30 protein-coding genes are annotated in these 47,013 nt (G+C 67.2%); 16 read left to right on the plus strand and 14 right to left on the minus strand.

Features of this window, described 5'->3' with window-relative positions; translation table 11 throughout:
• Nucleotides 1–196 precede the first annotated feature (196 nt).
• From clpB to QZY44_RS35120, 6 genes are all read right to left on the minus strand, one after another.
• On the minus strand, nucleotides 197–2,803 hold the full coding sequence (gene clpB, locus QZY44_RS35095; protein WP_295458971.1) for an ATP-dependent chaperone ClpB: 2,607 nt from the start codon (nucleotides 2,801–2,803) through the stop codon (nucleotides 197–199).
• Nucleotides 2,804–3,032: 229 nt separating this feature from the next.
• Nucleotides 3,033–4,073, minus strand: coding sequence for a peptidylprolyl isomerase (locus QZY44_RS35100; protein WP_295458973.1), 1,041 nt, complete (start codon nucleotides 4,071–4,073; stop codon nucleotides 3,033–3,035).
• A gap of 334 nt (nucleotides 4,074–4,407) precedes the next feature.
• Nucleotides 4,408–4,908 (minus strand): hypothetical protein, encoded by a 501-nt coding sequence (locus QZY44_RS35105; RefSeq protein ID WP_295458978.1) that lies wholly within the window; start codon nucleotides 4,906–4,908, stop codon nucleotides 4,408–4,410.
• 33 nt (nucleotides 4,909–4,941) lie between these two features.
• Nucleotides 4,942–7,209 (minus strand): tetratricopeptide repeat protein, encoded by a 2,268-nt coding sequence (locus QZY44_RS35110; RefSeq protein WP_295458980.1) that lies wholly within the window; start codon nucleotides 7,207–7,209, stop codon nucleotides 4,942–4,944.
• 106 nt (nucleotides 7,210–7,315) lie between these two features.
• On the minus strand, nucleotides 7,316–10,183 hold the full coding sequence (locus QZY44_RS35115) for an SUMF1/EgtB/PvdO family nonheme iron enzyme (protein ID WP_295458983.1): 2,868 nt from the start codon (nucleotides 10,181–10,183) through the stop codon (nucleotides 7,316–7,318).
• A 259-nt stretch (nucleotides 10,184–10,442) separates the two neighbouring features.
• Nucleotides 10,443–13,172, minus strand: coding sequence for an SUMF1/EgtB/PvdO family nonheme iron enzyme (locus QZY44_RS35120; RefSeq protein WP_295458987.1), 2,730 nt, complete (start codon nucleotides 13,170–13,172; stop codon nucleotides 10,443–10,445).
• A gap of 340 nt (nucleotides 13,173–13,512) precedes the next feature.
• Between QZY44_RS35120 and QZY44_RS35125 the strand changes: the two genes are divergently transcribed.
• Nucleotides 13,513–13,929, plus strand: a complete 417-nt coding sequence (locus QZY44_RS35125; protein ID WP_295458990.1) for an MTH1187 family thiamine-binding protein — start codon at nucleotides 13,513–13,515, stop codon at nucleotides 13,927–13,929.
• A gap of 167 nt (nucleotides 13,930–14,096) precedes the next feature.
• Here the strand turns inward: QZY44_RS35125 and QZY44_RS35130 are convergent, their stop codons facing one another.
• From QZY44_RS35130 to QZY44_RS35140, 3 genes are all read right to left on the minus strand, one after another.
• Complete coding sequence (locus tag QZY44_RS35130) at nucleotides 14,097–18,245, minus strand: DEAD/DEAH box helicase (RefSeq protein ID WP_295458994.1); 4,149 nt, start codon at nucleotides 18,243–18,245, stop codon at nucleotides 14,097–14,099.
• Nucleotides 18,238–20,037, minus strand: coding sequence for a hypothetical protein (locus QZY44_RS35135; protein WP_295458997.1), 1,800 nt, complete (start codon nucleotides 20,035–20,037; stop codon nucleotides 18,238–18,240). The genes QZY44_RS35130 and QZY44_RS35135 overlap by 8 nt, the downstream gene beginning before the upstream one ends.
• A 106-nt stretch (nucleotides 20,038–20,143) precedes the next feature.
• Nucleotides 20,144–21,679, minus strand: a complete 1,536-nt coding sequence (locus QZY44_RS35140) for a hypothetical protein (RefSeq protein ID WP_295459000.1) — start codon at nucleotides 21,677–21,679, stop codon at nucleotides 20,144–20,146.
• A 526-nt stretch (nucleotides 21,680–22,205) separates the two neighbouring features.
• Here QZY44_RS35140 and QZY44_RS35145 point away from each other — a divergent pair.
• The 11 genes from QZY44_RS35145 (at nucleotide 22,206) to QZY44_RS35195 (ending at nucleotide 36,835) form a co-directional block, all read left to right on the plus strand.
• A complete protein-coding gene (locus QZY44_RS35145) occupies nucleotides 22,206–23,570 on the plus strand; it encodes a ribonucleotide-diphosphate reductase subunit beta (RefSeq protein ID WP_295459003.1) in 1,365 nt (454 codons plus the stop codon).
• A gap of 21 nt (nucleotides 23,571–23,591) precedes the next feature.
• On the plus strand, nucleotides 23,592–25,262 hold the full coding sequence (locus QZY44_RS35150) for an N-6 DNA methylase (RefSeq protein WP_295459005.1): 1,671 nt from the start codon (nucleotides 23,592–23,594) through the stop codon (nucleotides 25,260–25,262).
• Nucleotides 25,255–26,133 (plus strand): hypothetical protein, encoded by an 879-nt coding sequence (locus QZY44_RS35155; protein WP_295459010.1) that lies wholly within the window; start codon nucleotides 25,255–25,257, stop codon nucleotides 26,131–26,133. The genes QZY44_RS35150 and QZY44_RS35155 overlap by 8 nt, the downstream gene beginning before the upstream one ends.
• Nucleotides 26,134–26,253: 120 nt before the next feature.
• Nucleotides 26,254–27,294, plus strand: a complete 1,041-nt coding sequence (locus tag QZY44_RS35160) for a hypothetical protein (RefSeq protein ID WP_295459013.1) — start codon at nucleotides 26,254–26,256, stop codon at nucleotides 27,292–27,294.
• 217 nt (nucleotides 27,295–27,511) lie between these two features.
• The gene (locus QZY44_RS35165; protein WP_295459016.1) at nucleotides 27,512–27,688 is read left to right on the plus strand and encodes a hypothetical protein; all 177 of its coding nucleotides are present in this window, start codon (nucleotides 27,512–27,514) and stop codon (nucleotides 27,686–27,688) included.
• Between the two features lie 468 nt (nucleotides 27,689–28,156).
• Nucleotides 28,157–28,765 carry a hypothetical protein gene (locus tag QZY44_RS35170; protein WP_295459019.1) on the plus strand — a complete coding sequence of 203 codons (609 nt, stop codon included), beginning with the start codon at nucleotides 28,157–28,159 and terminating at the stop codon, nucleotides 28,763–28,765.
• Between the two features lie 798 nt (nucleotides 28,766–29,563).
• On the plus strand, nucleotides 29,564–30,136 hold the full coding sequence (locus QZY44_RS35175; protein ID WP_295459021.1) for an isochorismatase family protein: 573 nt from the start codon (nucleotides 29,564–29,566) through the stop codon (nucleotides 30,134–30,136).
• Between the two features lie 5 nt (nucleotides 30,137–30,141).
• A complete protein-coding gene (locus tag QZY44_RS35180) occupies nucleotides 30,142–31,494 on the plus strand; it encodes a nicotinate phosphoribosyltransferase (RefSeq protein WP_295459024.1) in 1,353 nt (450 codons plus the stop codon).
• A 413-nt stretch (nucleotides 31,495–31,907) separates the two neighbouring features.
• Nucleotides 31,908–33,017, plus strand: a complete 1,110-nt coding sequence (locus QZY44_RS35185) for an efflux RND transporter periplasmic adaptor subunit (RefSeq protein ID WP_295459027.1) — start codon at nucleotides 31,908–31,910, stop codon at nucleotides 33,015–33,017.
• Nucleotides 33,014–36,097 (plus strand): efflux RND transporter permease subunit, encoded by a 3,084-nt coding sequence (locus QZY44_RS35190; protein ID WP_295459030.1) that lies wholly within the window; start codon nucleotides 33,014–33,016, stop codon nucleotides 36,095–36,097. Before QZY44_RS35185 ends, QZY44_RS35190 begins: the two co-directional genes overlap by 4 nt.
• Nucleotides 36,098–36,571: 474 nt before the next feature.
• Nucleotides 36,572–36,835 carry a PEP-CTERM sorting domain-containing protein gene (locus QZY44_RS35195; RefSeq protein ID WP_295459032.1) on the plus strand — a complete coding sequence of 88 codons (264 nt, stop codon included), beginning with the start codon at nucleotides 36,572–36,574 and terminating at the stop codon, nucleotides 36,833–36,835.
• Between the two features lie 460 nt (nucleotides 36,836–37,295).
• Here the strand turns inward: QZY44_RS35195 and QZY44_RS35200 are convergent, their stop codons facing one another.
• Nucleotides 37,296–37,580: a hypothetical protein gene (locus QZY44_RS35200; RefSeq protein ID WP_295459034.1), complete on the minus strand. Its 285-nt coding sequence runs from the start codon at nucleotides 37,578–37,580 to the stop codon at nucleotides 37,296–37,298.
• Between the two features lie 667 nt (nucleotides 37,581–38,247).
• Here QZY44_RS35200 and QZY44_RS35205 point away from each other — a divergent pair.
• Both QZY44_RS35205 and QZY44_RS35210 read left to right on the plus strand, forming a co-directional pair.
• On the plus strand, nucleotides 38,248–39,123 hold the full coding sequence (locus QZY44_RS35205) for an exosortase/archaeosortase family protein (RefSeq protein ID WP_295459037.1): 876 nt from the start codon (nucleotides 38,248–38,250) through the stop codon (nucleotides 39,121–39,123).
• Complete coding sequence (locus QZY44_RS35210) at nucleotides 39,110–39,796, plus strand: exosortase C-terminal domain/associated protein EpsI (protein WP_295459039.1); 687 nt, start codon at nucleotides 39,110–39,112, stop codon at nucleotides 39,794–39,796. The genes QZY44_RS35205 and QZY44_RS35210 overlap by 14 nt, the downstream gene beginning before the upstream one ends.
• A gap of 177 nt (nucleotides 39,797–39,973) precedes the next feature.
• On the opposite strand, the gene QZY44_RS35215 is transcribed toward QZY44_RS35210, so the two are convergent.
• Nucleotides 39,974–40,615 carry an outer membrane beta-barrel protein gene (locus QZY44_RS35215; RefSeq protein ID WP_295459043.1) on the minus strand — a complete coding sequence of 214 codons (642 nt, stop codon included), beginning with the start codon at nucleotides 40,613–40,615 and terminating at the stop codon, nucleotides 39,974–39,976.
• 368 nt (nucleotides 40,616–40,983) lie between these two features.
• Between QZY44_RS35215 and QZY44_RS35220 the strand changes: the two genes are divergently transcribed.
• On the plus strand, nucleotides 40,984–41,139 hold the full coding sequence (locus QZY44_RS35220) for a hypothetical protein (protein WP_295459047.1): 156 nt from the start codon (nucleotides 40,984–40,986) through the stop codon (nucleotides 41,137–41,139).
• A 37-nt stretch (nucleotides 41,140–41,176) separates the two neighbouring features.
• Here the strand turns inward: QZY44_RS35220 and QZY44_RS35225 are convergent, their stop codons facing one another.
• Nucleotides 41,177–42,646, minus strand: a complete 1,470-nt coding sequence (locus tag QZY44_RS35225) for a DegQ family serine endoprotease (RefSeq protein ID WP_295459052.1) — start codon at nucleotides 42,644–42,646, stop codon at nucleotides 41,177–41,179.
• A gap of 388 nt (nucleotides 42,647–43,034) precedes the next feature.
• On the opposite strand from QZY44_RS35225, the gene nadB reads away from it, so the two are divergent.
• Nucleotides 43,035–44,675 carry an L-aspartate oxidase gene (gene nadB / locus QZY44_RS35230; RefSeq protein WP_295459054.1) on the plus strand — a complete coding sequence of 547 codons (1,641 nt, stop codon included), beginning with the start codon at nucleotides 43,035–43,037 and terminating at the stop codon, nucleotides 44,673–44,675.
• A gap of 18 nt (nucleotides 44,676–44,693) precedes the next feature.
• On the opposite strand, the gene QZY44_RS35235 is transcribed toward nadB, so the two are convergent.
• On the minus strand, nucleotides 44,694–46,631 hold the full coding sequence (locus QZY44_RS35235) for an ATP-dependent DNA helicase (RefSeq protein ID WP_295459057.1): 1,938 nt from the start codon (nucleotides 46,629–46,631) through the stop codon (nucleotides 44,694–44,696).
• A 23-nt stretch (nucleotides 46,632–46,654) separates the two neighbouring features.
• On the minus strand, nucleotides 46,655–47,013 hold a 359-nt coding region (locus tag QZY44_RS35240), incomplete at its 5' end, for a tetratricopeptide repeat protein (protein WP_295459061.1).

The following is a 47,013-nucleotide window of genomic DNA, read 5'->3' on the forward strand; positions in this document are numbered from 1 at the left end:
CAAAGCGGGCCGGTCGGCCGTCAGGCCGACCGACTGGGAGCGCCGCACCCCAGTGCGGCGAAACCTCGCAAGTCACCGCAGCGTTGCGGTCTACTGCGAGGCCGGGCCGCACTGGGGTGCGGCGCCCCCAGAGTCGCGGCGCGTTGCGCCGCATGGATCGGTGGCCGGAACGATGATCAGGATCCGGACGACGCCACTACAGCAACTCACCCTGCAGCACCCGCTCGAAGGTCAAGGCCCCGCCCGCGAACCCGACCTCGATCAGGTCGCCGGGGCCGAACTTGCCGGCCAGGATCTCCTGGGCCAGGGGGTTTTCCAACTGGGCGCGGATGGCGCGCCGCAGGGGGCGCGCACCATAGACCGGGTCGAAGCCCGCTGCCCCCAGGTGGTCCAGGGCCGCCTCGCTGAAATTGAGCTGCATGTCGCGCTCGGCGAGCCGCCGCTGGAGATACTGGACCTGAATCCCGGCGATGGCCCGGATCTGGGTGGCGTCCAGCGAATGGAAGACCACGATCTCATCCAGCCGGTTGATGAACTCGGGGCGGAAGGCGTGACGCACGATCTCCATCACCGCCTCCTTCATATCGGCGTAGTTGGCCTCGCCCGCCCGCTGCTGGATGATGTCGGAGCCCAGGTTGCTGGTCATCACGATCACGGTATTGCGGAAATCCACGGTCCGGCCATGACCGTCGGTCAACCGCCCGTCGTCCAACACCTGCAGCAGGATATTGAAGACATCCGGGTGGGCCTTCTCCACCTCATCCAGGAGGATGGCACTATAGGGACGGCGGCGCACGGCCTCGGTGAGGTAACCGCCCTCTTCATAGCCCACATAGCCGGGCGGCGCGCCGATGAGCCGCGCCACCGAGTGCTTCTCCATGAACTCCGACATGTCGATGCGCACCATCGCCTCTTCCGTATCGAACAGAAAGGAGGCCAGGGCCTTGCACAGCTCGGTCTTGCCCACGCCAGTCGGCCCCAGGAACAGGAAGGAGCCGATCGGCCGGTTGGGGTCCGAGAGCCCGGCGCGGGAGCGGCGGATGGCATCGCTCACCGCCCGCACCGCCTCCCCTTGGCCGACCACCCGCTGGCCCAGTTCCTCCTCCATGCGCAGCAGCTTGGTGCGCTCGCCCTCCAGCATCCGCGAGACCGGGATGCCGGTCCACTTGGAGACGATGTCCGCCACCTCCTCTTCAGTCACCTTGTTGCGCAGCAGTCGGGGCTCTCCCTGCTCTGCTTGCTCCACCGCGGCGGCCTGGGTGAGTTGCCTCTCCAACTCCGGGATACGCCCATAGGCGAGTTCTGACATGCGCTCCAGGTCATTGGCACGGCGCGCGGTCTCCATCTCGATGCGTGCGCGCTCCAGTTCCTCCTTGATGTGGGCGTTACCCTGGACCGCGGCCTTTTCGGACTTCCAGATCTCGTTGAGATCGGCAAACTCACGCTCCAGACGCTCGACCTGGCCCTCAAGGTCGGCCAAGCGCTTCTTGGAGGACTCGTCGTGCTCCTTCTTGAGTGCCTCGCGCTCGATCTTGAATTGGATCAGCCGACGATTGAGTTTATCCATCTCCTCCGGCATGGAGTCGATCTCCATCCGGATCTGGGAGGCAGCCTCGTCGATCAGGTCGATCGCCTTATCCGGCAACTGGCGGTCGGCGATATAGCGGTGCGAGAGTGTCGCCGCGGCCACAATGGCCGGGTCAGTGATCTCCACCGCATGGTGGACCTCATAGCGCTCTTTGAGACCTCGCAGAATAGCGATGGTATCCTCGACATTGGGCTCCTCCACCAGCACCTTCTGGAAACGCCGTTCCAGGGCGGCGTCTTTCTCGACATACTTGCGGTATTCATCGAGCGTGGTGGCGCCGACGCAGTGCAGTTCGCCGCGGGCCAGCGCGGGCTTGAGCATGTTGCCCGCATCCATCGCACCCTCGGCCTTGCCGGCACCCACCATGGTGTGCAACTCATCGATGAAGAGGATGATGTTGCCCTCCTGGCGGGCCACATCGTTCAGGACGGCCTTGAGCCGTTCCTCAAACTCACCGCGGAACTTGGCCCCGGCAATCAGACCGGCCATATCGAGCGACAGCAGACGCTTGTTTTTCAGCCCCTCGGGCACCTCGCCGTTGACGATCCGCTGGGCCAGCCCCTCGACGATGGCGGTCTTGCCTACGCCGGGCTCACCGATCAACACCGGGTTGTTCTTGGTCCGCCGTCCCAGGACCTGGATGGTGCGGCGGATCTCGTCGTCCCGACCGATGACCGGATCGAGCTTGCCCTGCTCGGCCCGCTCGGTCAGGTCGATGGTATATTTTTCCAGCGCCTGGCGCTGCTCTTCTGCGTTTGGGTCATTGACCGCCTGGCCACCGCGCACCGCGGTGATTGCCTTCTCAATCGCCCCTTTGCTGGCCCCCGCCTCACGCAGGGCGGTGCCCAGCACCCCCTTGTCCTCCAAGGCGGCCAAGACGAAGAGCTCGGAGGAGATATATTGATCGCCCCGCTGCTGCGCCAACTTGTCGGTGTGATTGAGCAGGCGGTTGAGATCGTTGCCGACATGGACATCCCCGGCCGCGCCCCCCTGCACTGTGGCCAGCCGATCCAGGGCCTCGCCTAAGGCGGAGCGCAGCCGGTTGGCGTTCACATCCGCCTGCACCAGGAGGTGACGGACCGTCCCGCCCTCCTGATCCAGCAGGGCCGTCATCAGATGAATGGGCTCGATGAACTGATGATCGCGCCCCACCGCCAGGCTCTGGGCATCCGCCAGGGCCATCTGAAATTTCGCCGTCAGTTTGTCCATACGCATAGGAGGTCTCCGGAACATTGACACCAATCAGCGTAATGTGTGACTTCCCGCGCTGCTATTCAACGGTCGGCGCCCCCGTGAATGCCGACAATCCGTCGCGCGCCGCGGGCATGGCGGCGAGCGACTCCCGCCAACGGGGAGTCGGTCATCTCCTGGCGTCGCGCGCGGTTACCGGGCATGGCGGAGGCGCCGAGAGGACATTCCCCCGACGCCCTCGGCCCAGCGGTCCTTACTTGGGAGTCTCGATCTTGGCCGCCTTCTTCAATTCCTCCACCTTCGCCATGACCTTCTCCTTCGTCTGCACCTCCTTCAGGTACTGTTCGATCTTGTCCTTCACCTGATCGAATGGCATGACGCCAGCATCTTTCTTACCCGTCGACTTGATGATGTGATAGCCAAACTGAGTCTCCACCACACCGCTCACGTCTCCCGGCTTGAGGCTAAAGGCCACGTCCTCGAATGGCTTGACCATCTGTCCCCGCGCGAACTCACCCAAGTCGCCGCCTTGCGGGGCGCTCGGACAACTGGATTCTTTCTTGGCCAGTTCGGCAAAGTCGCCACCGCCCGTGACCTGCTTGAGAATGCCATCGGCCTTTTCTTTGGCCTTGAGCTTCTCCTCGGGCGTCGCTTTGGGGTCGACTCCGATCAGGATATGGCTGGCATGGACCGACTCTGGCGTTTTGAATTTGTCGAGATTCTCGTCATAGAATTTCTTCGCCTGCTCGGTCGTGATGGTGATCTTGGAGGACACCTCTTTCTCGATATACGCGCTGATCACGACATCGCGCTGCATAAAGTCCTTGAGTTGCTGCGCGGTGATCCCGTTCGCGACCAGCGCCTTTTCGAAGTCCTCCGGGCTGGGGAACTGCGCCTTGGCCGCCGCCACTTGCTCCTCAACCTTCTTGTCGAGATCGGGGATGGTCTCCTTCTTGGCGGCCTGATACAGCAGCTCCTCCGAGACCATCTGGCTTAGCGCCGCCTCCTCCGCTTTCTTTTTCTGGGCGGCGTCTGTTGGTCCCTGCATGTGGCTCTGGCCCAGCAGTGCCTCGGTGGCACGGTCCAGTTCGGCTCGGGTAATCGCCACACCGTTGACCTTAGTGACAACCTCGGCGGGGTTGGCGGCGGCGGGGTTGGCGGCAGGCGCGGCCGTCGCTGCGGCAGGGGCCGCAACCGCCTCCTTGGGAGGCGCATCGGCGGCAGTCGCGACGCCTGCGCCGGTCAGGGTTGCGGTCAAGGCGGTAACGGCAATAAATCCGGTGGGACAACGCATGCGGGAAAACTCCATGGCGGGTGGCATTGGTAAACCACAACTATACCAATCTTACAGCACGGCGCGAAAGCTGTTTTTTCATTCACCATCATCGGTGTTGGCGCCGGCATCGCGCGGTCAGGGCAGGTGTCGACTGACCAACGCAGCGTATTCAATCGCGATCCTGGGCGCCACCGGCGCCCAAGGCGGCGGTCTGGGGCGGGCGATCCTTTGGGACAACCTGATGCATTTGCTGACCCGTCGCGGCCTGGGGGCCGCTCCTGCGCGCGTAGGAGCGGCCCCACGCCGCGACGAACCACGCGGGGTGGCCGGAATCAGCCGCGCCGCCCTCCGATCAAAAGATCGCCGCCGCCATGGCCGCCGCCCGGCCGACCAGCGTCACGACCTTCTCCAGCGCATCGGAACTCTCACCGGCACCCTGGATCAGCTCCATGGCACTTTTGATCCTGGACTTGATCAGCCCGCCCTTGGGCTCAGTCTTGGCCGCCTGCTCCTCCACGATCCGAAAATCCCCCTCAATCGCCTGGGCCGATGCCGGGTCCAGGCCCGCCTGGGGCAGCAGCGCGCGGACCTCGGCCAGGAGTCGCACCAGGTCGGCGGCGGACGCCCCCTCCTGGGTCTGATAGAGGGTCTTGAACTGGTCGCGGCCGACGAAGTCGCCACCCCCGGTGGTCACGCTGCCGCCGATATAGACACCGCCGCCCGTGCGGACCACGGTACCGCTGCCGGACTTAGGGGCGGGCTCCGGCTTTTCGGAAAAGCGAATCCTGCCCGCGATCGAGGCGGTCTTGCGGGCGTTCGGATCATCTTCGGAAGGTAAGCGGAATGTCGACATCTGGGTCTTGCTCCTCAAGGAAACGACAGAAATTCACTCTACGCCGCAGTCCACATCCAGTCGGCGCTTGGCATCTTGCGCCTCGAACCCGTCCTGGGGCGAATCCTCCACGACCTGACGCAGCTCGGCGCAAGCATCCGCGTTCTGACCCGCACGAGCAAGCGCCAGCGCCAGATTATAGCGGGTGACATATTGCTCGGGCGCCGTCTCCAAGACCTTGCGGTAGTGCTCGATCGCCACCTCGTGATGCCCGAGCCGGGTTTCCAAGAGTCCCAGACTATTGCGTGCAAACAGCGAGGTCGGATCGATCCTGAGCGCCTCCTCCACATCGAGCCGCGCCGGCGCAAAATTCTCGAGCAGATAATAGACATAGCCTCGACGGGCACGGGGGGTGGCCGCTTGCGCATCGCTGATCACGGCCCGGGACAGCTTCTCCAGCGCACTCGGATAATCAACGACTCCAATCAGGGCCAACCCCCAGGGCAACCAGAGGTCGGGGGCGCTGTCGTCCAGCAGCCAGGCATGTTCAAAGTCACGCCGCGCCTCGCCGAAACGTGCCACCGCGTTGTACGTAACGCCGCGGTTCAGATAGGCACTGGGCAGACGCGGATCGAGGCGCAACGCTTCATCAAAATCCGCCAGTGCCAGGTCAAAATAGCCCGACCGCATATAAGCCAAACCGCGATTATTGAAGGCATCGGCATGCACGCGATCGAGCTGGATCGCATTGGTACAACTGCGAATCGCCTCCGCATACTGCCCTTGATCGATCTGAACCAGACTGCGGTGGTGATGGGGTTCCGCCAGATTCCGATCCATTTCAATCGCCCGCTCATAGGCGTAGAGGGCATCCAGCGGGCGCCCGAGTCGATAGTAGGCCACGCCCAGTGTATTCCACAGCCGCGCATCATTGCGGCGCTGCCCGAGCAGCCGTTGAATGTCCGCCAGATAGCGGTTGAGTTCAGCCCGATCGTCACCATCGGCAGCGCCCAATGGCTTATCGATCGCGAGCTCCCTGAAAATGGGACCCAGCACGGCATCCATCCCCACGGAGGCGCGCCGATGAACCACCCGTGACGAACGCGCATAATACTCCGCGATATGGGAGTAGTTGGGGAAGTTGCTGTCGTCGGCCAAACGATTCAACTCATCGACATGGGCCAGGGCCAGGGCCACGGCCAGCCGCTCGCGGCCCTTGGTGCGGGCCTCCTGCTCCGGCGCCGACAAGGGCGCCGGGGCCTCGAGCGACAACTGCGCCAGCATCACCCGCAGTTCGTGGAAACTCCCGATCTTCGCCTCGCGAAAGCGCGGGAGCTTATCGCCGACCTTCACGCCGAGAATCGCCTGGTCGATCCAACTGGCGATCTCCTGGGTATCGAACTGGGTGGTCAACAGCAGCCGGCGGATATCCACGGTCGCCAGATTCTGCGCATCATCGATCCCCATCTGTGCCAGCCGTGCCTCATGCCAAGGACTGATACCCAGCAGACTGGCGAGCGGCAGCACGCTGCGCTGGACCGGGGCGGACTCGATCAACCGATTACCCAACTGGGTCAGCCAGACCAGACCCTGGGTGGGAAAGATGCCGATGGTGAAGGCCACGGCCGCCGGCCAGACCGGATCGCCGGCAGGCGTGGTGGGCCCGAGGATGATCGAGGCCCCGGCAAAGACGATCGCGAGCGCGATCAGCATGCGCACCACGGCCGAGCTATAGACCTGGGGCTGAAGATCGAAGGTATTGTAGCGGCGCACCAACTCCTGCACCGAGAAGACATAGGAACCCAGGTAAGCGCAACAAATCAGCTTGACGATCGCTGGTTCTACCCCTGGAACACAGTTGACCGCATTCGCGCCGCAGCGCAGGTAGCCCCAAAAGACGACCAGGGAAATGAGTATGATGAGACCAATATAGACGACGAACTGGATCGGGCTATACACGGTATCATAGAGGCTCTCGACCGTCGCCACCAGTTCCTCCTCGCGCGCGAGCCCAAGCAGGCGGAAATCGTCCTCCAACCGCTTGCGGTGGGTCTTGGCGGCAAAGCCCAGGTAGGCGAGATAGGTGAGCGGGTAGATACCCGCCAAGGCCACGAAGACCGCAACCTCCCCCGGCACCAGGTCATAGTCATAGGTGTAGAGCCCGACCGCCACCAAGAGCGCGACGATGAAGATCAGGCGCAGGGTGAGCCCGCCGCTGGACATGCCGGCGCGCGGCTCCGCGACCGGGGGCAGATCAGCCGGCGGCTGAGCGGCCGTGCGGTCGGTGTGGCGTTGCCACGGATATCGCCAGCGTCTGGTCATAGTCCAAAACCCCCATGTCGTTGAGGCCGCACCGTTGATCTTACCTTATCGCAGCTGTGCAGGCCTGACGAACAACGCAAACCAGACTGGAACAGAATCCAGACGTTCAGAATCCAGAATCCTCCAGGGACAACACCACGCGGAAACCGACAAACGCGTCGAAATCATCGGCGCGGGCCCACTGGCGGGACGCACAGCGCGCGACCCTCGAGTCATCGAGCCAGGACCCGCCGCGCACCACGCGGCGTCCCCCTACCCCCGGATCGTCTTGCCCATACCTGACACGAACAGGATAATCGCGATAGCGGCTCACGCACCACTCCCGGCAATTGCCCGCCAGGTCCTGGACACCTGCCGGCGTGGCCCCTTGCGGATAGGCGCCCACCGGGGTACTACACAGCACCTGGCCCTCCCTGGTATTGGCCCGATCCGGGTCCCAGCGGTTACCCCAGGGAAAGCGGCGCCCGGAGCCCAGGCGGGCGGCGCGCTCCCACTCATCCTCGGTCGGCAGCCGTACCAGCGCGCCCATAGGCAACGGCCGACTGGCCTGCTCGGCGGCGACATGCCAGCGGTTGTTGAGCCAGCAGCAATAGGCCCGCGCCTCGAACCAGGTCACACCCACCACCGGTTGGGCCGGATTGGAAAGACGCTCTTCAGTCCAATAGGCGGAGCTATCCATCGGTCGATCGGTATATCGGTATCGCGGCGAGATCCGGAATCTCGACGTATCCATCATGCGCAGCGCTGCATCTTGCTCCCACGCGTACTCGCTACGACGCCTAGTGTCCCAGAGGGATGGATCGGCCATACGCTTCCAAAACGCGTTCAACCCGTCGATCTTGTAGCCAGGCTCGAGTTGCCCCCGCCGCCAGAGCTGGGCCTCAGGACTATCCCACCAGTAGTCATGCTTATAACCGCCGTCGGCGATGAAACAGCCATACTCGGCGTTGGTCACCGGAAAGCGCCCGATGGCGAAGGCCGGCACTTGCACCCGATGTCGGGGCCGTTCGTCACCAGCCGGATAGCCGTGACGAACCAAGCGCCACACCGCCCACCGGGATGACCCCATCCGCACCACCCCCGCCGGGACCTCGACCAAGGGCGGCAGCAGGACCCGGGCACCCATCACCTCGATCGCCTCAAAGCGCGGGTCGCCCAGCCGCCCGAGCGCCTCCCCGGCGGCGATGCGGCCGCGTACATCCACGCGGGGGTTGCCCAGGTCCGCCAGCAGCGCCGCCTGGGTAAGCGCCAACTCGTCCGCCGCCGCGACCACCCCCGGCTCGGCCAGGCAGCGCGCGGCCAGCACCGGGTTACACGAGCGCACCGCCGCGATCAGTGCCGCCAGTGCCGCCGGGTCCCGGGCGAGACCGACGGCCAGCAAGGTCGGTTCCTCCCAGCCGGTGGTAGGCGGCGGCGGCAAGGGTTTGCCCTGGCGCAGTCGTCCCGGGTCCGGCATCGCGGACTTGAGCCGCGGGGAACGCCAGCGGTCGCTGAGATCCAGGCCGCCGCGCTGGGCGTCGAGTAGGGCAAGCGCGGCAAAGAACTCCTGTATCTGGTGGTGATAGAAGCGCACTAGCCCGCCCGGCACGCCCGTCTGTGGGTCCGCCTCGGTGTCCAGCAGGGTGGCGGCGAGCCCCAGGCGCAGGATGGACTTGGGGTCCAGGTCCACCGGGCCGTCCGGGGTCTCCACCCGCGTGGGCAGGCGTTTGAGGACCTCCGCACGCGTAAGGCGTGTGCCCTCCCCCAAGCGCTGCATCCCCTCGGCCAGGGCCGCCAGCGCGGCGATCACCGCCGCCTCACCCGGCCAGTCGGCGTGGTTCTGCCGCCGCTCCCGGGCGAGCAGGTGTCCGACAAAACCGCTGAAGATGCCGGCGCGCCCACTCGGCCACGCCTTACCCTGGTCCACCAGCCAGCACAGGATCCAGAGATAGAAGGGGTTGCGCACCAACTCCAGCAGTGGACTGCCGGCGAGCCGCTGCCAGGCGTCAGCGGCCAGCTTAGTGCGCTGCACATAACGGCCGAGAAAGGCGCGCACCCGCTCATCGTCAAGCCGCTCGATCTCCACCTGGGGCAAGCCCAGCGGCTCACTATAGTCGCGCCCGCGGCAGGTGAAGACGAAGCGATTGCCCGGCCACTCGGCGACGAAGCGTTGCCAGGCACCGACCCGGGCGCGGTAGTCGGCGGCATCGCGGAAGGGCATCTCGTTGAGTGCATCCACCAGCAGCAGGAGTCCACCCGCGCGCAGGCGCGCATCCAGATCATCGGTGCCCACCCGATGGCGCCAGACCGCCGTGACAAAGGCGTGGGGCGAGGGATAGTCCCGATCATCGGCCAGGGCCAGCAGAAGCGGCAAGCGGCCCGCCCCCGCCTGGAGGCGCTCGCGCGCCCCGTCGATCAGCAGCCGGTGCAGGGAAGTGGTCTTGCCGGAACCCGGCTCGCCGAGCAGCACCCAAGCGTCGTGGCGTTCGAGCGCCGCCGTGATGTCGGGGAGCAGCACCCGCCGAACCTGACGTTGGGCACCCTCGCCGACGATCTCCAGGGCGGTCAGGTCGGGGACGATGTCGGCGAAGCCGGCCGGTACCTGGGGCTCCGCCAAGACCCCGGCCAGGGGGACATAGCGCCGCACCCAGCGCCCATAGCGGGGATGGACCAGCAGCGCGGCCAGATAGGCGTCGGCGTCGCCGCGCCGGGCGGCGGCCAGCAGCAGGGCCTCGGCGGCCGGTTTGGAGAGCAGCAGGGTATCGCCCGCGGTGCCGGTGAGACGCAGCAGGTCCGCCGGCTCGGGTTCAGCGGACAGGACGGTATCGCGCCGCGCCAGCAGGTCGCGCAAGACCGGCAGGACGGATTCGAGGCGCTCGGCGCTCAGGTCGCCGATGAGGGTCAGGTTGATCTGGTCGCGGCCGACGAAATCGCGACCGGCCGCCGCATCGCCGTCGATGTACGCCCCGCCGCCGGTATCCGCACTGTTGATCATGCCTGAGTCCCTATCTGGAAATGCCGATAAGAAGCGCTGCCAAGTGTACCCGAGCAGGCGCTTATGGCGCCGGGTTGTCTGCCAGGCCGCTGGTTCCCGCGCGCCGCGCGGGAACCCCGTCGGGGCGCGCCGCGCCCCGCCCACGCACCGCGGCGCGGTGCGGCTGCATTCCCGCGCGGCGCGCGGGAACGAGAAAACTCCGGGCGCGGAACGCCAGATACAGGCGTAACACCGCGCAGCGGTGTTACGAGATAGGGGATCAGAACCCAGAATCCGCCAGGGACAACACCAACCGGAAACCGACATCCCTATTGAAGTAGTCGGGGACGCCCCGGACGCGATACGCACAGCGCGCGTTCCTCGAATGATCGTCCCAGGACCCGCCGCGCACCACGCGGAGGTCGGGGCCGGTCAGGGACTCCCGACCGTCGTGCGGGTCATAGGGGTAACGGAAATCGGGCCTCAGGATGTCGCTACCCCAGCGGGAGCGCGTCCACTCCCAGACGTTGCCGGTCAGGTCGAGTGCACCGCAAGGGCTGGCCCCGGCCGGGAAGCAGCCGACGGGACTGGTGGTCTGGAGGCCCGCGGCCTCGGTGTTGGCCCGATCGTCCAGCCAGGTATCGCCCCAGGACCAGCGCCGGGCCACGGTGCCGCGGGCGGCCTTTTCCCATTCGGCCTCGGAGGGCAGTCGCACCCGAACCCCCGGCTGCTTGGCCCGCAGTTGGGACTCGAGCCAGCGACAGTAGGCCAGTGCCTCGTGCCAGGAGATGCCGACCACCGGGCGATTGGCCCCGTTCCAGGGGGACTCGTCCCACCAGTAGGGCCGATCACGGCGCCCCTGCGGGCGCTGTGCCAGCCAGTCTGCGTATGGCTTCCTGATATCCTCGTCCGTGATTGCGGACAGGTCGAACGTGGCACCCTGGCGCCAAGCCCAACCCTCGGGCGTCCACCAGCGTTCCTGGTCATAGCCGCCGGATACCATGAAGGGCCGGTACTGGTCGTTGGTGACCGGATAGCGGGCGATATGAAAGGTAGGCAGTTCCACCCGGTGCGCCGGCCGCTCGTCGTCGTCGGCCTCGGTGCCGTCCGCCGCACTGCCCAGGGTAAATGGGCCGGCCGGCACCTCGCACCAGTCGATGGCGGGCAGACAGGCACCCGTGGCCGCGGTGCGGGTGCCGACGCCGGGTCGCGGGTCGCCAAGCAACCCGAGCAGGTCGCCGGCCTCCAGCCGCTCCTTGGGCGGTAGTGCACCGCGCCCAAGCAGGTCCACCAGCCAGCGGCGGATGCGCCTCAGTGGCGCCTCAAAGTGCTCCTGGCCAGCGGCCGTGCTGGGGAACCCCAAATCCAGCAGGGCCTTGGCCGCGAGCACCGCGGCCTGCCAGTGGCGCTCACCGATCCCGTCGGTATCCGCGGGGCTGGCGGGGACCAGGGTGTTGACCAGGTTCACCGCGTCAGCCAATCCGCCCTGACGCTTCTTGCCGACGCCCAGCAGATAGACCTCACGCCACCAGGTGGGGTCGGCCCAGACCCGGCGGCGCAGCTCGGCACCGAAGTCGGGGGCGGTATTGGCCAGGTGACAGGCCGCGAGATATTCCTGAAAGGAGCGGTGCGGGAAGGCGTAGACGCCCTCCCGGCGGGCGATCAGCAGCCCCGCGCGGGTCTCCAGATACTCCAGCAGGACACCGGGGTTGAGATCCTGCGGACACAGCTGCTCGAAGGTCGCGATGACCTGGCCGCGGTCGATGTCGGCCGGGGCCTCGTCGCGCCCCGGCAGGACCGCCTGGCCCTCGTGGGTCGCGAAAGCGAGGCGATCGAGTGCCTGGCGCAGCCGCTGCTCCCCGAGCCCCAGTGCGCGGGCGATGCCGGGCTCGCGCAGGATGGTGCCGTCCGGCGCCGCGACCTCGCGCCCGGTCTGCCAGCGGGTCAGCAGCAGCTTGACCGATTCCTCGTAGAGGTCGGCCCGGTCGCGCGGGAGCTGGCCCCAACTGCTGTGCAGCGTGGCCATGAGGGTGAGCAGCAGCGGGCGGGAGGCCAGATCGCCGAGATACGCGCGTTCGTTGATGGCGTCGCGCAGCGCCCGCCCCCGCTGCTGCGCGGTCGGCGCGTCCCAGCCCATGACCGGGCGGACCGCCTGGTACCAGTGAGCGATGAAGCCGGCCACTTGCGCGGCGTCGAAGGGGGCCAGGGCCAGCTCGTGGAAACCGGTGAGGTGCCAGCGCGGGTCCGCATAGGCATAGGGCCGGGCGGTGAGCAGTACCCGGCTGCCCGCGGGCAGGGCGGCGGTTAGGCGTTGCACGGACTCGAGCAGGTGGGCGCGGCGGGCGCCGGATTCGGGGACCTCGTCCAACCCGTCGAGCAGGACCAGCGCGCCCTGGCCGTGCAGCCGTTCCAACAGGTACGGGAACAGGCGCGCGGCGGCGCTCTGGCCCAGGCGCTGGACGCAGTCGTCCTCCAGCGCCCGCCAGAGGGTGTCACCCACGGCACCGTTTTCCGGGATGGCGGCGGCCGCCCGGCGCAGCACCAAGCGTACCGGCAGCAGGGTCCGGAGCGTCGGCGGCAGTGTTGACCGGGTGCCGTCGACCACCGCGCTGGCGAGCCGCCAGGTCAGGTAGTCGACAAAGGTGCTCTTGCCGGAGCCGGCATCGCCCACCAGCACCAGGCGCCCGCCCTGCTCGCCGGTGACGGCATCGAGCAGCGCGGTGCGCTCCCCCAGCTCGGCGCGGGCCAGGCGCAGGCCGTAGCGGCGCTCGTCCTCGCCCTCCTCCCGCGGGACCATGACCACATGCAGGTCCGTATAGACGCTCGGCAGGTCGACCTCGGTGCGGGCGCCCGGCTGGGCGAAGCGCGGGTCCACCACGCCGAGCGGCAGGCGGCTGCACTCGGCGGCCAGGTCGCGGTAATAGGCGATGAGCAGCTGTTTCGGCGTGGTATCCGGTGCGTGGATAGTGATCTGGTCGCGGCCGATGAAGTCGCCGCCGCCGGTGTCCACATGGCCCGCGACCTGCGCGCCGCCGCTGGGTCGCCGCCGCCGGTGTCCACATGGCCCGCGACCTGCGCGCCGCCGCTGGTCTGGACCAGGGCCCAGAGCTTGGTCCAGAGCTTCCCCAAGGACTTGGTCTTTTCGGCAGCAGTAGATTCAGTCACGGCCCCATTCTCCATGGTAATTCAGTGGGGAAGGGTCCGCCGAAACCGGGGGCGGAGTCAATACCCGGCGCACCTGGGAGCGCCGGCATTCTGCCGGCGAAGGAGCGCATCGCGCTTGAGACTCTGGTTACCAAGCTCCAGCTTGGTAACCCAATCCCCCGAAAGCGCCGGCTTCGCGAGTCCGGGTGACGGAGCCGGCCTCGGGCTCCAGGAAGCAGCGCTTCCCGGACTGGCGTTACCAAGCGGAGCTTGGTAACGAGTGGAAGAAGGCCATCAATGAGAGGCAAGCAATGTACGTCATCGCGCAATTCACCGTCATCCCTATCGGCGCCGGCACCTCGCTCTCAGGCTATGTGGCGGCCTGCGAACGCGTCCTGGCGGCGACGACCGGCATCAATTATGAGATGCACGCCAACGGGACCAATCTGGAGGGCGAATGGGAGGCGGTCATGGACGCAATCCAGCGCTGTCATGAGACCCTGCATGGGATGGGCGTACCGCGCATTTTCACGAATGTCACGCTGGGTACGCGCATTGACCGACCGCAGCGGATGGCTGAGAAGCTAGCCAGCGTGCAGGCGAAATTGGCGGATCAGACCTGAATCGAACTGGCCGCGATCATAACGCCGGCCGCGGGCCTCGCGGGGCGCAGAGCGCCCAACACAGGCGTGACACCGCTGGAGCGGTGTCACGAGGGAGTTGGAAGGCGATTGCCCCGGTGGACTTCGCGCGCTGCCGTGGCCTCGTCGCGGCTGAAGCCGCTCCCACATCACACCGGGCCATCCGCCCCCCGCACCAACGCCAGCATGTCCGCATAACTCAACCGCCCGCCGTCTCCGGTGCCTTCGAGCAGGCCGTCGGCCAGGTCGCGCTTGGTGGCATGGAGCTTGAGTATCTGCTCCTCAATGGTGTCCTTGGCCACCAGACGATAGACGGTCACCGGGCGCTCCTGACCGATGCGGTGCGCGCGGTCCGATGCCTGGTCCTCGACCGCCGGGTTCCACCAGGGGTCCATGTGGATGACATAGTCGGCGGCCGTCAGGTTCAGCCCAACCCCGCCGGCGCGCAGGCTGATCAGGAACAGGTCGCCCTCCCCCGCTTGGAAGGCGGCGACGGCGGCGCGGCGCTGGGTCTCGGGGGTGGAGCCATCCAGATATTGATAGCGGATGCCGCGGGCGTCCAGGTGCGCGCGAATCAGCCGCAGGTGATCGACGAACTGGCTGAACACCAATGCCTTGTGCCGGTTCTCCAGCAACTCCTCGACGATCTCGGCAAAGGTGTCCAGCTTCGCGCTGGGCAGCTCGCTGCCGGGCAGGGCCAGTTGCGGATGGCAGCAGGCGCGGCGCAGACGCATGATCTCGGCCAGCAGTTGCATCCGCTGCTGGCCGGGGTTGGTCTCCGGGTTCTCGGCGAGCCGCGCCAGGGCCTGCAGGCGCACGGCCTCATAGAGTGCCTGCTCGCCCTCGCTCAGCTCGATCTGCAAGGTGATCTCGGTGCGCGGCGGCAGTTCACTCAGGACCTCGCTTTTCAACCGGCGCAGGATGAAGGGGCGCAGCAATTGGCGCAGCCGCGCCCGGGCGCCCTGGTCCCTGTTCAGCTCGATCGGGTTGGCGAAGCGCCGGTTGAAGGCCTCAAGTGACCCGAGGAGCCCCGGGTTGATGAACTGGAACAGGTTCCAGATCTCGCCCAGGTGGTTCTCGATCGGGGTGCCGGTGGCGATCATCCGGAAGCCGGCGGAGAGCCGCATGATGGCCTGGGAGCGCTTGGTCAGGGCGTTCTTGAAGGCCTGGGCCTCGTCGGCGACGATGGTCTCCCACTGCACCCCCGCCAGGCGCTCGGCCTCGGTCTGCAAGAGCCCGTAGCTGCACACAATGAGGTCAAAGGGACCGGCATCTTTCAGCACCGCGGCACGATCCCCGGGACCGAAGCGCTGGGGCCGCAGCGTCGGGGCAAAGCGTCGCGCCTCCTCGATCCAGTTGGCGCAGACCGACATCGGCGCCAGCACCAGGGTCGGGCCTTGGGGCGCGCGCGACAGGATGAGCGCCAGGGCCTGGACGGTCTTACCCAGGCCCATGTCGTCGGCCAGACAGGCCCCGGCGCCCCAGAAGGCAAGCCGGGAGAGCCAACGGTAACCCTCCGCCTGGTAGTCGCGCAGTTCCGCCTGGAGGGTCGAGGGCAGCACCGGCTCCAGGTCGCGCATAGCTGCCAGGCGCCCCAGCAGGGCCTTCCAGACGGGCGCCTTTTCCAACTCCATGCCGTCGACCAGCTCGGCGATGACCGGGGCCGCCAAGGGGTGAAAACGCCCGGCGTCGGTGAGGCCGCGCAGGCCGTCGAGCCGTCGCCGCAGGGCGTTGCTCAGGACCAGAAAATCATCCTCGCCCAGCCGCACGAAGCGGCCGCGCGACGCCGCCGCCAGCTCCAACAGCTCGCGCATGATGAGCACCCGGCCGTCGGAAAGCCTAAGCCTGCCATCGACGGCGAGCCAATCCCCCTGCTTCTTCACCGCGACCCGCATCTGGCCTACCTGCGCCTCGGCGCTCAACGCGATGCGCTTGCCCTGCGGCCAATCCAACACCACCGAATCACCCAGCGCATGGACCTGCTCCAACGCGCTCAGGGCCTGCTCCGGGTCGTCCAGGTGCCAGCTCCAGCCGTCGCTGCCGGCCAGCTCCGGGCAGCGCGTCGGCACCGCCTCGGCGGCGGTCAGTTCAGCCTTCAGGTCGCGGGTGCAGCGCACGGCCCGGCCGGCACGCTCGGTGAACAGGGTCGCGCCGCCCTGCCCCGGGCGTAGCTCGGGGCCATCCTCGCCGAAGGGGTGCACATGCAGTTCCAGACTCAGGCCGCCGTCGGCGAGGCTCAGGTGCAGGTGCGGGCGGGGGTCGGCGGGGACCGTCTCGGCATTGCCGGCACCGCCGCCGATATCCGAATGGACCGTCAGCATGGGTGCCACCGCGGTCAGTCCTTCCAGCAACCGCTCCTCGCCACCCTTGGGGACGAGTAGCCCGGCAGGACCCAGGATGCGGGCAATCTGCCGATGCCGGGCGTCGAACTCGACCAACCGGATGCGCAGCGGCGTCTCCTCCACCGGCAGGATCGCGCGGTCCTCGGGCGGGAAGGGCTCGATGCTGACCCGGATATCCTTGCGTTGCCGCACCGCGGCCAGGGTCGGGCCGCTGTGGAGCAATGCCACCGCGCCCTCGGTCGAGAGGCGGAACACCAGCGGGTGGCCAACGGCCGCCAGCAGGGCGCGGTCCTGGTCCATCCGATAGAGGGTCCGCTCGGCCCCGTGGTACCAACTCTGCTCGCGCTCCTTGACGATACAGGCGAGAATCGCCCGGTCCTGCGGGGTCAGGTAGGGAAAGCTATCGGTCTCCTCGGCCAGCTTTGCCAACGACACCGGACGGCCCATGCTCCAGCCGCCGCGCTTCATGCGCTTCTGCTCCCGGGGCTCCAGCGTCGCCAGCCCCGCGTAAAGGGTGAACAACCAGGCCATGCGCTGGTCTGACCCCGCCGCGGCATCGGCGCCGGCTTCCAGTGCGGCCGGCTGGTCGCCGAGCCCCTTGAGGGCCTCCAGCGCAAGCTCCCAGGCCGGCTTGGGCGTCAGCAGTCCGGTCATCAAAACCAGGCCGGTGGGCGGCTCCCCAAGCGTTGGCAGTTCGCCCTGGAAACCGCCGGCGCGCAGCACGGCCACGGCCTCATGCGCATACCAGTCGAATCCGGCCGCGACCGCGGTGCGGGCGCAGGCCGCGAGCGCCTGCTGCGCCTCCGCCGCCAGGTGCCGCTCGAGCCAGTGCGCCGCCAGGGCCTGAAACAGCAGCGCAAAGGCACCCCGCGCGCCCAGGTCGCGGCGCAGCCAGGCGCTCTCCTCCAGCCGACGCTGTCCGGCCAGCACCGCGGCCAAGTCGCCGAGCACCCGGTAAGCGTGTGCGACCGGGTCGGAGACACTGGCGCGCAGGCACAGGGCCACCTGCTTCTGAACCAGGTCGAAGTCGGCCCGCGCGCCCCGTTGCAGCAATGCCATCAGGTACAGCACACCGGGGATACCCGGGGTATAGAGGTTGCGCTTGCGGGTCAGCTTGCGGGTGACGAGCTCCGCGGCCTCGAAGCATTCGATGGCCTGGGCATAGCCACCTTGCAGGACGCGCCGCCAGCCATTCAGCGTCAGCGCCGCAGGGTCGCCACATCCGGCCAGCAGGGCTGGCACATCAGTCACACGTCCGCGCAGCAACCGCTGCTCGGCCAGGAACTCGGCGGCATCCGGATGGGCGGCGGCCAAGGGTGTGAGCAGACGCTCGGCCAGCGCGTAGGTGCTCGGATCGGCCACCAGGTCCAGCGTCCACTCGCGCAGGAGCGGGCACAGCGCCAGAATCTGGAGCCGGGGCGGGAGAGCCGCCAGCCATACCGAATCCGCCGGACGCAGGCAGACCCGGGCCAGCAGGCCCACCTGGGCATAGCGGACCTGGCTCACCGGGACGCCGCCGCCAACCCCGAGCAGTTCCAGTACCCTCCTCTCCTGCCCGCCATAGAGCGCCAGGCGCAACAGCCGCAGGCGCCGACCCTCGCCGGGTTGCTCCCAACTATGGATCGTCTTGGCCGAGACGACGGACTCCGCCGCTTTGGTGATCGCCGGGAAGGTCCCGTCGGCCACGCTCTCGCGGGTCAGCGGTTCGAGGAGATCCGGGTGACAGGTCAGGGTGTTCTGGCGCTGCTCGATGAGTCCGTCGGCGAGCAACCGCTCACGCAAGGTTTTGGCCATCAGCCGGCTCAAGGGGGCGCCAGCCTCATCGCGCCAGCCCAGGGCGTCCAGGACCAATTGCAGGAGGGTCTGAGCAATCGGCTCACAGACCACCGACAGCACGCGCAGGATGCGCCGCTCGTCGGTGTTCAAGGCCGCGTAGCGTGCTTGCAGATCAGCCACGGGCGGTCTCCGGCAGCACCAGGCCGAGCTTGGCGAGCCCCTTACGGAAGGCCGTCAGTTTGGGTTCGGGCACGCAGAGCAACCGCTCGCCGGCACGGGCACAATGGGGGGCGGTGACCGGGTCAGACGACAGCAGCGCCGCGGTGGCCGGATCGCGGCACTGGATCAGGCGGGCGGGGCCCGCGTCGACCAGGGCGGTGGCGCGCTCCCCGACAGTATCGAGCAGTTGGCGGACCGCTGCCGGCAGGGCCGCATCCGCGGCTGACTCGATGAAGTCCCTGATCCGAGCGCGCTCGTCGGCCTGCGCACTGTGGTTCAGCACGGCATCCGGGTCCAGGCGCCACAGCGCACCCGACACTGGCTTGGCAATCCGCTCCAGCAGCAGCCGTTCATTGGGCTGCGGCTCACGCAGCAGGGTCATCGCCAGATCCGCGCCAATCGCCAGCAGCGGCAAACGTACCTCCTGCACCGGCCGGTAGTCGGTAACCAGACCCAGGCAAAAGGCGCCGAGCGGATTGATGCGCAGATATTGCAACCCATCGTAGCGACTTAGGAAGCGGAATTCATCGGTGCCCCAGGCGTCGCTATAGTCATATCTTGCGTAATAGGGCAATGTGTAGGCGACATCGATCATGCCGAGTGTGGCCAGATACTCGAACAGATAGACCAGGCAATAGCGCGCCTCAAGGATCTCGAACCCCCCATTATTCCCCAGGCTGCCATATTGGGGATCGCAGAGATACAGGCCCCACGGGTTGTAGGTCACTTCGAAGTGATGCCCGCGCAATTTCATCTGTCGGAAAAACTCCTCGATGTCGATCCAACAGCCCGCGGGACAGTCGCGTAGCGCCGCGGCGATCACCTGGCGGCGTTCAACCACCGCGCTGAGGCGCGCACCCTTGGCGGTCTGACCCTTGATCAGCTCGATGCGGCGCAGCTCGTCCGGGGCCCCCTTTCGCTGCCAACGCTCAAATAGCTGGGCGACGGTCTCCTCGATGGGCCACGACAGCGCCTTATTCCCCCGGGCGGTCAGGGTGAGTTTGCTCCCCTCTTGCTTCGCCAGCCCCGCGGCCTGGAGCAGCAGCGGCCAGGCGAAGGGGCGGATCGGGTGGATGGGCCCGCCGGCCCAGCGCTCGGCGCCCTGATCATCGTCCGCACCATACCAATCGCCGCCGAGCATAACCGACTCGAGCCGCACCACCGTGGCGCTGCCCGGCAGCCCGGTCTTGGCCCCGACCGTGATGCCGCCCTGCCCGATGGCGCGCAGCACCGCCGGCAGGTCGTGGCGCACCACGGCCTCGGTGGTGACGCGCCGCAGCGGTTCGGCCGCGTCCGCGACCTTGAGCGTCGCGGGCAGTTGCGCATCGGTCAGGGTGGCGATGGGCCGCTCCGCCGGGCATGGGGCGAGCGCGGCCAGCCGCGGGCGCAGGTCCTCGGGAACCTCGCCGTGATAGAAGAACAGCGGCAGGACACTGGGCGGGACGGGATCACGACCATAAGCAGTCGACGACCAGGAGTGCGACTTAAAGTGGCTCGGGAGCGCGCCATACTTGGCCTCAAAGCGGACCGCATCGAAGGCGCCGTCCCAGCAATGGACCGCCTCGGCGATGGCCTTGACCTCCAACTCGGACAGCCGCTCCCAGACGACGCGCAGATCGCCGGACAACAGGTAACGCGCGAGCACCGCGACCATGTCCGCCTTGCGCGTGCCGCGGTCGGCGATCGGGGTCAACTTGCGCAGTTGTTTCAGGTCATTCGCCGTCAGGATATCGAGGGCTTCAAGCAGGTTCATTGCGGATTCGGCTGGATAGTCTAGGGAGCGGGGAGATCGGGATGGGCGTCGCGGCCGCTGGGTCGCCTGGCGCCGGAATCCTTGGTGTTGCGATCGGTTGTCTGCCTCAAGCGGGAAACCGGTCGATCAGCACCCCATGCCGCAACCCCCGGTCGCTGACCGTGAGGCGCTCCTGCCTGAGTTTGTCGAGCAGGGTCAACACGATCAAGGCGCCGGCCAGGATGATGTCGGCGCGCCCCGGTTGCATGCCCGGGATGGCGCCGCGGCCGCCCCCGTCTAGTCCGGCATAGAGTGCGATCTGGCGCTCGATCTCGGCGCGGGTGAGGATGGCCCCTTGGATGCGATCTGGGTCATAGTCGGTCATGCCGAGGCTCACCGATGCCAGGTTGGTGACGGCCCCGCCCAGGCCGACCAAGGCGTCCGGCGGTGTCACCGAATCGAGCCGGGCCAGTTCAAGGGCGATGCCGGCCAGGGCCTTATCCAATGCCTCGCGACCCACCGGGACACCCAGCCCGAACTGCTCGGTAACGCGCACCGCGCCCAGGTCCAGGCTGAAGCGCTCCAGCACAATACCGGCCCGCCCGACGGTCACCTGGGTACTGCCGCCGCCGGTGTCGAAGACCGTCACCGCGCCATCCGGCAGGCCGACCCCGGTCTGCACCGCCAGATAGGCGAGCCGCGCCTCCTGCGCGCCCTCGATCACCTCGATCGCCACCCCGCATTGAGCCTGGACAGCGGCGATGAAGGCCTCGCTGTTCTTGGCCGTGCGCAGACCCATGGTACCCACTGCAATGATCTGCGCCACCCCGGCCGCCCGCGCCTGAGCGGCCATCGCGCACACGGTGGCGATGGTCCGGTCCCAGGCGGCGGGGGCGATCATGCCGGTTTCACGCAGACCGTCGCCCAGGCGGGTGGCCTGGGCGCCATCCTGCACGCGCTGCCAACGGCCGGCGGTGTCGCGCTCGCCGATGTAGAACTTGACCGAATTGGTGCCAAGGTCGATGACGGCGACCCGCAGCCGGTCGACGCCCGGGCGGGACGCCCCGGCTCCCAGTGCGGTGAGTCCCCGAGGGTAGCTCTGGTTGGGCACCCCGGCGAATCCGAGTCGGCGCACCAGCGCGAGCACCGCCGCCGCGTCCTCGGACTCCACGGCCAGGGTCTGCACCTGCCGGCCCCCGGCCGTTACGCGGGTCAGCTCGGTTATGCACCCGTCCACCAGGTAGCGGGCGCGCTCTTTGTGCACGGCGAGTACGTGCAGCCGCGGTTCGGGTGCGATGACCTCGCGGGTCAACTCATTGAGGCTGTAGACGTCGCGCGCCAGGGTCGGCACGGGCAGCCCGAGGGCCGCGAAGACCTGCCCCAGGGTCGCCACCGGCAGCGGGAAACCGGCCTTGAGAACCGGGCGCCATTGCTCCAGAGCGTCCCCATCGGTCTGCTCCAGCGCCTTGATATCCATCAGGTCATCGCGGACCTTGACGTTCGCATCATTGGCGCTGGATAGGAAATAGACCTCATCGCTCAACTGAACCGGAGGCGGGTTCCTGGACTGATCAGGCGCGGCGAGGGCGGCGAGCCGGGCGCCGGGGGCGCTCAAGTCCTCGCCGAAGGTCCTCCATTCCCAACGGGGAGTGATAGTGCTCATGGTTGGCTCACAGTTCCTATTCGATAGGGGGGCGGCGGGGAGTCCACCGCCGCGATGGGCATCCACCGGGAACGCGCCGATGGCCACCACCGGATGCATCTTAACCGGCCGATCATCACCCGCAACAACGACCCGGTCAACCTCGTCGCGGCCTGGGCAAGCCCTGAAGCATCACCCTGTTGCCGGCTGACATCGGGCGGCGTCGACGCCGATGGGCGCTGGCGTTGGCCGTTGCCGGGTGGGTTTGCCCTGACCAGGGATGGCAACGGGACGTCCTGGCAGTGGACCCACGATCCTGACCGCACTCGCCCAGCGCAGTGGCAGTCGGGCGCTGATCGCCGAAGCCCGGCCCCGCACCACGACATACAGGGCCTTCGCGACCCTGTAGGCACTAGATGTTGTAATCCGCCCTGGACATCTGCGCACCTTCGCCTAGAATGTCGGCAATACGGCAGACGCCCCGCGCCGCACCCACCGCGGCCCGCGCCGACCCTGCAACGACCGCCAACACCGAGGACCCGCCGCCATGCTCAACTGGGATGATCCGCTCGCCGTGACCCGGCCCGCCGCACACAGCGGGAGCACCGCATCCTTGAGCGGCGCGCCCCAGCCCACACAATCGCATCAGACACCCACCCGCTGGAGCGCCCACGACACCAGCGCCCATGTGCGCCCGGGTCGCGGCGTGGTAGAGAACGAAACCCTGATGACCACCGCGGGCAGCGCCCCCGTGGTCGACCCCAACCCCTTTCCGTTGCAGGAGGAGCTGCCCTTCGAGGACACCCTGTTGAGCGGCCTGGACACGCGCCCGGCGCCGACCGAGGCCGAGCCCGCGGGCGGGGCCTCCGGGCTCGAGTCGCTGGAGATGGGCGCCGGCCGGGTGCGGGTGGACGACAAGCGCATCATCAACTGCCGTGCCGATCTGAACCAACTCGTGCCCTTCAAGTACGACTGGGCCTGGCAGAAATATCTGGACGCCTGCGCGAACCACTGGATGCCGCAGGAAATCAACATGAACGCGGACATCGCCCTGTGGAAGGACCCCAACGGACTCACGGACGACGAGCGCACCATCATCAAGCGCAACCTGGGCTTCTTCTCCACTGCCGACTCCTTGGTGGCAAACAACCTGGTGCTCGCCGTCTACCGGCACATTACCAATCCCGAGTGCCGCCAGTACCTGTTGCGCCAGTCCTTCGAGGAGGCTGTCCATACCCACGCCTATCAATATGTGGTGGAGAGCCTGGGCCTGGATGAGGGCGAGATCTTCAACATGTACCGCGAGGTCCCGGCCGTGGCGCGCAAGGCGGAATGGGCACTGCCCTTCACCCGCTATCTGGCGGACCCCCACTTTCATACCGGCACCCGGGAGAACGACCAGAAGCTGCTGCGCGAGCTGGTGGCCTTCTATGTGATCTTTGAGGGGATCTATTTCTATGTCGGCTTCGTGCAGGTCCTCTCGATGGGCCGGCGCAATAAGATGACCGGCACCGCCGAGCAGTTCCAGTACATCCTGCGCGACGAGTCCATGCACATGAATTTCGGCATCGACGTCATCAATCAGATCAAGATCGAGAACCCGCACCTGTGGACCGAGACCTTCAAGCAGGAGCTGATCGACATGATTCGCGAGGCGGTGCAGTTGGAGGCGCAATACGCCTACGACACCATGCCGCGCGGCGTGCTGGGGCTCAATGCCGCACTGTTTGAGGAGTATCTGCAATTCATCGCCAACCGGCGCTGTGCCCAGATCGGGCTCACGGAGCAATACCCGGGCGCGACCAATCCGTTCCCCTGGATGTCGGAGGTGCTGGATCTGAAGAAGGAAAAGAACTTCTTCGAGACCCGGGTGACCGAGTACCAGACCGGCGGGGCGCTCAATTGGGATTGAGCCCGGATAAGGAGCGACGCCATGGCCGCAGACCCAGCCGCACCGCCACCGCACGACGGAGCGCAACGCAAGGCGCGCGGGGCCTATTTCACCCCGACGGATGTCGCCCGGTTCATCGCCGTCTGGGCCATCCGTGGCGTCGCCGACCGGGTGCTGGAACCCTCCTGCGGCGAGGCCGCCTTTCTCACCGAGGCGGCGGCGCGGCTGCGCGAACTGGGTCTGGACGATGCCGGCTGGCCGACGGCCCTGCACGGACACGAGATCCACGGTGAAACCGCGGCGGTAGCGCGGCAACTGCTAGCCGAGCTGGGGGCCGCGGCCACCATCGCCGAGGGCGATTTCTTCGTCCGGGAGGCGCGGCCCGAGTTCGACGCGGTGATCGGCAACCCACCCTATGTCCGCTATCAGCACTTCAGCGGGGAGGCCCGCGCCCACGCACTCGCCGCGGCGCTGCGCCAAGGGGTGCGGCTCAGCGGGCTGGCCAGCTCCTGGGCCGCCTTCGTGGTGCATGCCGGCGCCTTCCTGAAACCGGAGGGGCGCCTGGGCCTGGTGCTGCCGGCCGAGCTGCTGTCCGTCAAATACGCGACCGAGATCCGCCACTTCCTGCTGCGGCGCTTCGCCCGGGTCCGGCTCGTACTGTTCGACCACCTGGTCTTCCCGGGGGTGCTGGAGGACGTGGTCCTGCTGCTCGCCCAGGGGTCCGGCGGGACCGATCATTTCGAGGTCTACCAGGCCGCCCGGCCACAGGACCTGATGCAGTCGCTGGCGCAGGACTGGACCGGCTTCCACCCCCGCCCCGACACCAAGTGGACCTCGGCCCTGTTGCCGGCCGAGGTGCTGGCGCTCTATGCCGCGGTGAGCGAGGGCGACGGCTTTGAGCCCATGACCCGGTGGGGCGGGAGCTTCCTGGGCTCGGTGACCGGCAACAACGGCTTCTTTGCACTCTCACCGGCGCGCGCCGCGGCCCTGCGGCTGCCCGCCCACGAGCTGCTCGCCATCTCACCGCCGGGCGGCCGGCACCTGATGGGCCTGCAATTCGACCGCGCGGACTGGGAGCGGCTGGGTCAGGCCGGGGCCGCCACCCTGCTCTTTGCCCCCGGCGAGACCCCGACCGCAGCGGCGCGGCGCTATATCGCCCAGGGCAAGCGCGAGGGCGTGGGCGCCGCCTACAAGTGTCGGGTGCGCAGCCCCTGGTGGCGCGTGCCACTGGTGGACCGACCGGACCTCTTCTGCACCTATATGAACCATCGGCGACCGCGCCTGCTCGCCAACCAGGCCGATGCACTGGTCCTGAACTCCATCTACGGGGTGCGGCTCACGCAGGCGCGCCGCGACCTGGGGCGCCGGCTGCTGCCGCTGGCGGCGCTCAACAGCCTGTCCCTGCTCGGTGCCGAGATCGGCGGGCGGGTCTACGCGGGCGGCATGCTCAAGCACGAGCCGCGCGAGATCGACGCCCTGCCGGTCCCCTCCGCCGCCCTGGTGGCAGAACTGGCCGCGGAACTGGAGGCGCTGTACCCCGAGGTCGCGCGACTCCTGGGCCAGGGGGATGAGACCCGCGCCACCGCGCGCGTCGACGACCTGATCCTGCGCCACGGACTGGGGCTCGCCCGCGAGGCGCTCGACACCCTGCGGGCGGCCCGCGAGTACCTGCTGGACCGCCGTCTGACTCGGGGGCGCGGCACCCATGGCTGAGATCGACGACGCGCTGGCCGTGGCCCTGGCCACCCTGCCCCCCAAGCCCGGTGACGAGGCCCCCCAAGCGGCCAAGAAACGTTACAGCGAACTCGTCTCCCAGCAGGTGGCGCTCGCTCTGGGGACCGAACTGCGGCGGCGCGGGCTCAAAGAGGCGCGGCCCGGCTCCGGCGCCGAGGCCGGCGCGGGTGCCGAACGGCGCATGGCCGGCGGCCTGGGGGCGAAAAAGGTGGACGTGACCTGGGCCACCGAGGAGTCCGGCCTGCTGCTGGGGATTTCGGTCAAGACCATCAACTTCCGGGACAGCAAGACCCGCAACTTCCAGAAGAACCTGGTCAACCGGCGCGGCGACATGCTGATGGAGGCGGTGACCCTGCATCGGCGCTTCCCCTATGCGGTGCTCGCCGGGCTTTTCTTCCTGGACAGCGAAGCGGCCAACGACGGCACCGACAAGCGCCGCTCCACCTTCCTCAACGCCCACGCCCGGCTGCAACTGTTCACCGGCCGCAACGACCCGGCGGACCGCGAGGAGCAATTCGAGCGTTTTTACCTGATCCTGCTGGACTCGGCCCAAACTGGACCACGCCCCGAAACGGCGCCGCCCCCGCCGCCAGCCCCCCCCACCCCCTCAGGGCAAACCGCTGATCTGTTTGCGCCAGAGCCCATGGTAGTGGGGTGCACTCCTACCCCCACCCCCCTCGTGGGGGAGGGTTGGGGTGGGGGGTCTGCACCCCTACTGCGCCCCTTTCAGGTCGGCGCGCCGGACCGTGAACTGGCGCTGGTGGACATACTCGACGACCTGCTCGCCCTGGTGGCACAGCGCAATCCCGACTTCTACGAGCTGCGCGATGGACGGTTGATTCCGGCTTGAGCACCCGCCGTCGTCGTCCTGGCCGGGACGCCAGGACCCAGGCCAGGGACGGTACCCCGCCGGCTGAGGCATCACCTCGGGGGCGTTGATAGCGGTCAAATTGCCTGTCTGATCTGATTGGTGAACGAGATGAAGGGCAGCATACTGAAGCTTGACCTGGACGACCAGGGGCCAATGCCCCCGCAGCCGTCGGCCCAGCACTTGGTAAAGGCGGCCTGCGAACCCCAGCCGTTATGCGTAGCCCCGCCGCCGCAGTTCGACGACGATCCCTGGGAGGAACCCCCGGAGTACCTCACCGACTGCCCGTGCGGATGGGAAGAAGACGACCGCTGGGTACCGGATCACGCTCTGGAGCCACTACCGCTAACAGGCCCCTCGCGCACGGACCCAGACCGCCGGCCGGTGGCCGCTCTCTATATCGACGCCGACAACCAATCGGCCCAGTCCGCCGCCGACCTGATCGCACTGTTCCGCGAAGACCTGGGGATACAGCAACTGCGCGCCGTCATCGCCGGCAACAACAGCGGCCGTCAGATCCAACTCTGGGCCGATGAGCTCGCCGCTGCCGCGCCCGGCATTGAGGCCATCGCGCTCGATTGCCCCAGCCGCAAGAACGCCGCGGACCTGGCCCTGATCATGGAACTGGGCGCCAACCTGGCGGGTCACCGGCGCGACGGCGACCTGGTCGTGGTGGTCTCCCGGGACGACCTCCTAGTGGGCGCCGCCGAGCGCGCCAAATCCCAGGGCTGCCGCGCCTTGGCCGCCTATGTCGACAGCGATCCACCCTGCTGCCGCAGCAGCCGGGTCGCGACCCTGCTCTTGCCGACCCCCGCCAAGACCCGCGCCCCACTGCCAGCGCCCCGACGGTTGATCAGCACGCTGCCCAGCCTGGCCCGCCAACCGGCCACGCCAGCCCCGGCAGGCCCGAGCGCCGCGCCACCGGCGCAACACCCCGCAGGCGACCCAGCTACGATCCTGACCAGACTGCGCGAACTCTGCAAACCACTGCCCACCGGCGGTTACCGCGCCACCGATGTTGGCCAGGCGCTCCAGAAGCTCGGGCTCGACGAAAAGGCCAGGCGCCGTTTCCTCGCCACCGCCGCCGGCATACGGACCGAAGGAGCCGCCACCGACAAGGTCTATCGATTCGAAATCGACTGACCCCGGACGCTGGTTCCCAAGTGAGACGCCTGACACCGCAGCAAGAGTTCATGCGGCATGTGCATTCGGATGCCTGAGCTGGTGAACCCCCTTCTAGCTCCCACGCTCCTGCGTGGGAGCAAGTGCGGGCGCTCCGCGTCCAGTGCCAAGACCGGACGCAGAGCGCCCGCACGGCATTCCCACGCTGGAGCGTGGGAACGAGAAAGGCTTCAACCCCATGGCCGAAGGCTTCAACCCCATGGCCGAAGGCTCCCACTCCATGGCCGAAGGCTTCCACCCGATGGCCGAAAGCTTCCACCCCGTGACGGACGGCGGCTATTGCGTGGCTGAAGGCTTCAACCCCGGGGCCAAAGGCTTCAGCCCCGGGGCCGAAGCTCTTGGCCAAAGCGCTTAAGAATATGTTTTATAATGCGTTCCGGCAATTGTCCGGGGCTGAACGCGCTGGCCCTGGGCTGAACGCGCTGGCCTCGGGGTTCAACGCGCTGGCCCCGGGGCTGAACGTGCTGACTCCGGGGCCGTCCCCCGCCGCCTCATGGCCGATCGCTGCTGCCCCGTGGCCGCTCATCGCCTTTACGAGGCTACCCGCTCCTCCCGCGTGGCAGGGCCTTTCAGCCCAGGGAGAAACAGCGCGACGCCTCAGAGGCGGCATTCTGGCCACGGGAGGCTGTCCAGTTGCCACAGAGCGGGATTTTCGCGTGCACCCGGCTCTAGTCGCAACCGCGCACTGCTATAATTGGATCACTAGGACGTGACGGCCGGTGCGGATGTGGTTGCAGGGAGCTGCCGCACCCGCTCGTATCGAGGATGTCTGTCAGCTCCCAAACTCCTTTGATCGGTCACTATCAAGAGAGGTACGCTGTCCATGTCAGACTATATACCCCCTTCGGACAAAGATTATCTCGAGTGGCATGACAACGCCACGGCCCATGCCAAGGATGCCGGTGCCTGTATCTCGGCCGCGGACCTGGCGCAATTGGAGGCCGATAACGCGGACTTACATAGCGCCTTCAGCGACGCCGCCCTTAAAGATACTGAGCATAAACAAGCGGTCGCGCACAAGACTGTGGTTCGCCACCGCAGCGAGGGCAATGCCCGCCCCATTATGCGCCGCGTCAAGGCGCATGCGGACTTTACTCCGGCCGTGGGTGCCCTGCTGCGCCTGCAAGGCCCGGCGTACACTATCAATCTGGGCACGCTCAAGCCGAAGCTGGTGGGCCTGGATCATACGGATGGCGAGATCGAGCTCACTTGCCCCAAGGGGAAGAGCGACGGTGTCCACTTCTACTGCCAGCGCGAAGGCGACACGAGCTGGGTGCTGCTCGGCTTGATCACGGTGTTTCCCTATTTCGACCGCCGTCCGCTGCTCCAACCGGGCAAGCCCGAGCTGCGCCGCTACACCGCGGTCTATGTGGTGAAAGGTCAGGAAGTCGGGCAGTTCAGCGACGAGGTGGTGATCAACTGCGCACCCTGATGGGTGTCGATCCTAACGGCGGCCACCCAACCTCTCGTGACGCCGCCCCAGCGCGTCATGAATGGGTTGGGGGCTATCCGCCCCGAGGGCCTTGATCGTCATTCCGACCGAGACGCCGGAATCCAGGCCAGGGACGGCAATCTCTAAGCCAGTACGATCGAAAGGTCAGGTCTTGCAATCAAGCATCTTCGTATCATTTAGCGAGTGCGTGATTGCAAGACCTGACCCCGTCTGTGTTCCTTATCCCGGAACTCGCCAGGAATTCGTCAGAGCGAACCGAAAATCGTTGTCCGTCCCCGTTTTCCCGGTCCCCGTTTTCCCGCGTCCCCGTTTTCCCCCGTTTTCCTGGTCCCCGTTTTCCTGTAGTCCCCGTTTTCCTGTAGGATGGGCAAAGCCCGCGCGGGATGGTCCGGATCGTTCGCGGCGTCGATCGGGCGTGCCCATCCGGGCTGCGTCGAGGTCTGGAGGATGGGCACGCTGCGCTTTGCCCATCCTACGATCGGCGATCCCGCCGACCCACATCAGTTTCGATCGCCCCCGGGGAAAATCCGCTCATCGCGGGATCAACTTGTTAACCAGTTAACACATCTGGCGTCAAACCCCGACATGATCGCGCTGTACGGGGACCTCGCAAGCGGCTGTGGCCTCGTCGCGGCTGAAGCCGCTCCCACGTGAGACTTTCAGAATGACCGTCCCGCCTGTCCTGGCTGTCTTGCCCGCCACCACTATTCCGGCTATGTTCCAACCTTGGCGGACTTGGCGCCTTGGCGTGAGACCGAATCTTACCGGGAGACCATTGTGCTATCTTCAGAGGTTCAGCTGCAGTCGGGGGATGGGCTGCTCGTGGTCGACGTCCAGCGCGATTTCCTGCCGGGCGGGAGCCTGGCCGTGCGCGACGGCGACGCGGTGGTGCCGCCGCTCAACGACTGGATCGCCCGCTTCGCCACCGCCGGGGCGCCGATCTTCGCGACCCGCGATTGGCACCCGGCCGATCACTGTTCCTTTCGGCCCCAGGGCGGACCCTGGCCGGCGCACTGCGTGGCCGGGACGCCGGGGGCGGCGTTTGCCGACGGGCTCGCCCTGCCGGAGGGTGTTGCGGTCGTGTCCAAGGCGATGCGCGATGACGATGCCTACTCGGGCTTCGAGCGGACCGATCTGCATGAGCGGCTGCAGCGCGCAAGCGTGCAGCGGCTCTTCGTCGGCGGGCTCGCCACCGATTATTGCGTACTCAATAGCGTCCTGGATGCCCGGCACCTGGGCTATGCCGTCGTATTGCTCACCGACTGCATCCGCGCGGTCGAGGTACAGCCCGGTGACGGCGCACGCGCCATCGCCACCATGCTCGCCGCGGGCGCGGTTGCCTTAGGATGATCAGTATGCCCACTGCCGATACCTGTGACGCTAACAGCGCGCTGCTCACCGATCTCTATCAACTGACCATGCTCCAGGCCTATTTCGACCAGGGCCAGACTGACACGGCGGTCTTCGAGTTCTATGTGCGCAGCCTGCCGCCCGGGCGCCAGTTCCTGGTCGCCGCCGGCCTCGAACAGTCGCTCGACTATTTGGAGCAGCTGCGCTTTTCCACCTTGGAGCTCGACTGGCTCGCCAGCTGTGGACGCTTTCATCAAGACTTCGTCGACTCGCTCGCGGAGCTGCGCTTTACCGGCGACGTGCAGGCCATGCCTGAGGGGACGGTGTTCTTCCCCGCCGAGCCCATCCTGCGCATCGTGGCACCGCTACGTGAGGCACAACTGGTAGAGACGCGCCTCATCAACCTGTTGCAGTTCGAGACCATGATCGCCGCGAAGGCCGCCCGGGTGCGACTGGCCGCCGGCGACAAACAGCTGGTCGACTTCGGGATGCGCCGCGCCCACGGCGCCGAGGCCGCCATGCTCTCGGCACGCGCCAGCTTTCTCGCCGGCTTCGACGGCAGCTCCAACGTCCTGGCCGGCATGCGCTGGGGCATCCCGCTGTTCGGCACCATGGCGCACTCATTCATCCAGGCGCATGACGAGGAGCTGGTGGCATTCGAGCATTTCGCCCGCTCCCATCCCAATGCCACCACCCTGCTCATCGATACCTATGACACCGAGGCCGCGGCCCAGGGCGTCACCGCGCTGGCACAGCGACTGGCCGCCGATGGCATCACGATTCAGGCAGTCCGCATCGATAGCGGTGACCTTGGTGAGCATGCACGCAAGGTCCGCGCTATCCTGGATGCCGGCGGCGCCGATCACATCAAGATCTTTGCCAGCAGCAATCTCGATGAGTATTCGGTACAGGCGCTGCTCACGGCCGGTGCGCCCATCGACGGTTTCGGCGTCGGCACCCGGATGAACAGTTGTTCCGACCATCCCTATCTGGAATGCGCCTATAAGCTGCAAGAATATGCCGGCAAGGCGCGGCGCAAGCGCTCCGAAGGTAAGGTGACCTGGCCCGGCCGCAAGCAGGTCTACCGCCGGCTCGACGCCAACGGGCACCTGGCCGGTGACACCCTGACCCTGGAGAACGACCACCAGCCGGGCACACCGCTACTCACCACCGTGATGCGCGACGGGCGGCGCCTGGCGCCCTCGCCGCCGCTGGCGCAGATCCGCGACTATGCGCGGCAGCAGCTCGCCACCTTACCCGCCGGGCTGCGCCGGCTCGATCAGACCGCACCCTATGCCGTGGAGGTGGCAGCGGCGCTGCAAGACCTGGCCCGCGCGGTGGATGCTGGAATCCCGTAGGATGGGTAGAGCGCAGCGAAACCCATCGTCCGCGCTTGGGTCAAGCGTTGATTGCTGGGTTTCGCTGCGCTCTACCCAGCCTACGAAGGCCGAGCGTATCGGCACGGCGGCGAATACTTTCACAGTCTCCGGAGCGGTGTCACAAGAAGGAGGTAGCAAGGTCGCCAGCTCAGGGCCAGCGACGCCGGCGACGGCAGGCGGAGCGCGGGCGGCGTCCGCGGGGCCGGGGTGTCTGCGGAACAGACCGGCCCACGCCGCGATCCGTCAGTTTGGGCATCTTAACTCCGCACCGAGCTGATCCAGCCCACAACTCCTGTATCATTGCCGTTCCTTATGCACGGTTGCATACTTCGGATTTGTGCGGTCCGAGTCGTTCGCCCTCGCCGTCCCACCCCTGCCCCCAAAGGCCCCCCATGTTCCGACGTTTCCTCTTGGTCCTCCTGGCCCTGGCCGCCGTCATCGGCGCGCTGGCCTATCTCAAGTACGGCCAGATCCAGGGCCAGATCGCCATGTTCTCCCAGCCCATGCCGGCCCCGGTGGTCGCGGTGGCGCAGGTGCGCGAGACCCGCTGGGAACCGACCCTGGACGCGGTCGGTTCGGTCCAGGCGGTGCAGGGGGTGGAGGTCAGCAACCAGGTGGCCGGCCAGGTGAAGGAGATCCGCTTCGACTCCGGGGCGAACGTGCGCCAAGGGGACATCCTGGTGCGCCTGGACGACGACGTGGACCAGGCGGACCTGGAGGGCCTCCAGGCGGCGGAACGGCTCGCGGCCCTGAAGTTCAAGCGCAACAGTACACTCTTGAAAGATAGGGCAGTCTCGCTGGGTGACGTCGACGACATGGCCGCCCAGGTGGACCAGACCCGCGCCCAGGTCAAGTCCAAGCAGGCGACCATCGACAAGAAGGTGATCCGCGCACCCTTCGCCGGGCAACTCGGCATCCGCAAGATCGACCAGGGCCAGTTCCTGAAGGAGGGTACCCCCATCGTGCTCCTGCAGGCGCTGGACCCGCTCTACGTGGACTACGCCCTGCCGGAGCGCGAGATCGGCCGCATCCAGGTCGGCCAACCGGTACGTGTGCGGGTGGCCGCCCAGCCGGATGAGACTTTCCACGGCAGCATTGCCGCCATCGCCCCCGGCGTGGACCGCGGTACCCGCAGCATGCAGGTGCGCGCCCGCTTTGCGAACCCGAAGCTGCAACTGCGCCCGGGCATGTTCGCCCGGGTCGAGACTGTGCTGCCGGTGCAGGACCGGGTGCTGACCCTGCCGCGGGAGGCGATCACCTTCAACACCTATGGCGACTCGGTGTTTCTGGTGGAAGGTGAGAATGGCAAGCTCAAGGTCCACCGGCGCCAGATCGCCACCGGCGCGGTCCGCGGGGACGAGGTGACGGTGCTCAGTGGGCTCAAGGCGGGCGACCGGGTGGTCTCCGCCGGGCAGGTCAAGCTCACCAACGGCCAGGAGATCCAGATCAAGGGTGCGGCGGCGCAACCGGCACCAACCAACCCCGGGGCCAAGCCCGAATGAAGTTCACCGACATCTTCGTCTACCGCCCGGTGCTCGCCGCCGTCGTGAGCCTGTTGATCTTCATCTTGGGCATTCGCGCCTTCATCGATCTGGAGGTCCGCCAGTACCCCAAGACCCAGAACACCGTGGTGACCATCACCACCGCCTACCCCGGGGCGAGCAGCGAGCTGGTCAAGGGCTTCATCACCACGCCACTGCAACAGGCCATCGCCGAGGCCGACGTCATCGATTTCCTGTCCGCCACCAGCACGGCGGGGATCTCGGTCATCGAGGCCAACATGCGCCTCAACTACGACCCCAAGGCGGCGGTGGCCGAGATCCAGGCCAAGGTCGCGAGCCGTATCAATGTGCTGCCGGAGACCGCCCAGAACCCGGTCATCGACTCCACCACCGGCAACTCCACGGCCCTGATGTACCTGGCCTTTTACAGCAAGGTCATGGACCTGCCGCAGATCACCGACTATGTGCTGCGGGTGGTCCAGCCGCAGTTGCAGGCCCTGCAAGGCGTGGCCAAGGCGCAGTTGCTCGGCAACAAGACCTTTGCCATGCGCATCTGGCTGGACCCGGCCCGCATGGCGTCCCTGGGGGTGACGGGCGACGACGTGACCAAGGTCCTGCGGGCCAACAACTATCTCTCGGGGGTCGGCAAGCTCAAGGGGGATCTCGTCCAGATCGATCTCTCCGCCACCACGGACGTGAGCCGCGTGGAGGACTTCAGCCGTCTGGTGGTCCGCTCGCAGGGCGACACCCTGGTCCGACTGGAGGACATCGCCCGCGTCGAGCTGGGCGCCGCGGACTACGACTCCACCACGCTCTACAAGGGCAACCCGGCCATCTTCATCGCGGTGGAACAGACCCCCGGAGCCAATCCGCTGGACGTGGCCAAGCGGGTGAAGGACCTGCTGCCCAAGCTGCGGGCCGATTTCCCGCAGGGGCTCGATGCCTTCGTCCCCTATGACGGCAGCGCCTTCATCGATGAGTCGATCCGGGAGGTCTTCAAGACCCTGGTCGAGGCGGTGCTGGTGGTGCTCCTGGTGATCTTCCTGTCACTCGGCTCCCTGCGCGCCGCGCTGGTGCCCGCGGTGGGGGTGCCGCTGTCCATCGTCGGGGCCGGGTTCCTCATGTTGCTGATGGGATTCTCCATCAACCTGCTCACCCTGCTGGCCATGGTGCTCGCCATCGGGCTGGTGGTGGACGACGCCATCGTGGTGGTGGAGAACGTCCACCGGCACCTGGAGATGGGCAAGTCCAACATCCAGGCCGCGGTGGACGGGGCGCGCGAACTGGCCCTACCCATCATCGCCATGACCACCACCCTGATGGCCGTTTATGCCCCCATCGGCTTCATGGGCGGCCTGGTCGGCACGCTGTTCACCGAGTTCGCCTTCACCCTGGCGGGGGCGGTGCTGGTCTCCGGTGTCGTGGCGCTCACCCTCTCACCCATGCTCTCCGCGGCGGTGCTGCGCGCCGGGGGGCAACAGAGCCGCTTTGAGCTGCGCGTCGAGCACGCCTTTGAGTCTCTGGCCAGGGGCTATCGGTCGGTGCTGCACGGCTGGCTCAAGTTCCCGTCAGTCACGCTGCTGGTCGCCCTGGTCGTCATCGGCGCCGTCTACGCCATGTACAGCATGACCAAGAAGGAGTTGGCCCCCACCGAGGACCAGAGCATCCTGTTTTTCATGGGCACCGCGCCGCAGACCGCCACCATCGATTATGACATCGGCTATATCAAGGAGATGTTCCCCATCTTCGAGGCCATCCCGGAATACCGGGAGTCCTTCCTGGTGGCCGGCTTCGGCGGCGATCAGTCATCGGTCTTCGGCGGCTTCAAGATCGCCCCGGCCGCGCAACGGCAACGCAGCCAGGACGCCATCCAGCCCCAATTGCAGGGGGCCTTGGCACAGATCACCGGGCTCAATACCGTGGTCTTCCCGCTGCCCAGCCTGCCGACCCCGGGTAACGGCATCCCGGTGAGCTTCGTGGTCGTCTCCGACCGGGACTACAAGGAGCTGGACGGACTGACTGACCAACTCTTAGGCGCGGCCATGGGCAGCGGCAAGTTCATGTTTCTGTCTAAAGACGTGAAGCTGGAGCGCCCCCGGACCGTGCTTGAGGTGGACCGGGAACTCGCGGGCGCCATGGGCATCAGCATGGCGGATCTCGGCGCGAGCCTGGCGGGCATGTTGAGTGAGAACTATGTCAACTGGTTCAGCCTGGAAGGGCGCAGCTACAAGGTCATCCCGCAGGTAGAGCAGCGCTTCCGCAATGACGCGGGGGAGCTGAAGGACTATTACATCCGCAACAATGCCGGGGAACAGGTGCCATTGAGTACACTGGTGAAGGTCCGCCACGAGGTGGAGCCGTCCAAGCGCACCCAATTCCAGCAATTGAACGCCATCACACTCTCCGGGGTCCAGATGCCCGGCGTGACCCTGGGCGATGCGCTCAGCTACCTGGAGCAACAGGCGGCAACCATCTTCCCCCCGGGCGTACGCTACGACTATAAGGGCGAGTCGCGCCAGTTCAAGAGCGAGGGCACGGCGCTCGAGGTGACCTTTTTCCTCTCGCTCATCATCATCTATCTGGTGCTGGCCGCACAATTCGAGAGTTGGCGCGATCCCTTCGTCATCCTGATGTCGGTGCCGGTCTCCATCGCCGGGGCCATGGCCTTCCTGTTCTTGGGCTTCGCCAGCATCAACATCTATACGCAGGTGGGCCTCATCACCCTGATCGGCCTCGTGACCAAGAACGGGATACTCATCGTCGAGTTTGCCAACCAGTTGCGCGCACGCGAGGGATTGAGCAAACGCGAGGCGGTGGAGCGCGCCTCCGCCATCCGGCTGCGCCCCATCCTGATGACGACGGTCTCCATGCTGGTCGCCATGGTGCCGCTCCTGATCGCCAGCGGTCCCGGGGCGGTGAGCCGTTTCGACATCGGGCTCGTGATCATGACCGGCTTAGGGATCGGCACACTCTTCACCCTATTCGTCGTGCCATCCTTCTATCTGTTGCTGTCGCCCGCGGTCCATGGCGGGCATGAGGGAGCGACAGAACCACCGAAACCGGCCGCGGAGGCGGCCTAGCCATGCCTGAGTTGGCCCCTCTCGTTCCCACGCCCCCGGCACGCGCCGGGGAGTCAAGCGGACATGCGGCTACTATTCTTGTTTGATTTCTTGCCGACGCAGTCGTAGCATTAGCCAACCGACACGCAGACCGTTAGGGGGACTGAAATGAAGCAGCGACTCATACTGGCGGCGGGAGTCATTGCACTGTGTACTGCCGTGTCGTCCGAGGCGGCGGTGATCATCGACATGAGCCAAGTTGGGGCCGATGTGGTCGCACAAGGCAGTGGCAACCTCAACCTGGCTGCCCTCGGACCACCGATACCGGCCGGCACGGGGACTGCTGCGATGAGTCCGAGTAGCGGGTTCCTTGTGCTGGTCCCCGGCTCAGGTGATGTGTATTTACCCCCTGTATCCCCTGCCAGCTTTGGTACATTAGGTTTGGCGACTGCATCCGCAAACACTGGCAATGTATTTGGGCTTGCCCTCGGTCAAATGTTGCTACCCACGGGCTACATCACCGGCACCAACCTCGCGATGACTGCGACCTGGGCGGGAGCCAGCAATGCGAGCCTCGGTGTCACGCCCGGTACCTATACTTGGAGTTGGGGTGCTGGGGCGACCGCGGACTACGTTCAGTTGAATGTCAACGCCGCACCGACCCCCGAACCCGAGACTTACGCACTGTTCGCCTTCGGCATCGGGGCCACCGAGTGGCTACGGCGACGCAAGAGGAAGGCGCCGAACGCCGATGCATGAATGCGGCTTGCTCGCGGCGCTCCTCGCCGCCGCTCTGACGCTCGCGGCCGACGCCGCACTGGCCGGCGAGCCCCCCCAGGTCGCGGCCGTCGTCAACGGCGTTGAGATCACCCAGCGCGAGGTCGAGGCCCAATACCAGCGTAGCGCCACACCGGGCACGCCACCCGCCGCCGCGGCCACCCAGCGCCGCGCGATCCTCGACGGCCTGGTGCGCACCGAACTGCTCGCGCAGCAGGCACTCGCCGACCGACTCGACCAGACGCCCGAGTTCCTGCTCGATACCCATCAGGCACGCCGACAGACGCTCGCACTGCAGGTCGAGCAGGCGGCGCGGCGCGCCATCCCGCCGCTGCCGGCCGAGGCGCTGCGCCAGGTCATCGCGGCCAATCCCTACCACTTCGCGGAGCGTCAGCTGCTGCTGATCGAGGAGCTGCAGGTCAGCCAGACCGATCAGGCGTTCCTACAGGCGCTCGACCGGGAGGCCACCGAGATCGCGGAGCGGGCACGCGTGCAGCGGCTCGCGCGGGAGGCGGATGGCTCCGTCACCGGGGGTGCCGCCCTGGACCGCCTGGAAGGGCTCGCCCGCCAGGCGGGCGCGCGGGTGAAGCGCGTGCCGACCACGGCGGTCACCACCGACCAACTCCCGCCCGAACTGGTGAAGCCGCTGCTGGCCGCCAAACCAGGGGTGCCGCAGGTCGTCCTGATCAAAGGGGTTACGGATCGGGGCACGGCGGTGGTGATGCACGCGGCGGCGCCGACACCCATCACGGGCGAGGCGGCCGAGCAGCTGGCGGGCGGGCTGGTCCAACGGGAGCAGTTGGCGCAGGCGCTGCGGCAGCGGCTGACGGCGGCGCAGAACGCGGCGCAGATCGCCTACCAGGGCGAGTTCGCCGCCGGCGCCCCATCACCCGATGCCGCGGCAACGCCCGCCGCGCGGCCCCTGGACAGCAGTGTACCGCCCACACTGCCCCCGCACCGGTTGGCCGCCATCGCGGGCGCGGCGGCGCTGGCCTGCGCCGCCGCCGTGCTGTTGGGGGTGATCGCTTGGTGTTACTGGCGACGCACCCTGTGGCTGCCGCGCCTGTGGCCGGCGCGCGCGCCGCCGGCCGCGGAGGCCACCCCGCCCTGGGGACCGGCCTACGACCCGGCGAGTTGGGAGGGCATGCTGTTCGTCGCCCTGCTGGTGCTGGCCTGCGTCGGGGCCCTGGGCGTGCAGTTGCTCGTGGCCGGGCTGCGGCTTGGCCCCTGGGTATTGGCGGGGGCGGTGGCCGGCGGCCTGGCGCTGGGCGTGGGGGCAAGTCACCTCTATGCCCGCGCGTCACCCCCGCCCTGGACCCGCCGCCGGCGCTGGTGGTCGGTCATCGCAGCGGCGGCCCTGCTGCTCGGCACCCGGCCTTGGGGCTGCGGTTCTCGTGAGGCCGGCGGCGCCGGCCGCCAGGCTCGCGCACCTGCTGCCGCGTGCGGCCTGGCTGCCCTGGCTGGCGTTCGCCGCGGTCTTGATCATGACCGGTGTGCGCACCGCGGCCGATCCGCTGCGCCCCAGCTACGACGACGACCTGATGCTGCTCGCCACCCTCGGCATGGTATTGTGGATCGAACGGGCGGCACTCGCCGCGTCGCTGCGGAGCTCTGGGGATGGCCGGCCCTGGGTCGGGACCCTGCTGTTCGCGGCCGGCTGCCTGGCGTCACCGGCGGGACGCTTCAGCGGCTCGTTCGCCATCGAGGCCTGGGCCCTGTTCCTGCTGCCCGCCGGACTGGTGGCAGCCTTCGCCCCGCGGGAACAAATGCGCGCGGCCTGGTTTCTGGCGGGCGCCGGTACGGTGGTGGTAGCGATCGGGCGGATCGCCCCGGCGGCGCTCTCTTCCGACTTGGCGGTATGGCTCGCCGCCGCCTCCGCCGGCCTGATCAGTGCGGTAGCCTTTCCGGTGGTCGCGGTCGGGGTACGCCAGTATTTCGGACCCTACAGCACCGAGGTCACCCAGGCCTGCGCGGGGATGAACTCGCTCTTCGCGCTGACGGCGCTCGCCGTGCTCTACCTGCGCGAGGGCCGGCGCCGCCCGTTCTGGCATATCTTACTGTTGGTGGCCTGCGTGATCCCGGTCGCCGTCTTGAGCAATTTTCTGCGGATCGTGCTGTTGGTGCTCAGTACCCAACTGATCGGCGTGCGCTTTGCGCAGGGTCTGTTTCACGACACCGCGGGCTTTTTCGTGTTCGCCTTGGCGCTGGCCCTGCTGGCGGGCATCGACTCACTGGCCCGGCGGATGGGGGCAGGCGATGCGGGCGATTGAGCGCTGGTCCTTGGCCGTCGGCTTCACGGTGCTGCTGGCAGCGCCGCAGGCATGGCTCGAGTTTCGGTCCGACGCGGGCGCCGCCGACCCGCCGCCGGACCTCGCGGCCATCGTCGCGCGCGCGCCCGCGGGCTGGCATGACGCGGCGCCCGCGCAGGTGGTCGACCCCAGGGAGGCGGCCGGCGCTCGGTTGTTCTACGATCAGGTGGCCGTCGGCCAGTTCGCCCAGCCCGGCGCTCCGGCAGTCACCCTGGTGCTCACCTGGAGCCGCGACGGGTTCCGGCGCGCCGGCCACGAGCAGGAGGTCTGCTATCGCGCGCAGGGCTTCACCGTGGCCGGCGAGCAGGTCACGCGACTGGACGCCGGTGGGGCACAGTTCCCCGCGCGGGTCTTCAACGCGCGCCGTGGCGAGGTCGTCGAGGACGTGCTGTACTGGAGGGTGACGGGCGGCAAGCTCGATGAGGGCGGACGGGAGGGCGTCACGGATCAACTGATGTTGCGCCTGCACACACTACGTCATATCTTCACCCCCGGTATCCCCGCCAATCTGATGGTGCGGGTGTCGCACCAGCGTCAGGCCGCCGCGCCGCCCACGTCCGCCAACGCGGCATTCGTGCGGGCCTTTCTGGGGACGCTCGGACCGGCCGGGCGGGACTTGCTGACCGGCCGCTGAGGCGCGCCCGACGGGTAGGCTCGCGTTGCCGCAACCGGTCGTAGCGCCCTTGGCGCCGGGTATGCCAACCAGTCGCACGCAGGCGCAGGCGCCAAACCAATCAGACCGCCCGGACGCCACCCGCAGGGCGGAGTCCGAGCGGGCCGATACCGCCGAACCTTGACTAATGGCAGGCCATCAGAACGTATAATTCACGCCCAGCATGATCGTCCCGAAGTCATTGTTACCGCTAACCTTCGTGGAGGTCACGCTACCATTCGGCATCGTGAGATTCACTCGCCCCTTCTGGTTAAAGAAGGTATATCGGTATTCAGTGAACACCTCCCAGTTGTTCACGATCCGATAATTGAAGCCCAACCCCAGATGCTCGCCCCAACCGCTATCTGCCTTCAGCGTGGCGCGGGCCGTTCCACCCGTGGGGTAGGCCGCCGATACCGGCACTGCGACGGACACTGAGTTGTCTGCATCGATCATGTTGTAGTCGAAGCCGGCAAGCCCATAGAGACCGAATTGGTCCGTCACCGGGAGCCGTCCGACCAACGAAAAACCGAGGCTCGATGTGCTCTGTTTGAATCTGGGCTGACCGGCCCAGTTTTTTGTCTCGTTAAAGGTCGCAAAGGACGCTTGGAGACCGAAATTGCTGGTGAAGTCGTACTCACCCTGCAAACCCCATACACCAGCGGAACTGCCAACGTTACCGCCAGCCGTCACGCCCCCCTGGGCGCCGAGGCGAAACTGCACCGGGGCGGGGCCGGCGGCATCAGCCGCAACGGCGCCGGCGAGCAAGGGCAGAGCAAGCAGCAGATATGACTTTTTCATCGATGTCCTCCAAAGATTTTTCGTTGTACACGTGCACTGGGCGAGACGCCATGGCGATGATCCCCGGCTACCCCACGGAGCTCACGCCGCCCCTTGTTGCGATTCAACAACAGTGACGCAGTCGTGGGCTGAACCCGAACATACCACCCTCAAAGATTGAATCTCTTGGGTTAGTTTGCACAGTATACCGAAACAAAGAATACTTGGTATATGAAAAAAATCCATTTGTTGCAATCCCCGATGTAGTTGCAATAACGACACAAAAGCCCAGTCCACACACCGATGGGCGCGTCCACGCACCGACAGTTGCGCGCGGCCAGCCGGCACGCGCGACGTTCCCTTCAGTGGAAAAACCCGGCACGCCAGTGGTGCTGGAGAGACCCGAACAGTGGCAGGACTTCCGCCAGAATGCGGGCCAGGCGACCCTCGTACTCCGGGCCTGCGCCGACCTCGGCAGCGAGCACAAGCAAACGCTGCGGCGCGGCGTGCAGACCAGGACGGTCTGCACGCCAGGGGCGACGTGAATACCTTTCCCTAGCCGCCGCCGGCCCGGCCCCAGGTTCAGGACTTGGGAATGTGCAGTGCGTAGAACATCCGCCCGTCACCCCGCTGGATCAACACGGGCACCGCGCGACCCGGCGCAAGGGACTCCAGGATGCGGTTGAAGCCGGCCAGATCATCCACGCCCTGGTTGTCCAGCATGAGGACGACATCGCCCGCAAGCAGTCCCGCCTGGGCCGCCGGCCCCTCTTTCACCGCCGCCACCAGGACCCCGCCCTGCTCGATCCCGAGTTCATCGCGGCTCTCCGCACGCAGTTCACTCACCACCATCCCGAGTCGGTTGGGCTTGTCCGTCTCGCCCGCTGCGTCGCTGTCGTCGCTGCCGTCGGTCGACTGGTCAGCGTCGGGAAGCTCGGCGATCTTGATCTCCACCGTCAGCGGCTGGCCCTTACGCAGCAGCTCCAGACGGGCGGCCTGGCCCACCGGGGTGGTCCCGACCAGGGGCGGCAGCGCGCTGGAGATGGGCAGGTCCTTACCGTTGTAGCTCAGGATCACGTCGCCCGGCAGGATGCCCGCCGCGGCGGCCGGACTGTCGGGCATGATCTGCGCCACCAGTGCACCGCGCGCCTGCGGCAGTCCGAAGGCCGGGGCCAGGTCGCGGGTGACGTCCTGGATCAGCACCCCCAGCCAGCCGCGACTGACCCGCCCCTTGGCCTTGAGCTGCTCAAACACGTCCATCGCCACGTCGATGGGGATGGCGAAGGAGAGGCCCATGAAGCCGCCGGTGCGACTGTAGATCTGGCTGTTGACGCCAATGACATCGCCGTCCAGGTTGAAGAGTGGACCGCCGGAATTGCCCGGATTGATGGCCACGTCGGTCTGGATAAAGGGCACATAGTTCTCGCTCGGGAGGCTGCGACCCTTGGCACTGACGATGCCGGCGGTCGCCGAGTGCTCAAAGCCGAAGGGGGAACCGATCGCCAGTACCCATTCGCCCACTTGCAGGTCTTTGGCCGAGCCGATCTTGACCGTCGGCAGATCTTTGGCGTCGAACTTCAACAAGGCGATGTCGCTGCGGGTGTCGGCCCCGACCAGGGTCGCGACGAACTCGCGGCGGTCATTGGTGCGCACCACGATCTCATCGGCACCCTCCACCACATGGGCGTTAGTGAGGACGTAGCCATCCGCCGAGACGATGAATCCGGAACCCAGTGAGCGGGACTGTTCATCGTCTCCCGGCGCGCCACCGGAATCGCCCTGATCGCCGAAGAAGTGACGAAAAAAGTCTTGGAGCGGGCTGTCGTCCGGCAATTCGGGAACCGGATTGCCCGGCACGCGCTTGCCCTTCCCCTGGGGCTTGGCCGGGGACTGCTTGGTGCTGATGTTCACCACCTTAGGACCGTTCTCGGCCACCAGGGCGGTGAACTCTGGCAGGGCGTGATTGGTCGCCTGGCTCGGGGTCTGAGTCAGGGTCAGGGTCCCCGCCAGGAGGACGCCGAGGACCGGCCGAAAACTCGAAAAGAGGCGCATGAAGGCTCCGTGCTGCGGTCGATGGCACGCCACCAGAGCGCCGCGACGGCGGGTACTGGCGGATCGACCGGGGGATGAAAAATGGACTTGGGGGCGCTCTGCCGACACGCGATGAGCAACGACCGACCCGGGCCGCAGAGCTGGGCGTCACTTTAGCCTAAACCTTGAAGTTCGTCACGCGAAGGCGCAAAGAACGCGAAGAAAAACAAAGTGAAAATCTCAAGCCAAGAGCGCTGACCAGGCCCCCAAGCGCGATTGCTCCCACCCAAATAAAGTGGGAAACCTTGATCCAGGACGTGAAATAGGTGAATGTAGTGGATCGGCGAACCGTCACCGCCCCGTCTCCCCCTGTCCACACCTTCGCACCGATCCGCCAACGAGTCCCGCTATGACTGCACCCGTGACTGCCACCGTCCACCGTCATGATGTTCTGATCCTCGGCAGCGGCGCCGCGGGCCTCAGCCTGGCCTTGCGGCTACACCCGGCCCTGTCGGTGGCCATGGTCTCCAAACGAGACCTGAGCGAAGGCAGCACCCGCTATGCCCAAGGCGGGATCTCGGCGGTGCTCGACGCCCAGGACTCGCTGGAGTCACACGTCCAGGATACCCTGACGGCCGGGGCTGGCCTGTGCGATTCGCAGGTGGTCCGGCAGGTGGTGGAGCATGGCCCAGAGAATATCCGCTGGCTGCTCGACCAAGGGGTGGCCTTCACCCGCGATGCGCAATCGGCCTCCTCCGAGGGGTATCACCTGACGCAAGAGGGCGGGCACAGCCACCGACGCGTCGTCCACGCGGCTGACGCCACTGGGGCGGCGGTCGCCGCGACGCTGGAATCGCGGGTGCGCGAGCGCCCTGGCGTCAGCCTCCACGAGCAGCACATCGCCGTCGACCTGATCACGTCACGGCATCTGGGCGAGACCAACACGCATCGCTGCGTCGGTGCCTATGTCCTGAACCTGGCCACCGGCCGGGTGGAGACCTTTCTGGCCCGCTTCATCATGCTGGCCACCGGCGGTGCCAACAAGGTCTATCTCTATACCAGCAACCCGGACGTGTCCACCGGTGACGGGATCGCCATGGCCTGGCGCGCCGGCTGCCGGGTGGCCAATATGGAGTTCATGCAGTTCCACCCGACCTGCCTCTATCACCCGCTGGCCCGCTCCTATCTGATCTCCGAGGCGCTGCGCGGCGAGGGTGCGAGGCTGCTCCTGCCGGATGGTGAGCGCTTCATGCCGCGCTTCGACCCGCGGGCGGAACTGGCCCCGCGCGATATCGTGGCGCGCGCCATCGACCACGAAATGAAGCGTCTGGGCAGTGAATGTGTGTACCTCGATATCTCCCACCGACCAGCAGACTTTGTACTCTCCCATTTCCCGACCATCCACGCCCGCCTGCTGGAACTCGGCATCGACATCACGCGCGAGCCCATCCCGGTGGTCCCCGCCGCCCACTACACCAGCGGTGGCGTCATGGTCGACCAGCAGGCCCGCACCGATCTCCAGGGTCTCTACGCCAGTGGTGAGACGGCCTATACGGGACTGCATGGCGCCAACCGCATGGCCAGCAATTCGCTACTGGAGTGTCTGGTTTATTCGGAGATGGCGGCCGCCGATATTGCATGCCAGATGGGCAAGCATCAGGCGTTGCCCGACGCCCCGGCCTGGGACGAGAGTCGTGTGACCGAGCCCGACGAGGAGGTGGTGGTCACCCACAACTGGGACGAGCTGCGCCGCTTCATGTGGGACTACGTGGGGATCGTGCGCACCAACAAGCGCCTGCAGCGCGCCAAGCGGCGGGTAGACCTGCTGCACCAGGAGGTGATCGAGTATTACAGTAATTTCCGCGTCAGCAATGACCTGATCGAGCTGCGCAACTTGCGTGATGTGGCCGATCTCATCATCCAATCCGCCCTGCGCCGACGCGAGAGCCGGGGCCTGCACTACACGCTGGACTTCCCCGACAAGGACCCCAGTCAGCTGGCACCCACCATCCTGATCCCGGACGGCTATCGGCCCCGTCACCGCGGTTGAGCCGGGAGTAGGTGCGACTTAAGTCGCACCTACAGTCGGCTCCGCCCCGGCCGGGTCCGCAAAAAAGGCGCGCACCTGCTCCGGGTCACGCGTGCGCGCCATCGGCGGCAGACTGGCCAGGAAGGTGTGCCCGTAGGAACGGCGCAGCAGCCGCGGGTCGCACACCACCAGCACCCCGCGATCACCGACGCCCCGGATCAGGCGCCCCGCCCCCTGTTTGAGCGCAATCACCGCCTGCGGCAACTGGACCTCGAAGAAGGGGTTGCCGCCGCGGCGCCGCAGCGCCTCAATGCGCGCAGCCAAGACCGGATCACCCGGAGAGGCAAAGGGCAAACGATCGATCACGACGCAGGACAGGGCCTCACCCGGGACGTCGACCCCTTCCCAAAAGCTCGCGGTCCCGAGCAGGACCGCATTGCCCAACTCGCGAAAGCGCCGCACGAGTTCGGCCCGCGGGGCGCTGCCCTGCACCAGGATCGGATAGTCGATCCGCCCACTGAGGCCGTCCGCGACCTCACGCAGCGCCCGGTGGCTGGTGAAGAGCAGAAATGCGCGCCCCTCACTGTAACCGATGAGTTCGCAGGCCAAGTCCAGCACCGCCGCGTTGTAGAGCGGATCGGCCGGCTCGGGCAGCCCCCGAGGCACGAACCACAGGGCTTGGCGCGCATAGTCGAAGGGACTGTCCCAGCGCTCGGTTGCGGCCCCCTCGATACCGAGCTGAGCGGCGAAATGCCCGAAGCTGTCGCCCACCGCCAGGGTCGCGGAGGTGAACACCCAGGCGGCGCGCTGGCGCTCGAACTGCTGGCGAAAGACCGCGGCCACATCGAGCGGCGTCTGGTGCAGGCGCAAGCCGCGACCCTGGACCTCGAACCAGCGGACCTGATCCGCGGCGACGGGCGCGCTGAGCAGTTGCAGACGCGCCGCGAGATCCGTGGCCCGTCCCAGGCAGGCATCCAGCCCCTTGCCCCGCCCCTCCAGGACCTTGAGCCCCTCGGCGAGCGACTGCAGCCGCCGCAGGACCGCGGCCAGCGCGCGCACCGGCTCCGGGTCGCCGATCAGGTCGTGCCAAGGCCCCCGGCGGTCGCCCTCACCCAGACACAGCCGCAGATCCTGCACGGCGCGGTGCAGGCCCGCGGCGCGCTCACGCAACTCGGGGGCGTCAGCGGCCTCGCGGCCCTGTTCAAGCTCGCTGTCGCGCGCCAGGTCGTGCAACTGGCGGCCGCTGACCAGTACACCAAAAAAGCTGGCGGCGACCTCGGGCAGTTGGTGCGCCTCGTCCACGATGAAGGCGTCCGCACCCGGCAGTATCTCACCGAAGCCCTCGTCCTTGAGCGCCAGGTCGGCGCAGAACAGGTGGTGATTGACCACCACCAGATCCGCCGCCTGGGCCTCCCGACGGGCCGCCGCCAGGTGACAGTCCTGCCACTCGGGGCAGGTCTGGCCAATGCAGTTATCGCTGGTGGAGGTCACCGCGGGCCACACCAGGGCATCCTCAGGGATCGCCAGTTCAGCCACATCGCCCCGCCGGGTAGTCTTCGACCAGTCCTGGACCTGGCGTAACTGGGCCCGCAGTTGCGGGTCATGCACGACGGGGTCGGCAGCCGCGAGCTTGAGGCGGTGGCGGCACAGATAGTTGGCGCGGCCTTTGAGCAGCGCGACGCGCACCGGCACCCCCAGTGCGTCGCGCACCTGCGGCAGGTCACGGTGAAAGAGCTGGTCCTGCAGGTTGCGCGTCCCGGTGGAGATCAGCACCTTGCGCCCGCACAGGATAGCCGGGACCAGGTAGGAGAAGGTCTTGCCGGTACCGGTACCGGCCTCGCAGATCAGGGTATCGCGGGCCTCCATCACCCGGGCGATCGCCTCCGCCATCGCCTGCTGTGGGGCGCGGTGGATGAAACCGGGAATCCGCTGCGTGAGCAGCCCGCCGGGGCCGAAAATATCCGCGAGGGAGGTCATCGGCGTGGGGGTACCCCCACCGCTCAGTTCCCGCCCGCCCGCTTTTCCGCCTCAGTGGCGCCGGCGACATCACCAGTGCGCCGTTTCGCCTCGGCGATGATCCGCCAGTTGTCCTTCTTGAGGCTCGCTTGGCCGCCGGCATAGTCGTTGGAGCGGGCGGCCAACTGGCCCGCCTGGGCCGTGAGCCCCTGTTCCATGCGCACCCGCGCCAGGCGATTCCACAGATAGGGCTCGCGCGGTGCAATCCGCAGCGAGCGCTCCAGCGTCGCCGCCGCCCCCGCATAGTCACCGGTCTGGCGCTGCTGCTCGGCCTGGCGCGCCAGGCCGTCGGCGGCAGGCGCCAGACCCGCGACCACGGACTCGGCCGGGGACGGGGGGGACG

The sequence above is a fragment of the uncultured Thiodictyon sp. genome (assembly GCA_903837595.1).
GTDB lineage: Bacteria > Pseudomonadota > Gammaproteobacteria > Chromatiales > Chromatiaceae > Thiodictyon.

Excerpts from the sequence above, each read along its gene's own strand:
- clpB (WP_295458971.1), bottom strand. The coding sequence starts at position 2,803 with ATGCGTATGGACAAACTGACGGCGAAATTTCAGATGGCCCTGGCGGAT.
- QZY44_RS35100 (WP_295458973.1), bottom strand. The coding sequence starts at position 4,073 with ATGCGTTGTCCCACCGGATTTATTGCCGTTACCGCCTTGACCGCAACC.
- QZY44_RS35105 (WP_295458978.1), bottom strand. The coding sequence starts at position 4,908 with ATGTCGACATTCCGCTTACCTTCCGAAGATGATCCGAACGCCCGCAAG.
- QZY44_RS35110 (WP_295458980.1), bottom strand. The coding sequence starts at position 7,209 with ATGACCAGACGCTGGCGATATCCGTGGCAACGCCACACCGACCGCACG.
- QZY44_RS35115 (WP_295458983.1), bottom strand. The coding sequence starts at position 10,183 with ATGATCAACAGTGCGGATACCGGCGGCGGGGCGTACATCGACGGCGAT.
- QZY44_RS35135 (WP_295458997.1), bottom strand. The coding sequence starts at position 20,037 with ATGAACCTGCTTGAAGCCCTCGATATCCTGACGGCGAATGACCTGAAA.
- QZY44_RS35140 (WP_295459000.1), bottom strand. The coding sequence starts at position 21,679 with ATGAGCACTATCACTCCCCGTTGGGAATGGAGGACCTTCGGCGAGGAC.
- QZY44_RS35145 (WP_295459003.1), top strand. The coding sequence starts at position 22,206 with ATGCTCAACTGGGATGATCCGCTCGCCGTGACCCGGCCCGCCGCACAC.
- QZY44_RS35150 (WP_295459005.1), top strand. The coding sequence starts at position 23,592 with ATGGCCGCAGACCCAGCCGCACCGCCACCGCACGACGGAGCGCAACGC.
- QZY44_RS35155 (WP_295459010.1), top strand. The coding sequence starts at position 25,255 with ATGGCTGAGATCGACGACGCGCTGGCCGTGGCCCTGGCCACCCTGCCC.
- QZY44_RS35165 (WP_295459016.1), top strand. The coding sequence starts at position 27,512 with ATGGCCGAAGGCTTCAACCCCATGGCCGAAGGCTCCCACTCCATGGCC.
- QZY44_RS35170 (WP_295459019.1), top strand. The coding sequence starts at position 28,157 with ATGTCAGACTATATACCCCCTTCGGACAAAGATTATCTCGAGTGGCAT.
- QZY44_RS35180 (WP_295459024.1), top strand. The coding sequence starts at position 30,142 with ATGCCCACTGCCGATACCTGTGACGCTAACAGCGCGCTGCTCACCGAT.
- QZY44_RS35185 (WP_295459027.1), top strand. The coding sequence starts at position 31,908 with ATGTTCCGACGTTTCCTCTTGGTCCTCCTGGCCCTGGCCGCCGTCATC.
- QZY44_RS35190 (WP_295459030.1), top strand. The coding sequence starts at position 33,014 with ATGAAGTTCACCGACATCTTCGTCTACCGCCCGGTGCTCGCCGCCGTC.
- QZY44_RS35195 (WP_295459032.1), top strand. The coding sequence starts at position 36,572 with ATGTTGCTACCCACGGGCTACATCACCGGCACCAACCTCGCGATGACT.
- QZY44_RS35210 (WP_295459039.1), top strand. The coding sequence starts at position 39,110 with ATGCGGGCGATTGAGCGCTGGTCCTTGGCCGTCGGCTTCACGGTGCTG.
- QZY44_RS35215 (WP_295459043.1), bottom strand. The coding sequence starts at position 40,615 with ATGAAAAAGTCATATCTGCTGCTTGCTCTGCCCTTGCTCGCCGGCGCC.
- QZY44_RS35225 (WP_295459052.1), bottom strand. The coding sequence starts at position 42,646 with ATGCGCCTCTTTTCGAGTTTTCGGCCGGTCCTCGGCGTCCTCCTGGCG.
- nadB (WP_295459054.1), top strand. The coding sequence starts at position 43,035 with ATGACTGCACCCGTGACTGCCACCGTCCACCGTCATGATGTTCTGATC.
- QZY44_RS35235 (WP_295459057.1), bottom strand. The coding sequence starts at position 46,631 with ATGACCTCCCTCGCGGATATTTTCGGCCCCGGCGGGCTGCTCACGCAG.